This window comes from Candidatus Pantoea communis (assembly GCF_011752685.1).
In the GTDB taxonomy this organism is placed as follows: Bacteria; Pseudomonadota; Gammaproteobacteria; order Enterobacterales; family Enterobacteriaceae; genus Pantoea; species Pantoea communis.
In genome coordinates this window covers 115,344-173,014 of record NZ_VWXC01000002.1, presented here as the reverse complement: position 1 = coordinate 173,014, position 57,671 = coordinate 115,344, and the positions used below count along the sequence as shown (strand labels likewise).

Genomic DNA, 57,671 nt, shown 5'->3' with positions numbered 1-57,671 from the left:
ATAACAGCCACCGTGCTGGTATCTATTTAATGCAGGATCAGCAAAGTGGCTCAGTCGATAGCTGGAAAAGTCTGGCGGCCGCCTCTGATGATTCGTTAAAAAAAGCGCAGGCACTGTTCACCGCCTACCATGCTAAAGCAGACAGTCCGCTGGCTCAGGGCTTTGCGATGTTAGCGGAAGGTTTGCAAGAGCAGTTGAAAGGGTTAGCGGCCAATGACATCAATGCCTTCTTTATGGTGCCGATGCAGGCATTCCAACAGCAGTTTAACGATGCCTGGTTCAGCGAGATTGAACAAGCCAACCATCAGTTGAGCAGCGTCAATCAAAATACCCTCAGTACGCTAAAGCAGAGTCGCAACATGTCGCTGATCGTCAGTGCCATTTTGATGGCGCTGCTGGTGCTGGCCTCCAGTCTGTTGATGCGCGGCGTGCTGTTGCCGCTGCGTCGTGCCAACCGGCAGCTGGAGCAGATTGCCACCGGTGATTTAGTCCCGAGTTATGATACGCCACGCCGCCAGTGCTTAGAGACGCGCCAGCTGTTTCAGTCGATCGAATCAATGCGTTTCGGTCTGCAGCAGATTGTCAGCGACATTAATACCGTTGCTGTGAGCGTGGCGGCGGGTGCAGAAGATATGCAGCAGCATAATGAACAGGTGATGCAGCAACACCAGGCGCAAAATGCCAGCTTCCATCATCTGTCACAGCGTTTACATCGCGTGTCTGAAGAAGTCGAAATTGGTGCGCAGTTCTCGCAGCAGGCCACGCAGGAGGCACAGTCAGCCGATGCCCTGATGCGCAACTGCGCCACGGAAGTCGACAATATGGAACTCAAAATGCAGCAGATCGTTACAGCTTCGGGTGATATCGCCGGAATTGTCGGCATGCTGGATAGCCTGTCGATGCAAACCCGTTTGCTGTCGTTGAATGCCGCTATTGAATCCGCCCACGCCGGATCGTACGGTCGCAGTTTCTCCGTTGTCGCCAAAGAGATGGGGCTGCTCTCGCAAAAGAGTGGTGAATCAACGCGTCAGATTGATGGTTTAATTCAGCACACTCAGCAGCAAGTGAATGATGGTTTTGACAAAGTGAAAGCGCTGGAAGTGTTGTTTACTCAAATCAGCGGTGCGGTTTCGGGGGTCGTAACGCAACTCGATGAGTTGCAGCAAAATAGCACTGCGCAAAGTCACCGCGTCAGTAAAATTGCGCACGAAGTGGTGGAGATGAGTAATCAGCTACAGCAAAACGAAGCGCTCAACGCCCATCAGGTCAATTCGGCTACGCAACTGCGTGAACTCTCTGATCGCCTCGCCCAGCGGGCACAGCAATTCCGCGTCGATGCCGCTTGAGTACAAAGATAAAAAAACCCGTCAATGACGGGTTTTTTATATCGCTTATTTTTTCTTTTTGCCTTTCTTCAGCAGTGCACGTACCTGCTTCAGTTCAGACGCGGAGAGCTGTTCAGCCACCGCTTCTTCGGTATTCAGACTATCAACAGCCGGTTGCTCAACCGCATGTAAACTGGCCTGCAGGCGGTTAACGATCTCCTGACTCATGGAGATTTGGTTATCGGCGGCTAACTGTTTGATGTGCTCTTTCAGCGCCGGGTCAATTTTAATGGTTAAGTTAACGGTCTCGGTCATCTTCATACTCCCTTTTGATTTACAACAACGTAGCGGAAGAAGATGAAAGTTAACAGACTGTCATAAAAATTTAATATTAAGAGTGTATAGGGCTGAAATCCCTTAATACTGACTCATCAATGCTGGTGAGATTGCCCTGCAATTCCGCGCATAGCTTAGCCATAAAGTGCACCAGGAAATCCGCGTTATGCTCCGCCAGCAGGCGCCCCGCTTCGGTTTGCATGGTTTCGGGCAAGCGTAAAAGTTTCTTCTGGAAGTGATCCAGCGTCCATTTCACATCGTCTAATTCACGCTCTTTTCCTAATGGATCTTCGCTGTCAAACAGCGGACGGCCCAACGCCCCGGCAGTGTAGAAAACGCGTGCGAGGCCGATAGCACCTAAAGACTCGAGGCGATCGGCATCCTGAACAATTTTGGCTTCCAGCGTCAGCGGCGTGATGCGTGCGCTGAAACTGTGCGCCTGGACGGCATGGGCGACACCCTCGAGCAGCTCCAGGGGGAAATCGGGAAAGTCCTGCTGCAAAATTCGGCGTGTCTCTTCAGCGGCATAGGTGGAAGCCAGATGGCGCTCTGGATGGTTTTTTGGCAGGTTGACCACATCATGGAAGTAACAAGCGGTAAGGACCACCATAGGATCGGCTGCACTGTGCTGCATGATGCGCGTGGCGCTCATCCAGACACGACGCAGGTGCGCGATATCATGGGCTTTATCATCGTGCAGCCAGTTTTGCTGCAGCCAGTTCTCGTAGCGTTGTTGCCAGCGGGTGAGTGACATCGTGCTTCTCCTTATTGCTGTTATAAAAGCACCGCCAATTCAGGGTGCTGCTCCTGGGGACATCATAGCGGTCTGGTCGTGACACTTTTTTTACATCCTTCCTGGATGTGCAAAGCGTAAAAATGCGATCCCGATCTTGTTATAGCGCTGTTAATGTCGCTTTCCCAGCGGAGAGCACGTTTTAGGCATTTCCTTAGCGTCATTTCAGTTAAATAACTCTGTTAAACAGGCGTAATCTATTTCTACCATCAACAGTATTCACGCTTTTGAATTATTCCAGTTAATGATGCTAACTATCACAAGGTAAAAGCGATAAACACTCACGGGAAAATCTGAAAAGATTCCCATGCAGGCCGTTATAACGTACTGTATAGGGGATATTTCTGGTTCTCTCTCGCCTGAGAAGGCATTTCCAGCATGTATTTTGCTTAAGCGCCATTTTTAAAACCGGAATATGCAGGAATAGCCTGATACTGAGGCGACAAATTATTAAGCAAATTGATTCAAACCCATTATGCTAACTCTCACATCTGCTGATGCGGGTGATTCGTCGAAGTTTTCCGGGTGAGTAACACTACATGAGGTACGTAATGAAAGAACGGCCGATTCTTTTTTCCGAACAGCGGGTCCGCGCCCTGCTGGTTGGCCAGCAGACGCAAACCCGGCGCATTATGAAAACCCAGGCTTTTGGCCCAGGCCAGGATCATCACGAAGGCGTGCATGCATTTGACGTTAGCGCCAACCATCTGCATGGCTATAAATTGATGTCGATGGCAGATGTCAGCTCTCACTGCCCGTTTGGCCAGGCGGGTGACCGATTGTGGGTGCGTGAAACCTGGCGCGGCCCCATCGTGCCAGAAGAACAACTCGCCGAATATGAACGCGATCCACTGCCGTTCCGTAGCCCGGCTTTCTGTCAGTATCGTTCCGACAGTAATGAACTGGGTCAGTTGGATGAAGATGTGGAGCACGCCGAGCAGTTTGGTTGGCAAACGGCGATTCATATGCCGCGCTGGGCCAGCCGTATTGATTTGGCGATTACCTCGGTACGTGCTGAAAAGATTCAGGACATCAGTGAAGATGACATCATGGCTGAGGGTGTACAAACGGATACGCACTTCCTGAATAACTTCTTTACGATGAACATGAACGCAGAATCGCCGAAAGAAGCCTATCGTAAAGCGTGGCAGAAGCAGTATGGCGCCACCAGTTGGGAAGTGAACCCGTGGGTATGGGTGATCGAGTTTCAACGCGTTGATCGCGAGAGTTAACTGTCTTCAGCCCTCACCCGCCTGGGTGAGGGCAATTTTCCTGCTTTGCCATCTTAATCACAGAAAAAACCTTCAGTAACTGATTGAATACACGGCTTTGATTCCGCGCTGGCATTTTTCTTTTTGTCGCGCCAGGATAACCCTTTCCGCCCTGCAGAGTGAGTCGCGCGATGTTCAAATGGCCATGGAATGCGCAGATAGATACCACTGTCACGGCGCTTCCCTGGCAACAGGCGCTGGCGCAACCGATCTTTTCACTGCTCACGACTGAAGAGCAAAGCGCCCTGACCACGCTTGCCCAACGCTTTCTGCAACAAAAAAAAATCTCGCTGTTGAATGGGCTGCAACTCGATGAACGGCAGCTGGCACGTCTTGCCTTGCTGTTTTGCCTGCCCGTGTTGAAGCTCGGTCTGGAGTGGCTGGATGGCTTTCATGAAGTGTTAATTTATCCCGAACCGTTCAATGTCGATGACCGTTGGGAAGACAGCAGCGGCTTAGTCCATCAGGCTCCAGCGGTGCATGCCGGTCAAAGCTGGACGCAAGGCCCGGTGGTATTAAATGCGTTGGATATTCAGGACTCTTTCGATCTTTCCGGCTACAACCTCGTCATCCATGAAATTGCGCATAAACTCGATGCACGCGGCAGCGGCTATACCAGCGGTATTCCCGTCATTGCCTTACGAGATGTCGCCCAATGGGAGAAGGACTTGCTACAAGCGATGGAAGAGATAGAGGCGGAAGTGGAGTTGGTGGGTGAACAGGCGGCAACCATCGATCCCTACGCCGCCAGCGATCCCGCCGAATGCTTTGCGGTGCTGTCGGAGTACTTTTTCAGCGCCCCAGATTTACTGGCGAATCGCTTCCCTGCGATGTATCGCCACTTACAGCAGTTTTATCGCCAGGACCCGATGGCGCGTATTGCAGCAGGTTCTGCTTAAATCGCGATCGCTTTGTACTATTGCTAGCCAGTTGAATACAAATGTATTTTTAGCTGTTGACACATTAATGAGGTGCCATTAATATGCGCCTCGTTCACACGATTCCTCTGTAGTTCAGTCGGTAGAACGGCGGACTGTTAATCCGTATGTCACTGGTTCGAGTCCAGTCAGAGGAGCCATATTTAGAGAAACCCGCTCAGGGAAACCTGAGCGGGTTTTTTGCTTTTCATCACGTTGCGTTCCCTCGTCTCTAAAAAACTGGCATCGACATCCTGTGCCAGATTCTGATCGCAAAAGGGTCATTTTTGAACCTTTCATACCCTTTTATGTATTTTTGACGCCCACGTTCCCAATGAAAACACGCCAAAGGTTCAAAAATGAACCTTTGAGCCATCAGGTTGTGTACGAGCACTCGGCAACTGCCCTCATTCGCTACACTTCCGTCCAACCGCGCAGCAGGTTGTGATACATGTTCAGCAGAGACAGCAGCTCCTCGCTATCGCCATGACGCGCTTTGAGGCTTTGGATATTACGATCCAGTTCAAACAGCATGGCGCGTTGTTTATCATCACGCACCATCGATTGAATCCACAGAAACGACGCCACGCGCGCACCGCGCGTTACCGGAGTGACACAGTGCAGGCTACTCGAAGGGTAAAGCACCAGATGGCCGGCAGGTAATTTCACTTTGTGCTGACCATAAGTGTCTTCAATCACCAGTTCGCCGCCGTCATAACTGTCAGGTTCACTGAGAAACAGCGTGGCCGAGAGATCGGTCCGCATCCACCCGGCAGCACCATTATGTCTCACCGCGCCATCAACGTGAAAACCGTAGGTTTCACCCTGTTCGTAGCGGTTAAACAGCGGTGTAGAAATAGAGCGCGGCAGTGCAGCAGAAAAGAACAGCGGGTTGTTGTTCAAAGCCTGCATCACTGCTGTTTGCAACCGATCATAAAGCGGCGTACGCGTATCAATCTGCTGATTATTTTTTACCGTTGCGCCCTGGCTGCCCACCGTGGCGCGTCCGTCAATCCATTCGGCCTGTTGCAGCAGCGAACTGAAATTTGCCACCTCTTCAGGCGTCAGCACTGCAGGAATGTGATACATCATCGCGGTGTTCTCTCATAAATAGGGGCGCGAACGCCCCACGTTGACTCTTAGAAATGGACGTTTGCCGTTAACAGGAAGGTACGTGGCTCACCCGGATGGTAGCGGTATCCACTCTTATTGATGGAAGCCACATAGTGGGTATCGAAAATATTGTACGCGTTGAGCTGCAGATCGAAGTTGTTATTAACCTTGTAGCCCAGCTTCGCATCTGCCACCCAATAACCTTCAGTGTGGTCTGGCGTGCCTACCGCGCCATCGCTGCCGCGACGCAGACTGCCCACGTAACGCGCCCCCGCACCAACAGAAATCGCATCAGTGGCCTGATATTGCGTCCACAAGGTGAAGGCGTGTTTCGGTGTATAAGCGATAGCAGATGAGCCATCCTGAGCAACGGCTGCGCCTTCTTTCACCGAAGCGTGCTGCTGGGTGTAACCGGCAATCACTTCCCAGTCTGGGGTGATGTTGCCAGTAGCTGAAAGCTCATAGCCCTCAACGCGTTTTTTACCGGTTTGCGAATAAGTGCCGTCGTCGTTGGCGTCCACTTCATTCTCGATATCGGTACGGAACAGTGCAGCATTCAACAGCAGGCGTTTATCCAGCACCTGCCACTTGGTTCCCACTTCGCTTGATTTGGCTTTTTGCGGTTTGAAATCAGTGCGGTTAGCACTATTGCCGGCGCCACCTGCCGCCAGCGCAAAGCTGCTGCCGCCTGGAGGCTGCTGAGAAATAGCATAGTTGACGTAAACATTGCCCTGCTCGGTCAAACGATAGAGCGCACCCGCTTTCCAGTTCACCAGATTGCCAGACTTGGCGGTATCAACGGTGGTGAGCGGCGTGCCACGTGCGATGCCCGTTGGACACGCCAGCGCACCGCGCCCGGTGCCGCCACACGCCGTAGCACTGTCATAATCGGTGTGATAGCTATCAAGACGAATGCCGCCGTTCAGCTCGAAGTTTTTGGTTATAGCCAGCGTATCGAAGGCATAGATTCCGGTGGTATCGGTCTGCCCGTTGGCATTGGCGCCGTTGCGATCCAGCCCTCCCACGGAAATGCTGCTGATCGGATGATAGATATTCACCGCAGGCGCAGTAATGGCGTTGACGCCGTAGTTGGTCTGGTTTTCACGCGTGAACTCCACGCCAGCACTGACATCGTGCCCCACTGAACCGGTATAGAATTTCGAGGTAATATTGGTCTGGTTAGTAAGGATGCGGTTACTGACATCTTTCAGGTTTGCGTTGCGCGTCCAGGTCCAGGTGCCAACATCATTAGGATTTGGCGTGGTAATGGTGCTGCCCATTACCGCGGTCAGCAGATACTCCTGCTTCACTCGCGACCAGCGCGTGGTGTTGCGAATCGTGGTGCTGTCACTGAGATCGTGCTCGAAGCGAATAGTGCCGCTATCGGTGGTGGATTTGTCGAAATCGGAATCGGTGCCGTAATAATTACTGGTCGCTACTTTACCCGAATGATTAAGTGCAGAGGTGGCTGCAGTCGGTGACGAGTATCCCGGCAGGCCGATGGTCGGAATGCCGCCATCTGGCGTGTTGTTCTGATGCACATGCAGATAGTTCAGATACAAACGCGTTGACGTATCCAGACCGAATGCCAGTGAAGGCGCGACACCATAACGCTCATTTTGCACATTATCGCGTGCGGCATCGTGGGTTTTCTCGCCCATAAGATTGAGGCGAAACGCGCTGTTGTCGTTGATAGCCTGGTTATAGTCCAGCGTACCGCGGCGCATCCACGCACTACCGACACTGGCCGACGCATCCAGGCCCGTATCCAGACGCGGCTGCTTACTGATCATGTTAATTGAACCCGACGGCGCGCTACGACCGTAATCAGTGCCAGACGGCCCTTTAATCACTTCAATCTGCTGAGTATTAAAGGTATCGCGTGTCACGCTACCAATATCACGAATGCCGTCCACGTAAATGCTGTTTGAAGTATCCATGCCACGCATATACACGGCATCACCGGTCGAAGAACTGCCATTTTCCCCGGCGTAGAACGCCCCCACCCCCGGCACATTTTTCAGCGCATCGGTCAGGTTATTGACACCTTGATCTTTGATCACCTGATCCGGAATGACCGTCATGGTGCGGGTGGTATCCACCAGCGGACGGGTAAATTTGGGGTCGGCAGAAGTATTAGGCGCATACAGAGAAGGCGTTTGCGCTGTCACCACTAAAGTGTCGTCAGATTTTTTGTTGGCATTATCAGCGGCCAGAGCAGCAGCAGGAGAAATACCAATACATAGCCCGGTGAACAGGGTCAGCGAATTGAAACTGCCAAACGGCAAATTGCGATTGTTATCCATTTTAAAAAGTAAATTTCTTATCGTTATTGACGGGCTTATTGCATCAAGCAAACCAAAACACTCAAGGTGCCATGGTCTCCACTGCCTTGAGATGCAACACCTAAACGATAACGCCAATGGTTATCATTTACTTTTTTATTCTTGCATGAAGCGCAACGGCTTGGGAATACATTTCTTTACGGTAGCCTTACATAATTAATACAATCAGTGCCAGCAGGAGGGTTGTGTCAGGGTTTGCTCAGGAAGTGGTCAGGAAAGGACAAAATTCAGGCACAAAAAACCCGCTGGACAGGGCAGCGGGTTTTTAAGCAGAGCGCACAGTTCATTCCAGTAACTGTAGCGCATGGTGTGATGGAGTTGCTCATCGCTCATAGTAGCGATACACCGACGGATGGAATTCAATCCCATAAAGCTGGCTAACCGGAATCAGCAAATCAATATGATTGCTGAGGTCGAACTCACGCTCTTCAGCGGGTTGTGATGTGGCGTTGATCAGGCGATGGAACCACTGTGACAGCGTCGTTTTCATCGTCAGGTTCTCCAGTAATGGTTGACCCTGACAGTAAAACCTAATTTGCTTTATAACCAAAACGATTAGTTATGCGATGGAATCCCAATTAATGCATATATTGAAGGCCGCCGTCTGCTACGACGGCCCACTCCGTTATGCCCGGCTCTTCGCCAGCATACGACGGTAATTATTGAGCCATTTGCCGCTGGTCAAACGGAACCAGAAGAACACACCGCGCACTGTCCAGTCAAGGAACATGCCCAGCCACACCCCGACCACGCCCATACCGAGCATGATCCCCAGCACGTAGCCGGCAACCACGCGCGCACCCCACATGCTGAACATCGACACATACATGGTGTATCGCGCATCGCGCGCGCCTTTCAAACCAGCAGGCAGCACCCAGGATGCGGTCCAGATTGGCATAAAGGCAGCATTAAGCCAGATGAGATGTTTGGTGACTTCAATAACTTCAGGATCGCGGGTGTAGAATTTAGCCAGCGTGCCCGCCAGTGGTACGGTGATCAAGGCCAGTGTGCACAGCCCAATCATCGCCAGCCAGAACACATGTTTAATCTGCCTTTCCGCCTGCATCACCTGATTTTTACCCAGCCGCTTACCGGTAATGATGGTGGAAGCCGAACCGAGGGCGTTGCCCGGAAGGTTAATTAACGTGGCAATGGAGAAGGCGATAAAGTTACCGGCGATTTCATTGGTGCCCATGCCTGCCACAAAGATCTGCGTCAGCAATTTACCGCCGTTAAACAACACTGACTCAATACTGGCCGGCACCCCGATCCCCAGCACTTCCATCAGGATGTTGCGATCCCAGCGTCGGAAATAGCTGGCGATGCTGATTCTTAACGCCGGCGTAATGCCACGATACAGCACATAAATGGCCGCCGCCGCGCCGATATAGCGTGAGATGGTTAATCCTAACCCGGCCCCAACGAAGCCCATCCCTTCCCACCCCATCGCACCATAAATCAGTACGCTACTGATCACGATGTTAAGGATGTTCATGCCGCCATTAATCAGCATCGGAATTTTAGTGTTTCCCGCTCCGCGTAGCGAGCCGCTACCGATCAGCGCGATCGCCGCGGCTGGATAGCTCCACGCCGACGTTTGCAGGTAGCTCAGCGCCAGTTCCTTCACCTTGGGTTCCGCGCTGCCCGCGATAACATCGATAATCAGATGTCCCCAGATCTCAATCACGATCACCAGCACGAATGCCAGCACCGTCATCAAGCCCAGCGACTGCCGCGTAGCTGCGCGCGCGCGTTTGCCGTTGCGCTTGGCGAGACTAAAGGCCACCACCACTGTGGTGCCGAGATCAATCGCCGCAAAGAAGGAGATAATCACCATGTTGAAGCTGTCGGCCAGACCGACGCCCGCCATCGCCTCTTTCCCCAGCCAGCTCACGAGGAAAGTACTCAGGACGCCCATCAGCATCACACAGAGGTTTTCAATAAAGATGGGCACGGCTAATGGGGTAATTTCACGCCACAACAGCGTGCGATAAGAGCGACGTTTCGGATACCACGCCGTATTTCTGACCGCCCGCATCACTGCTACGCCAGGATTTTGCAAGGGAGTACCAAATCACTTTGGAGAGGAAGAAGAGTAATAATGATGATAGGCCACTGAGAAATATGCAAAGTGTTTCCCATCACCATTTAATCATTATTACAAACTTTTTGTCGCCACCACCGCAGGATCCGCTGCACCACCGAGATAAGCGCTGCGCACCTCATCGTTATTTAGGAGTTCTTCCCCACTGCCGCTCAGTTTTATCTCTCCGTTGACCATCACATAACCGCGATCGGCCAGTCGCAGCGCATGACGGGCATTTTGTTCTACCAGGAACAGCGTCATGCCCTGCTGGGTCAATTCACGCAGGATGCTGAAAATTTGCTTCACCACAATCGGCGCCAGCCCGAGACTCGGTTCGTCCAGCAGCAGCAGTTTTGGGCGACTCATCAACGCCCGCGCAATCGCCAGCATCTGCTGCTCCCCCCCGGAGAGTGTCATCGCACGCTGTTTGCGGCGTTCGAGCAGACGTGGGAACAGCTGGTACATCCGCTCCTTGTCCTCTTTCACAAAGCGGTCACCCACCGCAATTGTGCCCATCAGCAGGTTCTCCTCCACTGTCATATCGGGAAAAATGCGGCGGCCTTCGGGCGCTTGTGCAATGCCGCTGGCGGCGATGAAATGGGTGCTGCGATGGCTGATGGACTCGCCACGTAAGCGAATGTCACCACTGGCAATGCGCGGCTGGCCAAAAATCGACATTAGCAGCGTAGATTTTCCCGCGCCGTTAGCACCGATCAGCGCCACCGTTTCCCCCTGGTTCACCGTCAGGGAAACCTGCCTGAGCGCCTGAACCGGACCATAAAACACGTCCACCTGTTCAAAACTCAACATCGGTTCAGTCATGGTCGCTCTCCTCATCTGCGCCGAGATAAGCGGCGATAACGTTGGGATCGTGGCGAATTTGCTGAGGCGTCCCCTGTGCAATGACATCGCCATGATCCAGTACCACAATGTGATCGGAGATGCGCATGACCATCGGCATGTCGTGCTCAATCAACAACACGCTGATACGGTGATCAGCGCGTAAACGATGCAATATCTGACTCAGCGCATCGGTTTCGACCGGGTTTAATCCCGCGGCCGGCTCATCCAGACAAATCAGTTCCGGTCGCGTGCACATGGCACGCGCAATCTCCAGTCGGCGCTGCTGACCATACGAAAGTGTGCCAGCCAGTCGATTGGCGCTGGAGACCAAATCCACATTTTCCAGCCAGTAGAACGCGCGGTCTAACGCCCGATTTTCCGCTTCGCGATAACCACGGGTATTCAATACGCCGGCCAGCAGTTGACGATTGACCTGCATGTGCTGCGCCACCAGCAGGTTCTCTACCACCGACATCTCGCGGAACAAGCGGATATTCTGGAAGGTACGCGCCAGCCCAGCACGGTTAACCAGGTGCGCGCCGCCAAACATTTTGTACCACACGCGCGAACCCAGCCGTGCCGGATGAAGCCAGTCCTGCGGATGAATTTTTTGCCCCAGCACCTGGATCACATCGGTACTGCGCTGTTGGGCATTGAGTATGATGCGCCCGCCGGTGGCGCGATAAAACCCGGTCAGGCAGTTGAACACCGTGGTTTTTCCCGCCCCGTTCGGGCCGATTAATGAGGTAACCGAACCGCGCGCCACAGAAAGGCTGACATCGTTCAGGGCTTTGATGCCGCCGAAGCGCATCATTAAATGATCAACTTGTAGAATAGCATCACTCATGGCGTACTCCTTTCCGCAGCGGAACACCCACACGTGCAGTACGAACCAATCCGCGTGGTCGCCAAATCATCATTAACACCATCAGCATGCCAAACAGCAGCACACGATATTCGGCAAAACTACGCAGCAGTTCAGGCGCGACTGTCAGTACAAAAGCGGCAAGCACCACGCCCAGTGTCGAGCCCATGCCACCTAATACCACAATCGCCAGGATTAACGCTGATTCGAAGAAAGTAAAGGAAGTTGGATTCACGAACCCCTGATAGCTGGCGAAAAACACCCCGGCAATCCCGGCCGTCGAGGCACCTAACATAAAGGCGGAGAGTTTGACCAGTACATGATTAAGCCCCATGGCGCGGCAGGCAATTTCATCTTCCCGCAATGCCTCCCAGGCGCGGCCAATGGGCATGCGCGTTAACCGATGCTTGATTAACAGCACCAGCAGCACCACGAGTACCAGCACCACATAGATGAAGATGAATTTCATATTGGGGTTGTAATCGAGATGCAGAAACTCGTGATAAGGCACGCCCCCGTCCCGCGCCCGGCGAGCAAATTCGAGGCCGAAAAATGTCGGGGAAGGCACCGATACGCCATTGGGTCCACCGGTAAACGACAACCAGTTGGTTAAGACCAGACGGATGATTTCACCAAAGCCGAGGGTCACAATCGCCAGATAGTCACCATGCATGCGCAGAACCGGAAACCCCAGCAGCGCTCCGGCAAAGGCCGCCATTAATGCCGCGATCGGCAACATACTCCAGAATCCCAGGCCGAGGTACTCGTAGCCCAGTGCCAGGCCATAAGCGCCGATGGCATAAAATGCGACATAACCCAAATCAAGTAATCCCGCCAACCCCACCACAATATTGAGCCCCAGCCCCAGCAGCACATAAATCAGCCCCAGAATGGCCACGGTTAACAGGTATTTACTCGATAGAAATGGAAAGGCAAATGCAGCAATCAATAACAGCGGCAATATCCAGCGCATCCGCGAGCGATAACCCGGTTCGCGGACATATACGCCATCGTCATTGCCTTCAAACTTGCGTGTAAAGCGTTGTCCATAGGAGGTACGGGTGAACAGGCTGAGCATTAAGCGCCCTGCCATCACTAATCCCACTAACAGCGCCACACGTTGCGGCGACAGTGTGAAGCTGTAACCCTCCAGCACCACGCCCACGATCGGGCCAAACACCACCAGCGCAATCACTCCCGCCAGCAGTGTGTCGAGCAATGCTTCACGCACGCCCGCTTTTTGCGTCATTGCATTCATAGTGGCTTCCTCACACTTTTGCGACCAGCGGACGACCCAGCAGTCCCTGCGGACGGAAGATTAAAATCACCACCAGCAGCGAAAACGAGAACACATCTTTGTAGTCAGAGTTAACCAGCCCCGCAAACTGCGCTTCCGCTACCCCAAGCAACAGTCCACCGAGCATGGCACCGGGTAGAGAACCGATACCGCCCAGTACTGCCGCCGTAAAGGCTTTGATACCAATGATGAATCCCGCATAAAAATCAAACGTGCCGTAGTTCATGGTCACCAGCACGCCCGCCAGTCCGGCCATGGCTGCGCCGATGACAAACACCAGCGAAATCACGCGGTCAGTATTGATGCCGAGAATCGATGCCATGCGCCGATCCTGCTGAACGGCACGGCAGATGCGGCCAAGTTTGGTGTACTGAATGATCCAGGTGAGCAGCGCCATGCCACAGAACGCGGCAATCAGAATAAAGACTTTGGTCCAGGTGATTTGCACAATGCCGCCATCCACTTCCATGCGCAGCACACCCGTGAGCAGCGTCGGGATGCCCTGCTGGTTGGGCCCCTGGCTAAGCTGCACGTAGTTTTGCAGAATCAACGACATGCCGATGGCGGAAATCAACGGTGCAAGGCGTGTCGAGTTACGCAGGGGTCGATAAGCAATACGCTCGATGGCCCAGCCATAAGCCGCAGTGACAATAATGGTGAACAGCAAGGTGCCGAAAATCAGTAATGGAAAGGAGTGAATACCGAAGAAGCTCAGGAGTGCTAAGCCTATTGCGCACAAATAGGCAGAGACCATATACACCTCGCCATGCGCGAAGTTGATCATGCCGATAATGCCGTAAACCATGGTGTAACCGATGGCGATCAACCCATACACCGCGCCCAGCGTCAGGCCGTTAATCAGCTGCTGTAAGAAAAAGGCGTCCATAAATCCATCCCGCGCGTAGAGGGAGCGCATACCTCGCGCCCAATGGCGAAAGGCCCCGCGATGCGGGGCCGCGTATCGAATTACAGTTGGTGATACTTGCCTTTGTCATCCCACTGATAAACCACATAATCCGAGACTTTCAGATCGCCTTTGCCATCCCAGGCTTTTTTACCCATCACGGTATCGACGCTGTTGGCTTTTAACCAGTCACTGGCTTTGGCGTTGTCTTTACCCGCCGCTTTGTAAGCCGCCGCAATAGCCTGCACAGAGGCGTAAGCGTACAGGGTGTAACCTTCCGGTTCGAAGCCACTGGCGCGGAACTTCTCAATCACCGCTTTGCCATCCGGAATGGTGCGCGGGTCATTACCGAAGGTCATGTAAACCCCTTTGGTGTATTGAGGGCCACCTGCCGCTGTCACCATCTCTTCCGTCACGATGCAGTCTCCGGAGAAGAAGGCGGAATTCACACCCTGCTCACGCATTTGACGCACCAGCGGACCGGCTTCTGGATGACAACCACCGAAATAGACCACGTCGGGTTTCACCGCGCCAATCTTGGTGACCAGCGCATTGAAGTCTTTCTCACCGCGTGAAAGCCCTTCATACAGCACCTCTTTCACGCCACGTTTTTCCAGCGCAGCTTTGGTGGCATCGGCCAGCCCCTGACCGTAAGTGTCTTTGTCATGGATTACCGCCACCTTTTTCGCTTTCAGTTTGTCGATAATGAAGTCCGCCGCAATCGCGCCTTGCTGATCGTCACGGCCACACATGCGGAACATGGTTTTCATGCCGCGCTCGGTGATTTGCGGGTTGGTGGATCCGGGGGTGATCGCCAACACGCCAGCTTCGTCATACACCTCTGACGCGGGCATGGTAGAGGAGGAACAGAAGTGGCCCACCACCGCCATCACTTTGTCCTGATCGACGAGTCGGTTTGCTACTGATACTGCTTGTTTGGGTTCGCAGGCATCATCGCCCTGCACCAGCACAATTTTTTCGCCGTTAATACCGCCAGCGGCATTGATATCATCAGCAGCCTGACTTGCACCCTTCCAGTATTGCGCCCCGTAGGTCGCATTTGGACCAGAGAACGGGCCTGCCACACCAATCTTGATATCCGCCTGAGCGTAAAATGCCATGCTCAGACAACCTGCAAGTACCACCTTCACTGGGTGTTTCATGAATTTCAAAGACATGCTTTCAATCCTCAACGGGTCAGGAACGGAGCCATACCACGGCCTGGGAGAAATCAATTTCTGAAACTTTTGCAGCACTCTATGCAGCCGATAGGGCCACGATTTAGGATCAAGCAAGAAACTCGCCAAAGAAGACGGTCAGTGGCAGCTTTTTGCAGTGGCATCGCGCCAGGGCAGACGAGGCGCGAGGTGACATCCCTGCTAATCATAAACATAGCCAGAGTTGAGCCGCACACCAGCACCGTGATGGTGCAGAATGCGGTCGATCACAGATTATTCATCGTGCTGGGGTGTTTATCCGCTATGCTCTGGTCAAATCGGTCCACGTTTCCTGAAGGAGAATCTATGAATACGCAACGGAACGGATTGAGTAGCCAGCAGGCACTGGATGAACTGGAGCGCCTGTATGAAAGCGCAGTGGAAGCACTGCGCAACGCGATTCGCGATTTCACGACAACCGGCACGCTGCCGGATGAAGATGCGCGACAGAAAGGTCTGTTTGTTTATCCGGAACTGCGCATCACCTGGCTGGGTGAAGGCCCACAGCAAAACCGCACTCGTGCATGGGGACGTTTTACCCACACCGGCAGTTACAGCACCACCATTACCCGCCCGGCACTGTTGCGTCACTACCTGAGTGAGCAATTACAGATGCTGGAGAAAGAGTACGACGTCCTGGTTGAAGTGGTGCCTTCACAGCAGGAGATTCCGTACCCGTACGTCATTGATGGCCTGACACTGGATCGCTCGATGAGCGCCAGCATTGCGCGCCATTTCCCTACCACCGAACTGTCGCAGATTGGCGATGAAACCGCAGATGGCCTGTTCCATGCGAATGCCATTTTCCCGCTGTCACACTTCGATGCACTGCGCACTGATTTCTCACTGGCGCGTTTACGCCACTACACCGGCACAGCCGTCGAGCATTTCCAGCCGTTTGTGCTCTTTACTAACTACACGCGCTATGTCGATGAGTTTGTACGTTGGGCGATTGAGCAGGTTCAGGATCCTTCCACACCCTATGACAGCCTTGCCTGTGCTGGCGATGTGGTGATCACCGCTGACACCCAGGATCCCACGGCAATGATGTCTGATCTGGCCTGGAAGAAGCACCAGATGCCGGCCTGGCACCTGACATCACCGAATCGCCGTGGCATCACCCTTGTGAACATTGGTGTGGGTCCGTCCAATGCCAAAACCATCTGCGATCATCTGGCAGTCATTCGCCCACACGCCTGGCTGATGATTGGTCACTGCGGCGGCCTGCGTGAAAGCCAGACCATCGGTGATTACGTGCTGGCGCATGCATATTTGCGTGACGATCATGTACTGGATAGTGTGCTGCCGCCGGACATTCCTATCCCAAGCATTGCTGAAGTGCAGCGCGCGCTCTATGACGCCACCAAAGCCGTGAGCGGCATGCCGGGAGAAGAGGTGAAACAGCGTCTGCGCACCGGTACGGTAGTGACCACAGATGACCGTAACTGGGAGTTGCGTTACTCCGCTTCTGCACTGCGCTTTAACCTGAGCCGCGCGGTGGCGGTAGACATGGAGAGTGCCACGATTGCCGCGCAAGGCTATCGCTTCCGTGTACCTTACGGCACCTTACTGTGCGTCTCGGATAAGCCACTGCACGGCGAGATTAAATTGCCGGGCCAGGCGAATCGTTTCTATGAGGGGGCTATTTCTGAGCATCTGCAGATTGGCATTTGTGCGGTAGAACTGCTGCGTGCTGAGGGCGATAAGTTGCATTCAAGGAAGTTGCGCACCTTTAATGAACCCCCTTTCAGGTAAAGGTTTAACTCCGGTCCCAATGGGACCGGAGTTACATTGGATTTCAGATCAAACTTTAACCAATAGGTCTTTCACAAACCAGGCCAGCACAGCCAGAATAGCGGGCACCATAATGGACCAGGTGAGTCGGTCATTCAGCTTTTCAAATTTCACATTGAGTTTTTCAAACTTCTCATCGATCCTGACAAACTTCTTCTCAAATTTTTCATCCAGGCGTTCAAACTTCACATCGATGCGTTGTTCCATTTTGTCTAGCTTGTCGTCGATGCGCAGTTCCATTTTGTCTAGCTTGTCGTCGATGCGCAGTTCCATTTTGTCCAACTTGTCGTCGATGCGCACTTCCAACCTTTCCAGTTTATCGTCAAAGTGAAGCGCCATTTTTCCCAACTTATCGTCGAAATTCAGCGCCATAGTCCCCAGTTTATCGTCGAAGTGCAGCGCCATTTTTCCCAACTTATCGTCGAAATTCAGCGCCATAGTCCCCAGTTTATCGTCGAAGTGCAGCGCCATCTTTTCGAACTTACCATCGGTACGCTTTTCCGACTTTCCCATTTCTCCCAGCAATTCGGTACGCAGCGTGCCGATATCGGCCTTAGTCGCAAAATTCTCGGATCGCGCGGTCAGGACGGCAACATCCTGTTGAATTTGATGCGTAGTTTTTTCCAGTAACCCGACTCGTTGAGTTAACTCTTCCATTTTTGAATCTCCGATATTCCTGACGACATAGATAAGTGGTGGAAGAAACGGGGCAGTACGCATGGCGTATTCCATTACAAACCTCCAGAGAGTCCCGGCTATCTCTTCACCTTGCAGCGTAGTGAAACAGATTCGAGCCGATTAAACATTCCACGAACCCGCCATTCGCGGCAAAAAAGTTCAGGCAGGCATCAATACGTCGCACAGGCTAAAACTGGCAGAGAAATAACAAAAGCAGTCACAGTGAGGGATTGCGAGAGATGGCACATAAAATATTGGTGGGGATGAAACAGAAAACACGGAAGCCCGAGCGGGCTTCCGGAAACCCAAAACTTAAGCGCTCAGCCAGCCCAGTTTGATGACGAACAGAATCGAGAGAATCACCAGTGCAGCATTGATCTCTTTCGTACGACCACTCAGCAGTTTTACCACGGTCCAGGTAATGAAACCGAAGGCGATACCGTTGGCGATGGAGTAAGTCAAAGGCATGGTCAGCGCGGTGACGGTCACTGGCGCAGCCGTGGTGATGTCTTTCCAGTCAATTTCGGCCAAACCAGATGCCATCAACACCGCCACAAACAGTAATGCCGGTGCGGTGGCGTAAACCGGGACGCTACCCGCCAGCGGCGAGAAGAACAGGCTCAGCAGAAAAAGCACAGCGACGACAATCGCTGTCAAACCAGTACGACCACCAGCACTGACACCCGCAGCCGATTCAACATAGCTGGTGGTCGTTGAGGTACCCAGCAGTGAACCAAACAGCGCAGCCGCACTGTCAGCGATTAACGCACGGCCCATTTTCGGCACATTACCCTGCTCATCCGCCAGACCCGCACGCTTGGTCACGCCCAGCAGCGTACCGGTGTTATCGAACACATCCACAAACAGGAAGGCGAAGATAACGCTCACCAGACCCACGTTAAATGCACCGGCGATATCCAGTTGCATAAAGGTGGGTGCAATAGAAGGGGGTGCTGAGAACACGCCACCAAATGGCGTCAGACCAATGCCCATCGAGATAAAGGTCACGACCAGGATGCCGATCAACACTGCGCCGGTCACGCGACGCGCTTCCAATGCCACAATGATGAAGAAGCCTAACAGTGCCAGCAGCGGACCCGGTTTGGTCAGATCGCCCAGGCCAACCAGTGTAGCCGGGTTATCCACCACGATGCCCGCGCCTTCCAGCGCAATCAGTGCCAGGAACAAGCCGATACCGGCAGCGATACCCGCGCGCAGAGGCAGCGGAATACTGGCAATAATCCACTCACGAATTTTGAAAATTGACAGCGCAAAGAAGATCACCGCTGACAGGAACACCGCGCCGAGTGCGATCTGCCAGGTGTAGCCCATGTGCAGCACAACGGTATAAGTGAAGAAAGCATTGAGCCCCATGCCCGGTGCCAGCGCGATGGGATAGTTGGCGATCAGCCCCATCAGCACACAGCCAATTGCCGCCGCTAAGCAGGTCGCCACAAAGACCGCACCTTTATCCATGCCGGTCGCACCGAGAATGCTCGGGTTAACAAACAGAATGTAGGCCATGGCCAGGAAGGTAGTGATACCCGCAATGATTTCGGTGCGCACGGTGGTGTTGTGCGCTTTAAGTTTGAAGAGTTTTTCTAACATCATCATCTCTCATGAGCGGAGACGGCACGGGTGCACGTTCTCTCTTGCCAATGTGGTTAACAAACTAATTATTGTATTGATGAAAGCGACACACGCTGGACCCAAGGCAGACACACCTTCCGCTTTCCCCTGTCCACATAGCAATAGCTATGCCATCACCGTACGCAATCGTTTACGTTTCAAAATGCGGTTACGGTTAGGATAATTCTGAACCCGAACAGGGCGCGATTATGGTGCATTGCACCATGGCTGCGCAATCGTTTTCCCTTCTACTGCCTTCCGGAGGAAAAAGATTGCGGCAACGCACGCTTTCGCACACTGCTCAGCGATGGCGCTCACGTTTCTGCAGCACAGGACAGCAGCTCAAAAACATCGGGTTACACTGCTTTTAACCCTTTCGCAACATAAGAGACAGCGCAATGAAGCCCGCGATTTTGGTCGTTGATGATGATCGTGCCGTGTGTGAATTGCTGCACGATGTTTTGAGTGAACATGTGTTTACCGTCTACAGCTGCCATCAGGGCAAAGATGCCCTTGCGCTGCTCAGCCTGCATCCCGAGATCTCCCTGGTGATGCTGGACATGATGCTACCGGACACCAACGGCTTACTGGTGCTGCAACAGATGCAGCGGCAGCGGCCGGACCTGTTGGTCATCATGCTGACCGGGATGGGGTCGGAAGCAGATATGGTGGTGGGATTAGAGATGGGTGCGGATGATTACATCGCCAAACCCTTTAATCCTCGGGTGGTTGTCGCGCGCGCGCGTGCAGCACTGCGCCGCTGTGGACGTTTGACACAAGCTGATGCACAGCAGGATGAAGGATGGCAATTCAATGGCTGGCGGCTGGATGATGCGCGTTGTCAGTTGTTTAATCCTCAGCGCGAAAGTGTCGCCCTCACTCAAGGCGAATATACCCTGTTGCGCGCCCTGGTGGGTCACGCACGCAAAGTGCTGACGCGCGATCAACTGCTGGAACTGACTCACAATGAGAGTCTTGAGGTGTTCGACCGCACCATAGACGTGCTCATCATGCGACTGCGGCGGAAAATCGAAGCCAATCCACACCAACCCAGCCTTATCCGCACCATCCGTGGCCTCGGTTACGTATTTTCCGCTGATGTATTGCGTCCGGCTTCAGCCGCGCGTGAAACACAGATTGCCTGATTCATCCAGCGCTGCATCTCGGCCAATGGCCGCGTGCCGTCCAGCGCATTCGCTGCATGCAAATTGAAACAAGCGCAGGTATGTGCCAGCTTCAATGTCTCCAGCAGGGGCCAACCTTCATGACTGGCATATAACACCCCAGCACAAAACGCATCTCCCGCCCCAACGCTGCCCTCAATCTCCTCTGGTTTCAGGCACCACGCCGGCTGCCACCCTGCTTCACCCCTGCTCTCTTGTCCCCAGGCACCTTCAGGGGCATGGATCACCACGCGTTGGCGCACGCCCTGTTCCAGTAACCAGGCGGCGGCCTCGGCAAACGCGCTGGGTGCTGCCAGCCCCGAAGCGCTGCGCAGCGTCACGCCAGTGAGTGACTGCGCCTCCAGTTCATTAATCACCAGATAATCGAGCCAGCGTAACGCCGGCACCACCAACGGGCGATACTCCCCGGTTAGCGACACCAAATCCAGCGAAGTGAGGTAACCCCGTTGCTGCATTTGTGCCAGCAGATGCGCGCTGCGCGTACCAAAAATCTCATCAGGCTGGTCGAGACTATCCAGCAACAACAAATAGCCGAGATGAAATATACGATGTGAAGTGACAACTTCAGCAAAATGGGGCAAATCCAGTTCGGCATTGGCGCCGCGGGCATGGAAAAACGTGCGTTGACCATCGGGCGTGGTCATCACTTGTGTCATCGCCGTGCTGACATTGCGCGTGCGTTGTACAAACTGACGATCAATCTGATGATCGTCCAGCAACTGCACGATGTAATCACCGTCATTGTCCCCGCCCACCATGCCGACACCGGCCAGCGGCAAATTGACCTGCATGCGCGCCAGGGTGAACAGCACATTCAGTGCAGCGCCTCCGCTGCACTTCTCACTGTGGGTGATCTCCGCTAACCAGCCTTGTTCTGGCCAATGCGTGATACGTTGTACATGATCCACCAGCATACTGCCCGCACCGAGAATACCGTTGCGTTGCACCATGTCAGGCCCTCCCGGCGCTGCCAAACACCTGCATCTGCTGCGCCACCACATTGGCAATATCGTGTTCTACCGCCATCAGCAGTTCAGCAAACGAGTCGTAGCGCGCATCACGCTGAGTAATTTGCTTTTCTATCGCGCCTAGTGCGGCTTGTGACATGCCGGTATAGAAATTGATTTTATGAATGCCCAAACTGATGGCGTGGCGGAAATCGGCATCACTGATCCCTGAACCGCCATGCAGCACCAAAGGAATGCCTGCCGCCGAGCGAATTGCCGCCAGACGCTCAAAGTCGAGCTTCGGCTCACCTTTGTATTTGCCGTGCGCGTTGCCAATCGCTACGGCGAGACAATCGATCCCGGTTGACTGGACAAACTCCGCCGCCAGAGCAGGATCGGTGAATTTGTTGCTGTCGGCCTCACCAAACAGCGCCCCACCTTCATCACCGCCCACCGCGCCCAGTTCCGCTTCAACCGAAACGCCAATGGCGTGGCACATCTTCACCACTTCGCGGGTCTGGCGCACATTCTCTTCATAACTGAGAGTTGAGCCATCAAACATCACCGAAGTAAATCCGAGGCGAATCGCCTGCATCACCGCCTCAAAGTGCAAACCATGGTCGAGATTGAGCACTACCGGAATATCGTGCAGTGCGGCTTCTGTGCGAATCGCCGCAATCAGATGCTCGAGGCTGACATACTTAAAATGCACTTCCGCGATGTTGATGATAAAAGGCGACCGTTGTTGCTCAGCCGCCTGGAACAGCGCACGCAGAAAATGGGTATCCAGTACGTTGAATGCGCCGAGCGCGTATTGATGTTGCTGCGCGTGGGCCAGGCCTTGCGCCAGTGAAATCAGTGCCATCGTGAACTCCTTTATGCCAGCCAGCGGTGATATTCGTTGCACAACAGCCAGCGCGGATCTTCATCCTCATCAATCGGATTAAAGCGCGCCAGCGGTGTGAGAAAGACGTTGTCATGCTCGTCATCGTTGGGCATCGAGACTTCGCCAACCAGCACATCGCCATAGCCCTCTTCGCCCCAGAAACTGTGCCAGATCCCAGGCAGCAAGGTGACGCTCTCGCCAGGAGAGAGACGCAGTTGCGATCCCGCCGCGTGAGTCTGGCGGATGCCATCCAACGTGACGTTAACCGGTGAATCATCAAGCCGGTCGCCCGCGCGGTTATGCAAAGTCACGATCAGATTTCCGCCGCCGCGGTTGATGATGTCTTCCATCTTTTGTGGATGGTAGTGCATCGGCGTCACCTGCCCTTCCCGCACGTGCATGATTTTTTCAGCGTAAGGTTTTCCCCACGGCTGACCGCCGCGCGACCCGTTGCGCAGAGTAAACAGGGTTAAGCCAGTCTGAGAGAAATCATCAGCCCCGAAACTGGTGACATCCCAGCCCAGATGCAGCGCCAGCAGCTCTTCGGCGCGGCGTTTATCCAGCGCACGCCATTGGCTAAGGCCATAGTCGGCCCAGGGCGGCAGGTGCACATCCTGTCGCATAAAGAATTCGCGGGTGAGTTGCAGAATGGCGTTCACTTCGGATCGATGCATAACTCCGCTCCCAATGTGGGCGGCCCAGAGACCGCCTCAAGAAATCAACGTTATTTCACCGTCCAGCCTTTGTAGCTGCTGACAGTATTGCGATCGATCATCGTGACCGGAATCAGCACCGGTTTGTCAGGTGCGGGTTTGCCCTGCAGGATGTCGTAGCCAATCTCCACCGCTTTGGCTGCCATCACCTGCGGGTCTTGCGCTGGGGTGGCGACAAACAGCGAGCCTTTACGTTTCAGGGCTTCTTCGCCGTCTGGCGAACCATCGACGCCGACAATAAAGAACTCACTGCGCTGGGCTTGCTTGGCAGCCAAATCGGCACCAATCGCCGTTGGGTCGTTAATCGCAAACACCGCATCGATCTTCGGATTGGCAGACAGCAGTCCGGTCATCACTTCCAGGCCACCATCGCGACTGCCCTTGGCGTTCTGGTTATAGGAGAGCAGTTTGATATCGGGATGAGTTTTCAGCTCGTTCATACAGCCTTCAACCCGGTTTTGCACTGCTGACACCGGTGGTCCGTTGATGATCACCACGTTGCCTTTATCTTTCAGGCGATCAGAGATGTATTTACAGGCCATCGCTCCTGCCTGGGTGTTATCGGAGGTAATGGTGGCATTGGCACCGTCAGCCGCCACGTCGACCGCCACCACCACGATGCCTGCATCACGCGCACGTTTCACCGCGGGAGCGATGCCTTTGGAATCCGCGGCGTTAAGGATGATCATGTCCACTTTGGCGGCGATGAAGTTATCTATCTGCGCCACCTGCTGACCAAGATCGTAACCGCTGGAGACCAGCGTCACATTGACCTTGTCGCCGGCCAGTTCACGCGCCTTCAGCTCAGCACCTTTAGTGATCTGCACGAAGAACGGGTTGGCGAGATCGCCGACGGTGACACCAATGGATTTGAGTTCTTTTGCCTGCACCAGTGGCGCACTCAACAACGTCGCCGCCAGCAGTCCGGTCAGAATCGGATTAAAACGCATAGTCGATGTTCTCCTGCTTTTTTGATTATGTTGGCGATCCAGCAGATCGCCGTTGTGTGACAGCCTGTTGCAAATACACCCTTAACCCACGTGATGACGTGTGCGGTACTTATCGATGAGTACGGCAATGATGATCACAGCGCCCTTAATGACCAACTGCCAGAAGTAAGAAACGCCCATCAGCGTCATGCCGTTGTTCAGCGTGGCGATTATCAGCGCACCAATGAGCGTGCCGGTAATGGTGCCGATACCGCCGACAAAACTGGTGCCGCCCAGAATCACCGCGGCGATTGCATCTAACTCGTACCCCACACCCAGGTTGCCGTTGGCGCTGTAGAGGCGTGAGGCGCTCATCAATCCGCCTAATCCCGACAACATGCCGCTCATGGCATAGACAAACACCAGCACCATGCCGACCTTGATCCCGGTGAGGCGCGCCGCCTGCACGTTGCCGCCCACGGCGTAGATGTGCACACCCAGGGTGGTACGGCGCAGAATGAACCAGCACAGCGCGATGACGGCAAAGGCAATAATGATCAGCCAGGGAATCGGCCCGAGATAACCGTTGCCTATCCACTCGAAATTGATGTCAGAGTTGATGACGGTAGTGCCATTCGCCAGCAAATAAGCCGCTCCGCGCAAGGCGGTATAGGTGCCGAGCGTCACGATAAAGGGCGGTAAGCCAGCCCATGCCACCAACAGTCCGTTGAACAGGCCCATAATCAGCCCTGCGCCGAGCGCCGCCGGGATGGTCAGGCCCGCAAAGGCGGGATCCAGCGACACCACCATCGCCACGACCGCCGTGGTGCCCAGCATCGAGCCCACTGACAGATCGATCCCGCCGGTGAGGATCACAAAGGTCATCCCCGCCGCCAGCACGATATTGATCGAAGCCTGACGGGTAATATTCAGCAGGTTAGCTTCGGTAAAAAAGTTCGGCGCAACAAAACCAAATACCGCCACAATCAGGATCAAAATCGGCAAAATCCCTACCGTTTGCAGCAGGTCGCTCATCAAGGCGCGTTTAAGCGTTGGACTTTTTACGCGAGCAGTTTCACTGGTCATTGTGGTCTCCTCAGGCCTGTACCGGCTGCGCGCCGGTGGCCAGTGTCATAATGTTTTCCTGGCTAATCTCAGCGCCGCTCAACTCTCCGGCAATACTGCCCTCACGCATCACATACACGCGGTCACTCATCCCGACCACCTCCGGCAGTTCGCTGGAGATCATCAAAATCGCCACGCCCTGTTGCGCCATCTGGTTCATCATGCGGTAGATTTCACTCTTGGCGCCGACGTCCACGCCGCGTGTGGGCTCATCTAGCAGCAGAATGCGTGGTGCAATCGCTACCCAGCGTGAGATCAGCAGTTTCTGTTGATTACCGCCCGATAGCCCCCCGGCTCGTACCTGGGCGTGCGGCACACGAATGTTGAGTGATTCGATGGCATCACCGGCAATCTTTTGCCCTTTACGCCGATTAAGCAGGCCGTAGCTGGCATCGCGTTCCAGCGTCGCCATCACGATGTTTTCCTGTGCGGCCATTTCCAGGAACAGCCCCTGTTCTTTACGGTTCTCGGTGAGGAAGCCAATACCACGTGCGATGGCATCTCGCGGCGAATGAATTTTGACTTTCTCGCCATCGATCCAGATTTCGCCTCCCCTGGGTTGATGCACGCCAAAAATCAGCTGCGCCAACTCACTGCGTCCGGCACCAACCAATCCCGCCAATCCGACAATCTCCCCGGCACGCACCGAGAGACTACTGGGATGGAGTTTGCGGTTATCGGTCAGGTGATTGACGGCGAGACGGACCTCGCCGAAGGGAATGTTGCGGTCTTTATTGAACAGATCGCTCAGCGGACGGCCAACCATCATGCGCACCAGTTCACTGGCATTAAGCTGATCGCGCGTCAGGCTGCCAACATACTGCCCATCACGCAGCACGCTGACGCGATCCGAAAGCGCATACACTTCGGCCATGCGATGGCTAATGTAAATGATCGCCATGCCTTCGCTGCGCAGGCGTTTAATCAGCGCAAACAGCTGTTCGGTTTCGCGATTGGAGAGTGCTGCCGTGGGTTCATCCATCACCAGAATGCGGCTGTTGCGGTGCAGCGCGCGGGCAATCTCCACCTGCTGCTGCTCAGCGATACTGAGTTTGCTCACCAGATCGTTGGCACTGAATTGGGCACCCAGACGATTAATCACCTGCTGTGCCTCTTCCGCCATCTGCCGCCGTTTCACCAGCCCACCGCGCGTGATCTCGCTGCCGAGAAAGATGTTCTCTGCCACGGTCAGATTGGGCGCCAGATTGATTTCCTGATAAATCAGCGTGATGCCTGCTGCCAGCGCCTCTTTTGGGCCTTTGATGGCGTAGGGTTTACCGTCGATAAGAATTTCCCCGCTGCTGGCGGTATAAGCACCGGCCAGAATCTTCATCAGCGTACTTTTCCCGGCACCGTTTTCACCCATCAGCGCATGGACTTCACCCGGCCACACGGTCAGATCCACGCCCTTTAACGCGTAGAAACTGCCGAAGCGTCGGGTGATTTCGCGCATTTCTAATATCGGTGTCGCCGCCATCGCCTGGCTCCTGCTTTCTGAAGTTGTCGCCGAGTGTTGCAACGCCAGATAAATGGAAAATGTCAGCGGCCATTCATATTTGTCATATTGCGCCCCGGTCACGCTTCTATACTCGCCGGGAGCTGAGAGGTAAGGAGTGACCGCAATGAGTCAGAGTCTGCACTGGCATGCTGGCGCGCGGGGTCGCCTGCTGCTGTTTAACCTGTTAGTGGTGAGTGTCACGCTGGCGGTGAGCCTGGTGGCTATTTTTGGATTTCGCCACGCCGGTCACATTCAGGAGCAGGCACAGGCGCAAACCCTGGCGGATATGAACGGCAGCCTGGCGCTGGCGCGGGATACTGCCAACGTGGCCACCGCCGCCGTACGACTGGCGCAGGTGGTGGGTGCGCTGGAGTATCAAAGCGAGTCGGCTCGTCTGCAGCAGACGCAGCAAGCCTTGCAGCAGTCCTTATCCCTGCTGGCGAACGCGCCATTGGCCGCACAGCAACCCGCGCTGCTGGCGCGCATTCGTGAACGCAGCCAGATGCTGGAACAGAGCATCAATCAGCTGCTGCGTGTTGGCCATCAACGCCACTTACAACGCAACGTGATGTTAAGTGGCCTGTGGCAGGCGCAACTGCTGCTGAATCGCATTGATGTGCTTGCCAGCGACGGCGCTTTTTTGCCGCTGCGCCAGCAAACGGATGCCCTGTTAAAGGTGGCAATCCAGTCCACGGCACCGCAAGCCGCTGAAAAGCAATTACAGCAGGTGCTGCCCATTTGGTCCGCCCTACCGTTACAGGATGCGCTGGCGATGCAGCGTGACCGATTGGTCGACACCACGCGCAGCTTACAACCCATCGCTGATCAGCTTGAGCAGAGCGATATCGCCATTGCCTACGCGACCTATCGCATCAAAGCGCTGGTGGCGATGCTGAATGGCGACATCACTCATTATGTGCAACTGGTGGCGCAGCAGAGCGATGCGCGCAGTACCGCCACGCATCAGGAACTGGACTCCATCATCGGTTTTATTGGTCTGTTTATGCTGCTGGCACTGCTGATCACCGGTTACGCGGGTTACTACATCTATCGCAATCTCGGTTCCAGCCTGACCGCCATCGCCCACGCCATGACGCGTCTGGCACAGGGCGAGAAGAGCGTCAATGTGCCGGGTTTAGCCAGGCGCGATGAGTTAGGCGATCTGGCTCGTGCTTTTAACGTGTTTGCGCGCAATACCGCTTCATTGGCCCACACTTCACGTCTGTTAAAAGAGAAAAGCAATCAGCTGGAATCCACTTTCCTCGCGATGCGCGATGGCTTTGCGCTGTTCGATAACAGTGGGCAACTGGTGGTGTGGAACGCGCAGTACGCCGAGTTACTCGGCATTACGGCACGCGACCTGCATCGCGGCCTGCATTATCAACGTCTGCTAGAGCGAATGGATGTGCAGCTCACCAGCCTGCAGGATGCGCAGGAAGTTCGCCTGCCCGACGGCCGCACGCTGGAACTGCGCTTTAGCCCGGTACCACGCCGTGGCATGGTCAATACCGTGCTGGAGCGCACCACACGTAAGGCGCTGGAAGAAGCGCTGCTGCACAGCCAAAAAATGAAAGCGGTGGGCCAACTCACCGGCGGCATCGCTCATGACTTCAACAACCTGCTGGCCGTGATTATTGGCAGTCTGGCGCTTACCGTGGGCCAGCTCCCCTCTGGTTCGCTAGCCAGTCGGATTGAGCGTGCGCGGCTGGCGGCCGACCGCGCGGCGCAGCTTACCCAGCGGCTGCTGGCCTTCTCACGTAAACAGTCGCTTTATCCGCGTGCGGTATCAGTCATTGAGCTGGTCGATAATCTGCACTCACTGTTACAGCATGCACTGTTGCCCGGTCAGCAATTAGTGGTTGATGCGCAACGCCCCGGCTGGCCCGCGTGGATCGATGCCGGGCAACTGGAAAATGCGCTGATGAATCTGGTGGTCAATGCACGTGATGCCATGGAGAAACAGAGCGGAGAAATTCGCCTGCGCATCTGGAATCAGCGAATGCAGGAAGCGGATGGTAAACGCGATCGCGTAACCATTGAAGTTATCGATCATGGCTGCGGCATGTCAGCCGAGGTGCGAGAACAGGTGTTTGAGCCATTTTTCACCACCAAAGAGACCGGCAGCGGCAGCGGACTGGGGTTGTCGATGGTATATGGATTTGTGCGTCAATCCGGCGGGCAGATCGAGGTGGAAACCGCCCCCGGCCAGGGCACTACTGTGCGGCTGTTGCTGCCGCGCGCACCGGAAGCGGTCCAGCCCGCGCCGACTCTTCCCGAGTTTACGCCGGGTGCCAGCAGTGACCGGCTGGTGTTGGTGCTGGATGATGAACCCGCCGTCAGGCAGACATTGTGTGAGCATCTGCATCAACTCGGCTACCTCACTTTAGAGTGTGGCGATGGCGAATCCGCACTCACGCTGCTGCGGCAGACGCCAGATATTGAGTTGTTGATCAGTGATTTGATGTTACCCGGCGCGTTAAACGGGGCGGATGTGATTCGCCAGGCACAGCAGCAGTGGCCAGAACTGGCCACCCTGCTGATCAGCGGTCAGGATTTGCGCCAGAGCCAGGTCACTTTGCCACTGTGTGAACGGCTGGCAAAACCCTGGCAACAGGCACAGTTAGCGCAGGCGCTGGAGCGCGCCTGGCAACGCAGTGAACGGCTTAATCGCGCACGGCAGGCTGCCACAGCGGCAACGGTTTCCCCGTGATGTAGCGCTTACGCAGTTTGCTGGAGATGACATCCATGATCATCACCACGCCAACCAACAAGATGGTCAGGAACATCACCACATCCCAGTTCCACAGGCGCATGTTCTCGGCATAAACCAGGCCGACGCCCCCTGCGCCAACGAAGCCGAGTACCGCCGCCGAACGGGTATTGGATTCAATCTGGTACAGGCTTAACGCCAGGAAGGTCGGGAAGGATTGGGTAAAGATGCCAAAGCGATGTTTCTGCAGACTATTGGCCCCCACCGCACCTAAACCCCGGCTCGGCGAACGCTCAACCGCTTCATGCCCTTCCGCATACAGTTTGCCCAGTAAGCCCACGTCCTGTACCACAATCGCCAACACACCCGCCAACGGCCCCATGCCAACCGCACGCACAAAGATCAGGCCCCAGATGGCCATATCGACACCGCGCAGGATGTCGAGCAAACGGCGCACCACTAAGGAAATCGGACGGGCAATCGGATCGTGCATCACGTTGCGGGCGGCAAGGAAAGACACCGGCAGCGCAATAATGGAAGCGGTCAGCGTCCCGGCGAAGACAATCGCCAACGTGATGCCAATCTGGGAGAAGTAATAAGCAAACGGCCAGTTGATAAAATCCTGCCAGACAAACATGCGCAGGAAGTAACGGCCCAGCTGCTGGCAACCGATCAGGAACCGGCTCCACTCAATGCCGAAAAATTCAAAGAAGAACAGGTAATAGAGCACCACGGCGAGGGCGACTAAAGCCACGCGGCGCAGATAACGGTTCTGTGCGGCGAACAGTGCAGGGTGTTCCTGCTTCAGCTTTGCCACATCCGGTGCTAATGCGATCATTTGATTTCCCCTTCCACCACGCGACGACGCAACCAGCCGGATACGGTATCCAGCAGCGACACCACCACAATGATCAGCAGCAGTGTGATGCTCACCTGATCGTAGCGATCCAGTTTGATATTGGTCATCAGCTCCTGGCCGATACCGCCCGCCCCCACCAATCCGAGGATGGTGGAAGATCGGAAGTTCACTTCCAGACGCATAAAGCTGTAAGAGAGAAACGTTGGTTTCACCTGCGGCCAGAAGGCGAAGCGCATGCGCTGTAATTTGGTCGCTCCACATGCCGCGAGGCCGCGCACCGGTTTGTCTGAAGCGCTTTCAATCGATTCATAAAACAGTTTGGTCAGGCTGCCCACGGTATGCAGCGCCAGTGCGAGGAAGCCGGGAATCGCCCCAATGCCAAACGCCATCACGAACATCACCGCCCACGCCAGTTCTGGCATGGTGCGCAGGAAAGCGACGAAAGCACGGATCGCGATGCGGACGCTGCGCGGCGTCTGGGTGTTATCAGCAGCGAAAAACGCCAGTACCCCAGCCACCATCACCGCCACAATGGTCGACGACAGCGCCAGCTGCAGGGTTTCCCAGATCAGCGGCAACTGGAAATGCAGACGGTAGCCCCAGTAGGCCAGCGAGCCCTCGGTTTTCCCATCGGAGAACAGCACGGGCAGACGCAACACCGGCACGGTTTCGCCGATGTAATCGAAAAAGTGTGGCAGTGATTGCCAGACGGTGACCAGATTGAATTCCGCCATCTTGCCCGCAGCGAGGTAGAGCGCCACCAACAGCAGCGACCAGAGCACGGTGTCGCGCTTTTGCTGGCGACGAATGCGTTGGTAGTAGTGTTCGAAATCGGTCAAGGGGAATGTCCTGTGGTAGAGGATGGTGCAGATGTGAAAAGGGTCGCCATCACGGGCGACCCTGACGGTCAGACGCGAAATTAACCGCGTGAGCCTTTCATCAGATCACGTTTCATATCAATGATGTTCTGGTAATCGGCAACGGTTGCCGGGCCGATGTGCTGAGCACCGCCCACCGCTTTAACAAAGCAGCTGTGGTCTTCTTTATCCAGCTTCTTGATCGCCGCCACCAGCTTCTGTTTGAAGTCAGCGGGCAAGTTGTTGCTCACCAGGATTGGACCGTTCGGGATCAGCGGGGACTGCCAGATGATGCGGATTTTCTTCATCAGGTCAGGCTGGTCCATGCGCATCATGCGGCCAAAGGCACCAGAGGTATAACCCTTGTCGTAATCGCCGATCATAGAGGTCCAGGTCACTGCGCCTTCGAACTGACCATTCAGCACACCCAGGATGTCCTGCTCATGGCCGCCAGAGAAGGTGACGCTGGAGAAGGTGTTGTTGTACTTGTCGTCAACTGTGCCACCGAACTCTTTCTTGAACGCCTGGTTTGGCATCAGGAAGCCAGAAGTTGAATCCGGATCGGCCATGCCGAAAGATTTACCTTTCAGGTCTTCCAGTTTTTTGTACGGGCTGTCCGCTTTCACGATCACGACTGAGTGGTAACCCTGTGAACCGTCTTTGTCATCTACCACGATGCCGACAACATCAACCGCTTTCGGGTTCTGCAGATAGACGGAAGCGTAAGATGCTGGAGACATGCTCAGCACCATATCAATTTTGTTACCCAGCAGGCCCTGAATCACGCCTGAGTAGTCAGACGAGTTGCGCATTTTGGTATCGACATTCAGCTCTTTGTCGAAGAAATCTTTCACGCACTGGTTATCACCGATCTGCTGAGTGGCGTTCTGTCCACCCAAAATCCCGAGGTTCAATTCTTTTGGTGCATCCGCTGCGTTAACGCCAAAAGTCATTGCAACAGTCAATAAAGCTAAAGAGGTCAGTTTCATTCGTGTTTTTTCTCTTGCCGTGGAAGTTAGTGGAGCTGGTTAATTTCGTCGCCGTATAGCTCATGCAGCAAGCCATCAGTCAACTGAGAAGGATGTCCGTCAAACAGCACTTTGCCGCGCTGAATGCCGATAACACGGGTGCAGTACTGCTTCACCAGTTCAATCGAGTGCAGGTTCACCATCACACTGATGCCCTGCTCGCTCACCTGGCGCAGCACATCCATAATGCGTTTGGTGTTTTTCGGATCGAGCGAAGCCACCGGCTCGTCCGCCAGCAGGATGCGCGGGTTCTGCATCAGCGCACGGCAAATCGCCACGCGCTGCATCTGTCCGCCTGACAGGTTCTCCGCACGCTGCAGCGCCTGCGGCAGCATGTTCATCCACTGCAGCAGCTCAATGGCCTGCGCACGGTCCGCTTCGGAGAACACTTTGAAGAAGGATTTCAGGGTTGAGGTCTGGCTCAGGCGTCCCAGCAGGACGTTGGTCAGTACATCAAGACGAGGCACCAGACAGAAGTCCTGGAAGATCATGCCGCATTCGCTGCGCCATTCGCGCATCTGGCGGCTGTTGAGCGTCACTACATCACGATCCGCTTCACCCTGACGATTGCTGAGAATCGCGCCCTGCGAAGCACTGATGGTGCCGTTCAGCATGTGTAACAGTGTCGATTTGCCTGCGCCTGAGCGACCAATCACGGCCACCAGCTCGCCCGCATGCAGATCGAAGCTGACATTATCCAGTACGCGGTTTTCGCCGTACGCCTTGCACAGTCCCTGCACCGACAGCACCTTGTTGCCTTGCCCGGCGTGCGGAACATAAGGATTGTCGATAACGGTTTTCAGTAATGCCTGTGCCATGTTGCACTCCATCTCGCTGAGGTCTTGATTGCCCGTTATTACGGGCAAATCCGATGAAGTCTTGATGACAGTAAAATGATTAAACAGTGACAGCGTGTGAGGAACCGACCGTGATGGTCTGACCGTCGGTAGCCGCCAGCACATTGTCCGGTAAGCGATTATTGAGTAACCAACTGTCCATCTCATGACTCAGGTGGATAAGCCAGGCCTGGCGCGGCGCCAGCTGTTCAATAATCTGCAATGCGCGCGTCACATCATTATGATTGCGTACGCTTTCTCGCGGCGGGTCATTGCAGTCAATCACCAGCTGATCCAGCGGTTGACCATCAAGAAAATCTGCAGTGTCCGGGGGTAGTCCGCAGGTATCACACAGCCAGGCAAGCCGCGTACCGTGCCAGTCGAACAGGTAGCCATAAGTGAGTTTTGAGTGCTGTAACGGCAGCGGCGTGACCTGCAACGCCCCGAAACTGTGAGGCACAAAAGGCGTTAACGCAGAACGGAAATCCAGCAGGCCCGGATGCTTAAACAGGTCATCACAGCCCTTCTCATCCGGTGGCGCCCACACCGGAATCGGTTCACCCAATCCCCAACGCAGGCTAAAGAGTCCCGCTACATGATCCATATGAAAATGGGTCAGTAAAATGCGGCTCAACTCGCCAGGGCGGAACCGCTGATGCAGATCGTGGCGTCCGGCATCCAGCAAAATACGTTCGCTGCCGGTGTCAATCAGCGCACTGGTGGCGGCACGTGCGCGTCTCGGTTCAAGGCGGGCGCGTTCACAGGCGTGACAATCACAGCCAAACAGCGGTGCAGATTGCACGCCACCGGTTCCGAGAAAAGTGAGGTTCATGGCGGATGCTCCAGCAGTTGACGCAGTGTGTCGAGCGTGTCGCTCAGTGCGCCATCGTTATTGAGCGGATGGCAGTGCGCAGGCAGCGGTTCTGCCGCACGCACCAGCCGTTTACCGATTTCGGCTTCACTTTCACGTCCGCGCTGCCGTAAACGCATTTCCAGCACCGCCGGAGAGACTTGCAGCACCAGCGGCAACAGTTGTGCCCCGTAATGCTGCTCAACAATCGGCAAATGCAGACGTGAACCATTGACCAATACATTCAACCCGCGCGCCAGCCAGTGATCGATCTCTTCTCCCAGACCGTAATACAGGCCGTGTGCCTGCCAGCTGATGGCAAACAATCCCAGTGCCTGACGCCGCCGAAACTCCGCCTCGCTCAGCGCCACATGGTTTTCGCCCCCGGCATCGGCCGGACGCGTAATGTAGCGATGGGCGATAACCAGGTTATCCGGCGGCGCTTCGCGTAGCGCATTCAACAGACTGTCTTTACCCGAGCCCGAAGGCCCGGTTAGCCAGATCAGGCGCGCCATCAGAACACCAGCCTGCCCTGCGACCAGACGTGGCGAATGTGAGGATGCCCATGTTCGGTATGCGCCAGCACCAGATCGGCACGCATGCCTTCGCCAATCACTCCGCGATCGTGCAAGCCAATAGCGCGAGCCGGATTACGTGTCACCAGCGCGGCGGTTTGGGGCAACGTCAGGCTGTTGCGTTCATCCGCCACTAAGCGGAACACCGCGTCCAGCAGGCTCGCCGGGTAGTAGTCGGATGACAAAATATCCAGCAGGCCATGGCTGGCCAACTCCCAGGCTGCCACGTTGCCGGAATGCGAGCCGCCGCGTACGATATTCGGCGCGCCCATCAACACCTGCATACCGCATTCCCGCGAGGCGCGTGCGGCCTCCAGCGTGGTGGGGAATTCAGCAATGGTGCTGCCTACATCGTGTGATTCGGCAACGTGTGCCGCTGTGGCATCATCATGGCTGGCAATCGGAATGCCGCGCGAACGGCACAGGCCGGAAATGGCGTTGCGGTTCGGGGTGGAGAACTCGGCGGCCAGCGCCAGTTGCTCACGCTCGAACTGATCCATCTGCTCATCATTGAGCGAATATTTGCCCTGATAGTAAGTGCGATACATCTCCAGCGAAGCGTACTGACGCTGGCCTGGCGAATGATCCATCAGCGACACCAGCGACAGCTCCGGCGTACTCATCAGCTTTTCGAACAGCGGCAGCGTGGTGTTATGGGGCAACTCACAGCGCAGGTGCAGATGGTGATCGACACGGTTAATGCCTTTGCGGTTACTGTCCTGAATCGCGTTGATCATCTTGCTCAGGTTCTCAATGCGATGACCGCCGTCGCGCACATCGCCGACACCAATGGCATCCAGCACCGTGGTAATGCCGCTGGCGACCATTAGCGCATCGTGGCTACTCATCGCTGAGTGTGCCGGCCAGTCCACTTTCGGACGCGGCGTGAAGAACTTATCGAGGTTATCGGTGTGCAACTCGACCAGACCTGGCAGCAGGAAGGCGTTTTCGCCATCGAGTGCGCCCGCTAATTGGCTGGTACTGTCACTGAAACTGGCAATGCGACCCTCACGGATTTCCAGCGAACCGGTGACAACTTCATGTTCCAGCACCAAACGGACGTTATTGACGATCATGCTTCTGCTCCTGTTTTAACCGGCTGCATGACGTGCAGGCGATCGGCCACGCGTGCGCGCACCGCTTCGTCATGGAAAATACCCACAATGGCGGCACCACGGGTGCGCGCCTGTTCAATCAATTCCACCACCGCTGCGCTGTTGGCACTGTCGAGGGAAGCGGTAGGTTCATCCAGCAGCAGCACTGGATAGTCGGCGATAAAACCACGCGCGATGTTGACGCGCTGCTGTTCACCACCGGAGAAAGTGGATGGCGCGAGTGACCATAAACGCTCCGGCACATTGAGGCGCGTCAGCAGCTCTTTGGCACGTTTCTCACAGAAAGCACGCTCCACACCGCGCTCTAACAGCGGTTGCATTACGATCTCCAGCGTCGGGACGCGAGGGATCACCCGCAGGAACTGGCTGACCCAGCCAACGGTTTCGCGGCGAATCGCCAGTATCTGGCGCGCGGGAGCCTGTGCCATATCGATCCACTCACCCTGATGTTGCAGCCAGATATGACCGCTGTTGGCCTGATAGTTGCCGTATAGCGCGCGCAGTAAGGTGGATTTTCCGCTGCCGGAGCGACCGTGCAGCACCACGCACTCACCGGCGCACACTTCAAGATTGGCATCCTGCAGCACCGGCAGCTCGGCGCTGCTCTGGTTGTGCAGCACAAAGGTTTTGCTGAGTTTCTCTACGCGCAATAAAGGTTGCATGTTGATGTCCTGATGAAGTTAAGCCAGCACCGATGAAACCAGCAGTTGGGTGTAGGGATGGTGCGGATCGTCCAGCACCCGATCGGTCAGACCGCTCTCCACCACTTTGCCCTGCTTCATCACCAACAGACGGTGCGCCAGCAAGCGCGCCACGCCGAGATCGTGCGTGACAATCACCACCGCCAGATTGAGTTCACGAACCAGGGTACGCAGCAGATCCAGCAGTCGCGCCTGCACGGATACATCCAGTCCGCCGGTCGGCTCATCCATAAACACCAGCGTGGGCTGGGTCACCAGGTTGCGGGCAATCTGCAAACGCTGCTGCATACCGCCGGAGAAGGTGGTCGGCAAATCGTCAATGCGGTTGGCGGGGATTTCGACGTCCTGCAACCAGCGCATCGCCTCTTTACGGATATCGCCGTAATGGCGCTGGCCGACGGCCATCAAGCGCTCACCAATGTTGCCGCCTGCCGTGACCTGCGGACGCAATCCATCCAATGGATGCTGATGCACCACGCCCCACTCCGTGCGCAATAAGCGGCGGCGATCGCTTTCACTTAGCTGATAGAGATCCTGAGCGCGATAGAGAATGTTGCCCTGCTGTGGCGCTAAACGCGCCGACAGGCTGCGCAGCAGCGTGGTTTTGCCGGAACCAGACTCACCCACAATGCCCAAGACTTCCCCTGGATAGAGTTCAAAGCTGACGTCTTCAAAACCTTTGCCTGGCGCATAGAGGTGCGTCAGATTGTTGACCGCAAGCAGCGGCTGTTCACTGTGCATGTTGTTGTTCCTGCTGCTGGTGGCAAAAATCGGTATCGGAGCAGACAAACATGCGCGTACCGGCATCATCCATCACCACCTCATCAAGGTAGCTGTGGCGTGAACCGCACAGGGCACAGGGTTCATCCCAGCTTTGTACGGTGAATGGGTGGTCGTCGAAGTCGAGGCTTTCCACTTTGGTGTACGGCGGCAGCGCGTAGATGCGTTTTTCACGGCCAGCACCAAACAGCTGCAGTGCGGGCATCATGTGCATCTTCGGGTTGTCGAATTTCGGAATCGGCGAAGGGTCCATCACGTAGCGATCGTTGACCTTGACCGGATAGGCATAGGTGGTGGCGATATGGCCGTAGCGGGCGATATCTTCATACAGTTTGACCTGCATGATGCCGTACTCTTCCAGTGCGTGCATGGTGCGAGTTTCCGTTTCGCGTGGTTCGATAAAGCGCAGCGGCTCAGGAATCGGCACCTGGAAAATCAGCACCTGATCTTCCTGCAGCGGCGTCTCCGGAATACGGTGGCGCGTCTGGATCAGCGTGGCGTCTTTGGTGGCTTCAGTAGTGGCGGCCCCGCTGACGCGCTGGAAGAAACGACGGATGGATACGGCGTTGGTGGTGTCATCCGCGCCCTGGTCAATCACCTTCAGCACGTCGCTGTCGCCAATGATGCTGGCGGTGATCTGGATCCCGCCGGTGCCCCAGCCGTAAGGCATCGGCATTTCACGTCCGGCAAACGGCACCTGATAACCTGGAATCGCTACCGCTTTGAGGATCGCGCGACGGATAGTGCGCTTGGTCTGCTCATCCAGATAGCCGTTGTTATAGCCGGTTAACTCACTCATCGTTTTGCTCCTGAACCTGTTCACGCAGCCGTTTCAGCAACTCCAGCTCCGCCTGGAAATCGACGTAATGCGGCAGTTTTAGATGCGAAACAAAGCCCGCCGCTTCCACGTTGTCGGCATGCGACAGCACAAACTCTTCGTCCTGCGCCGGACCGGCAATACGTTCATCGTAATCGGGTGCTTGCAGGGCACGATCCACCAGCGCCATCGCCATCGCTTTACGCTCTGAGCGCCCAAACACCAGGCCGTAACCACGGGTGAAGTGCGGCGCACCCTCAGTTTGCGTGGTGAAGCCGTTAACCATTTCACACTCGGTCAGCAGGATTTCACCGATATCAATCTCAAAGCCCAGTTCTTCCGGGCAGATCGATACGCTGAGATAGCCGGTGCGGATTTCGCCAGCAAACGGATGGTTACGCCCGTAGCCACGCTGGGTGGAGTAACCGAGTGCCAGCAGAAAACCTTCATCGCCGCGCACCAGCTGTTGCAAACGGGCCGCGCGCGTCGCTGGATAACCGGGCGGCTCGCGGGTGATATCGCACGGCTCGCTGCCATCATCCTCTTCACGCGCCGCCAGACCTTCTTTGGTCATCATGCTGAACACGTGCGGACAGCGCTCAGGCAGTGCCTGATCGTCACGCGGTGCCGCCGGGGTTTCACCATTCGCCAGCAGAGTGAAATCGAGCAGACGGTGGCTGTAATCGTAAGTGGGGCCGAGTACCTGACCGCCCGGCAAATCCTTGTAGACCGCCGAAATACGACGTTCGATGCGCATCTCGTCGGTTTCCAGCGCCAGGCTATCAGCCAGACGTGGCAAGGTGGTGCTATAGGCGCGCAGCAGGAAGATGGCTTCCACCAAATCGCCGCTGGCTTGTTTAATCGCTAAGGCCGCGAGCTGGGGATCGTAAATGCCGCCTTCGGTCATCACGCGATCCACTGCTAATCCCAACTGTTGCGCGACCTGATCGCAACCCAGTTCCGCCACGTCACGGTCGCCACGGCGCAGATCGGCCTGAAGCTCATGGGCGCTGGCTATCGCCTTCTCGCCCCCTTTCACCGCAACGTACATCAGCACACCTCCACGTCAGTGGTGCGTGGCAAGGCCATCATCGCTTCACCGCAGGTGAAAATCAGATCCACGCCCAGTGGGAACGGATGCGGACGCTCGCGCAGATAAGTCAGAATCGCTTCCGGCAACTGTGGCGCGATGGCGCGTGATTCACGCAGGCCAGGGCCGGACAGGCGCAGGGTTAAACCCCCATTCAGGGAAGGCACTTCAATGATCAGCGTGGTGCTTTTTTCCGGTGACATATTGTCGCCCGGCGCGAACTGCGCAGGATCCGGATTTGACGCTGCATGGGTTAAGGCAAACGGTGCATGGCGCTCTTCCACAATCGGCACACCGGTGTGGAAACGCAGGTTGTTACGCACGATTTCGCTGTCTACACGGCTATCCAGCCACAGCACACTCTCCTGATCCACCAGCGTCAGCAGTACCGCCGTCGCGGCAGGAGACAAATCGCCCCAGCCCTGTTCCAGCGGCAGTGAGACCATGACGCCTGGCTCGCTCATGGCTTTCAGGATGCGACGAAAAGCACGCTGTGAATCGGCAACCGGATGGTTAAAACTGGCCAGTAATGTCATTAGTTATCTCCGCGTACCAGCGTAAAGAAGTCCACTTTAGAGCTGGCGATTTCACGTGCACGCAGCTGACGCTGCTCTTCACGCAAGGCCGCCAGCGGGGCAATTAATTTTTCCTGCAACAGCGCATGGGTTTCTGGCTGTTGCAGCAGCGCATCAATCACGGCGCAGCGTTCGGCATGGGCTTTATCGCGGCCCAGCACATAGCTGAAGCCAAGGGTGCCATCGTGCAGTTTCACTACGGCACGCGTGACCGTGGCATCGCCCATCACGAAGCGTTTGCCGCTACCGCCCATGCGCGCCTGCAAACGGGTTAAACCGGTTTCGGCGGGACGAATCGCTTCAAATTGTGCATTGAGGTGCAGCGACTGCCAGTGGGCATTTAGCTGGCTGGCTTCGCTGTGCGCGAGTACCGATAGCCAATGCTGGCGAGCGGTTTGCTGTTTCATTCATGCTCCAGAGTCAGTTCAATCATGTCGCCACGCGTCAGGCTGACGGAGTATTCCGCTACCTGACCGTCACGGTGCTTATTCAGGGTGCGCACGCACAGCAGCGGTGACTGCAGGGCAATCTCCAGCTGTTTACACTCTTTAGCCTGGGCGCGGCGGGTGCTGATTCGGGTTTGCGAACGGGTTAAATCGAGGCCGAGATGTTGCTGCATAAAGTCGTGCAGCGAGCCATTCTGGAACTGCTGTATCGTTGGCCACCAGCTCAGTTCCGGCAGGAAGTGATTGATGACACACACTGGCACACCATTGACGCGGCGCAGCGTGCGCAGATGAATCACGTTGTCGCCTTCATTAATGGCCAGCGCACTGGCCACATCACTGCTGGCGGGACGCAATACCGCCAGTAACCGCTCACTGGTGGGGTGGCTGCCCTGCTCCAGCAGGTTTTGGCTAAAGCGCGCCTGCGCATGCAAGGGGTAATCATACGGACGCATCAACACCAGGATGCCGACGCCGTGACGGCGTTGCAGCAGCCCTTTATTCACCAGTTCATCCACCGCGCGGCGCAACGTATGGCGGTTGACTTCATAGTGGTCGGCTAACTGCTGTTCGGAAGGCAGATAGTCACCGCAGCGATAACGCTCTTGCAGTGCCTGCTCCAGTTGGGCGGCGACCGCCTGGTAAACAGTGGTCGGATGTCTGGATATCTCCATCACGTTCAATACCTCATTCGCTATGGTTGAGGAACGCAGCGACAAGTGCTGCGAGATGGCGACTACAGTGCGCGAGCCAGATGACAGCGCCGTGACGACTCAATGACGTGAGGATGAATTTGCTTTAGGGCAGCAGGATCGAAGCGAAACGGCTGCGGTTTTAATAAAAAATTTTTAACTGTTGCCTTTGTGACAGTGTTCAAAAAATTATCGCTTATTTTCACCGCTTTATCGCTTTCCTTACTGGGTGCAGCTTGCGTAAAGTCTGCTAACGTTATTGATGAGCCCTCCTTGTCACGCGAACCTTAAAATGATTAATACAATCAAACTGTCAGATGGATTCAGACGCAATTTCGTTCGGGAAGTGATTTTGCCTTTGGTGGCGATTTTAGTTTTAACCTTTGCCGGAGCAGGTGTTGGCTTGTTCTGGGGCACCTCGCTGAGCAATGAACAGGCTCGCGATCAACAGCAACGTATGATTGGGGCCTCCTTTAGCCAAAGTTTGAATGAACATTTGCGTCAGCTGCGCAGTTTGACTCGCTGGTCGCCTCTCGCTGACCAATTGGCGTTGGGCGTGCCGGATCAGAACTGGTTAGATCAAAATATCGGCGGCTGGCTTTATGACATGTTTGACCACCAGTTGATTCTGCTGATGGATCGTAACAATCAGCCACTGGCGGTCTGGCGTGAGGGTAAACGCGTATCCAGTGACAGCGTAGGGCAATACCTTAAAGACATGCTGGCCAGTCCGCTCGTGGTGAGCAGCGATGAGGTGGCGGGTCCCAGCGATCGTGCCGATTTCGTGCGCATTGGGCAACGTGCCGCGGCCCTGGCCGTTGGCGATATCAGCAGCACCCGTGAAGCAGGCCGCTATCGATTAGTGAGTATCAAATTCCTCGATGATGGCTATTTACGTAATCTGGCGGATCGCAGCCAGCTGCAGCAGCTGCATTTTAGCGATGGCGCACCGCAGCCCGGAACAGATGCACTCTATCAACTGAATTCACAGCAAGGCGATGCCGTGGGTTACCTGAGCTGGCTACCGGATAAACCCGGTGCGCAGATGTTGCGCATGCTCGGCCCTTCAACACTGTTATCCGTGCTGCTGATTACCCTGCTCTGTCTGTTTATGGTCAGGCGCATCTGGACCTCCTCTCTCAATCTGTCGCAATCTTTGCTTAAGCTCGGTGCCAGTGAAGCGCAAGCGCAGCATCTGGCTTTTCACGATGTGCTGACCGGGCTGCCGAATCGGGCGCTGGTGGAAGATCGGCTGACCCAGGCGCTGGCGGCATCCGCCCGGCACGATCAGCGTGTGGCGCTGCTGTTGCTTGATCTCGATCGCTTTAAAAACATCAATGATACCTATGGTCATCATGCGGGTGATGAGTTGATCATTGAGGTGGCGCGCCGCCTCACGCACATCTTGCGTGCCAGCGATACCGTAGGACGCATCGGTGGGGATGAATTTATTGTGATGATGCCGGACGTCGATAACATCGGTCAGGTGCAGGCATTGGCAAAACGCATTATCAGTGAGCTGAGTGAAGCCTATGAGCTGCAAGGCAGCGAAGTCTGGGTTGGGGTCAGCATCGGGCTGGCGCTGGCCCCTAAAGATGGCATTGACCGTATGGAGCTGATGCGTAAAGCGGACATCGCGCTCTATGAGGCGAAAAACAGTGGTCGCGGCCAGTATCGCCAGTTCGAAAAAGTGATGGATGAATCGCTGCGCACCCGCCAGCAGATGGCGACGGATTTACGTCAGGCGCTGGTCAATTTCGATGGCCTGCGCGTGTGGTATCAACCCCTGATGGAGATCAGCGGACAGCGTGTGGTGGGATTAGAAGCCCTGCTGCGCTGGCAGCATCCGGTACGTGGTGATGTCTCGCCGGGTGACTTTATCGCCATCGCCGAAGAGACCGGGATGATCATTCCGCTGGGCGAATGGGTATTACGTGAAGCCTGTAAAACCTCACTGAAATTGCCGCAGGTGATTGTGGCGGTCAACGTTTCTCCCGTGCAGTTCCGCGCCAGTGGCTTTGTGGAGCGCATCGTTGAAATTGTGCGTGAAGAAGGCGCCAATCCGCATCATATGGAACTGGAGATCACCGAAGGCGTATTGATTGAGGATGAGCACGAAGCGCGCAATAACATCATCGCGCTGCGTGAAGCCGGTTTCCGCATTGCGCTGGATGATTTTGGCACCGGTTATTCCAGCCTCAACTATCTCAGCACGTTCCCGGTCGACAAAATTAAGATTGATCGCTCCTTCACCCAATCACTGGGCGTGGCGCAAAATTCTGCGGCAATCGTTGAATCCGTGGTGCGTCTGGGTCACGCCATGGGCTTAACCGTCACCGCTGAAGGGGTCGAAACCGAAGGCCAGAAAATGGCGCTGGCCGATGCAGGATGTAATCAGCTGCAGGGATATCTGTTCAGCCAGGCCGTACCGTTTGAAGAGATTGAAAAGATGATATAAATGCCCAGCGGGAGGAGAGTGTTCCGCCCTGCGGGCATTGACGTCAAAACCGCGCCGCTCGCGTTTAATCCGGTTAGCGGTGGCGGCGCGATCTACCCTGCACCAGGGTTATGACGGAAAATCTGTATCAATCGACGTCTGTTTCCAGTCTTCGATCTGCGCCAGGCGCTCTTTCAACTTATTGGTCACCGCCTCATAACCCCATGCGCCCATCACCAGATGGCGCGGAGGATTGGCGTGTTCGGTGATGGCAATCATCGCCGTGGCCGCGCGAGCCGGATCGCCCGCCTGGGTGCCGCTGTATTCGGAAGTGGCTTTCATGCGCGCCGCCGCCGTATCGGCATATTCCGGTAAGGTGCTTGGCGTCTGGTGCAGTGAACGCCCCGCCCAATCCGTGCGGAATGGCCCCGGCTCGACACAAGTGACATGGATGCCTAAAGGCGCCGCTTCCACCGCCAGGGAATCAGACCAGCCTTCCACCGCGTGTTTGCTGGCCGAATAGTAGCCTGAACTGGCAAAGCCAATAAATCCGGCCACTGAGGTGATATTGATCACGTGCCCGCGACGCTGTTTGCGCATCGCCGGTAATACCGCACGCGTTAAGGCAAACAGGCCAAAGACGTTGGCATCGAATTGATCACGGATCTCGCGATCATCACCCTCTTCGACTGAACTCTGATAGCCGTAACCCGCATTGTTAACCAGCACATCAATGGTACCGAATTTCTCCAGCGCCGCGTGAACCGCGCGATCGATACTGTTCTGATCGGTCACATCCAGTGCCACCGCAAGGGCGTTGTCATGCCCCGCCACCAAATCCTGCACTTTCGCCGGGTCACGCGCGGTCACCACGGTGTGAAAGCCGCGCGCAATGGTCTGCTGCGCCAGCTCCCGGCCAAAGCCGGTTGAACAACCAGAAATAAACCAAACGGGCGTGTTTGCTGAAGCCATAGTGACATCCTCTTAAATGCGCCTGATGAACCGTCATCGGGCAACAAAAGACTATGGCAAAGCCTGAAGCTGAATATTAGCGCTTAGTGCGACCGGTTCATCATCGCCGGATAGCGCTGGTGCAGATTTTGAAAGATAGCCTGCATCTGCGCCTCAAGTGCTGCCAGCTGTGTATCTGCTATGGCTGGCTTAAATGCAACGGGTTGTGCCGCCACGGCGTCAAACACCTGTTGCTTCAGGAAGTGGCGCCAGCTGACCGGCGCTTCTGCCAGAAACGCGGTGAGCAACGCATAGCGCGCCGGTGTCCACTGCTGTTCAAACGCAGTGCGGGCTGGGCCGTGATCAAAATGCTGCCGGGCTTCGCGCTGCATCTCAGCGCGTAAACGCGCAGTGGTGACCTCATCCACCTCATCATCGATGATCGCCACGCCATAGCTATCACGTGCTACTTGCACTGAAACAAATCCGCAGCGCACATCCTGCAGCACTGCCGCCGCGTCACGTTCCACCGGCAGGCCATACCCTCCCGCGCCCGGCCCGCGCACCTCAACGATATCGCCCGGCTGGCAACGAATGACATCGGTGTTGCCGTGTTCAATGACCTTGCCGTTGCGCAGCGTGCGGAAGTGTGACAATGCCCCTGACTCACCGCCTAGCACGCCAGCCGAGGCGAACACTGACCGGTTGCGATTGCGCGCCGTTACCGTGGTGTTGGGCGCGGTAATTTCAAACGCCATCTCCGTGGCCAGACCGCCGCGATAGCGCCCGGCACCGGCACTGTCCGCCGCCAACCCATAGCGATGGAAATGGATGGGGACTTCTGCCTCGTTGATCTCAATAGGCGTGTTTTTCAGAAACGCCGATAACCCACCTGAACCATCCGGGCCATCATGACGTGGCGTTCCGCCCGCGCCACCGCCGACAGGCCCTAGCGAGGCCACGACGCTGCGGTTCTGACTATCGCTGGTACGGATATTCATGATTGAGTTGCCGCCGGGAGAGTTAGCCGGTAAGCGATCGGGCAATGCCTGGGAGAACACGCCAATGGTGGCGATCTGCGACAACGCGCAGGTCAGCGAACGCATGCCTACCGCTGCAGGCGCTTCACAGTTCATTACGGTGCCCGGCGGCAGGATGGCGCGCGTCGGGCGTAAGGTGCCCGCATTAAGCAGCAGATGGCGATCCAGCGTTGAGAGCACATATGTCACACCCACCAGCGCCAGCGGATGCCGTTCACGGCCGCCGGTGGGCATATTCAGCGAGGAGGCCAGCTGCGGATCGCTGCCGGTGTAATCCAGTTCCAGCGTATCGCCGCTAATGCGCAGCCTGATCGCCACGCGGCACGGATAGCCGCCTTCACCATCTTCGTCGGCAAAGTCAGCATAGAAGTATTCACCATCCGGAATGGTGGCGATAATGCTGCGCGCCTGCGCTTCGGCGTAGTCCAGAATGCCTTCAATGCCCTGCAGGAAATCCTCAATACCGAAACGCGCGATGATGTCATGGATCTTACGCTCGCCCACGTTTACCGAAGCAATCTGCGCTTTGAAATCCCCCCAGTTTTGCTCTGGTACACGCACGTTGAGGCGCATAATGCTGGCGACTTCTTCATTCAACTCACCGTTGCGCACAATCTTGAGTGGCGGAATGCGAATGCCCTCCTGCACGATATCGGTCAGCGAGCGCGACAGCGAAGCCGGCACCGCACCGCCCACGTCGGTGTTGTGAATATGACCCACCACAAAACAGACAATTTCACCGTTATGGAACACCGGCTTCCAGATGTGGATATCCGGCGAGTGCGTTGCCACATTGCCCGCATACGAATCATTGGTGATGCAGATATCGCCCTCTTCGTAATGATCGATTAACGCCAGCACCGGGCCGTAATCGATGCCGCTGTACCAGGGCGCGCCAAAGCTGCGTGGCGAAGCGAACGCCATGCCGTCACGGCTGACAATCTGACAGGAAAAATCTTCGGTCTCTTTAACGAAAGTGGAGTGCGCGGTGCGCATCAGCGTAAACGCCATCGCATCGGCCGCAGCGGCACAATAGTTCGCGAGAATTTGCAGGTTACGTCCGTTAATGGCCATATTAGTTTGCCTCCACAGGCGTAATCAGCAAGTTGCCAAAGGTATCGACATCCACCTGCATCTGCGGTGGAACACAGGTGGTACAGTCATCCTGTGCGATGATCACCGGTCCGTTGAGATGATGCCCGGCCCGCAGACTGGCACGCACCACCACATCCACCTGATGCGATGCGCCATCAATCCAGGCACTGACACGTTTCGCAACGGCAACGGGCTCGGTCGCGTCGGGTAAGATGTTGAGCGTTGGCTTCGGTGTGGGCGAGGCGATCACTAAACGCAGGTTGATAATCTGCACGGGTGCATTGGCATCACAGTGACCAAATAGCAGCTGATGCTGGCGGTCAAAGGCCTCGTGCAAGGCCGCCACGTTGGCCTGCGCCAGCCACTCTGGCTGTAGCGCGACTTCGATCTCAAACGACTGACCGCGATAGCGCATATCAGCGCTGTAGTGCAAGGTGAATGGCATATCAGTGCCGTGTTGCTCGCACAGCCAGCCACGTGCGCGTTGGCTCAGGCCTTCCGCTTCCGTTGCCAGCGCATCCGCCAGCGTCGTGTCCAGATCGCTATAGAGCGTACGGATAAAATCATTGCGGATATCCGCCACTAACCCTCCCAGCGCAGACAGCACGCCCGGCGTAGGCGGCACGATCACCCCTTTCATATTGAGTTCGCGGGCGAGGAAACACCCCATCATCGGGCCCGCGCCGCCAAAGGCGAGGAACCAAAATTCACGCGGATCCAACCCAAAGCGCGACAGCAGTCCGCTGGTATCACCGTACATACTGGAGATCGCCAGCTCGATGGCGGTTTCCGCCGTCTCTTCCACCGTGATACCCAGTTGATCTGCCAGCGGCTGCCAGGCAGCACGTGCAGCAGCAACATCGACTTTCACCGCGTTGTAACCGAGATCGCCATGCCCGATCATGCCACAGGCGGCAAAAGCATCGGTCGCCGTCGGTTGCGTCCCTCCACGCTGGAAACACACCGGCCCGGGCAGCGATCCGGCGCTCTCCGGGCCCATCTGCAGCACGCCCTGGTTATCGATCCACGCCAGCGAGCCGCCACCCTGCCCCACCGAGGTGACTGCCACTGACGGAATATAAATCGGGAAATCACCGATGATTTCACCGTTGCCCTGCGCCACTTGCCCATCGACGATCACCGCCACGTCCGCGCTGGTGCCGCCAATATCAAGACTCAGGATCTTGTCGAAACCACAAGCGCTGGCAAGGAAGCTGGCACCGATCACGCCTGAAGCCGTACCGGACAACACCATCTGCACACATTCACTTTTCGCCTGCTCCACGCCCATCACGCCACCATTGGACTTGGTGATACGCGGCGGCGGCTTAACGCCCATGGTGTGCAACGCCTGTTCAAACGATTCCAGGTACTGAATCACCATCGGCTGCACATAGGCATTAATGGTGGCGGTGATAGTCCGTTCATATTCGCGAATGATCGGCCAGATGTCGGCGGAGCAAGAGGTGAGCAGTTCAGGCGCCACCTCGTCGATAATGGCTTTGACTGCTGCTTCGTTGTGGCGATTGCGATAACTGTGTAACAGCGACACCACAATGCCCTGACAACCCGCCGCACGCGCCTGATCAATGGCATCCAGCACACTTTGCCGATCCACTGGCTGCAACACGGTGCCGTGGCGGTCCGTTCGCTCTTTGATGGCAAACACCCGATCGCGGGTAATCAATGGTGCCGGACGTCGCGAAAAGAGATCGTGAATATGAGGAATTTTGAGACGCGCCAGCTCCAGCACATCACAAAATCCTTCGGTGGCAAACAGCGCCAGCCGCACGCCACGTCGCTGGATGACCGCGTTGATGCCCACGGTGGTGCCGTGGGTAAAATAGTCAATATGCTGGGGTTCAATCCCGTCACGCTGCTGCAACTGCGACAGCCCGGTGAGGATTTCGCTGCCGGGCTGATCCGGTCGCGACAGGACTTTTAAGGTATGAATCTGATGAGTCTGTTCATTCAGCACGGCAAAATCCGTAAAGGATCCGCCAATATCAACGCCAACGCGGTAACCCATGGTGAGCAAGCTCCGTTATCAGGAGAGAGGAAATTCCATCAGTTTTTGCGGATCCTGCACCACACGCCAGCCAAGGCGCTGATACAGCTGATGGGCATCATTAGTAGAGAGCATCCAGCGGTGCACCGTGGCCAGCTCCGGGTGCGCACGCACACAGGTCGCCAGCCAGCTGCCCAGGCCGTAGCCTCGCCAGTTTTCGTCGATCATCACATCGCACAACCAGCCGAATCGGGTGTAATCCGTCACCAGTCGCGCGAAGCCAATCTGCTGTTGCTGATGGTAAACACCAAACGGCAACGAGCCGGCAAATGCGCGCTCGGTTTTGGCGCGTGGCTGCGCGTTGGCCCAGTAAGACTTCTCAGTCAATTGCTGGTGGATGTAATCCATATCAAGGCGCTGGCGGTCGGTAGAGATGGTGAACTCGTCGCGCTGCCATTGATGATCGGCAAGGGTTAAAGCGGTCATGGCAACTCCTTGTAAAGCGATAAATTGAGTGTACGGATATGCAGGCACAGGACGCGCGTGAAGCCACGACCGGAACAGTAAAGATAAAGGGAATTTACGGCAGAGAAGAAATTTTATGCTGTGGCAGAGGCGTACGGAGGTTCTGGGGCAAATAGCGGTGTTGAAACAATACCTTCTCCCTGTCTGGGAGAAGGTCAGGATGGGGTCAATTACACACTAAAATCCACAGAATTATGTTTGGCAATCAACGAGCGCAACGGCACGGTGCTTTTCATAATCGGTGACTTAATCACGATATAACTGAAGTACTTATCGATGCCGATTTGCGCGTCCAGCATCTTCTCAATCACTTCCTGGTAGTGCTCGATACTGCGGGTAATAAAGCGTAGCAAATAGTCGTAGCCGCCGGTAATCAGATGGCACTCCATCAGCTCATCCACGTCGCGAACCGAATTTTCGAATTTCATAAAATCTTCGCGTCGATGGCCTGAGAGCGTCACCTCGGTGAACACCGTAACGGAATCGGTAATTTTGGTCAGATTGATGTGGGCTTCATAGCCGGTAATAAATCCAGCCTGCTCCAGGCGCTTCACCCGTTGCAAACAAGGGCTGGGCGAAAGTCCTACGGCGTCGGCGAGATTGACGTTGCTGATACGGCCATCTTTTTGTAGTTGCACCAGGATGTTGATGTCGATGCGGTCGAGTTTCATTAAGCCGTTCATAGCACCCCTCATTGTTGACCAATCGCGCAGGCTGATACGATGGTATATCACGCTTTGACGTGACGGCGCTAGCGACTTCCGCACGCCACGTCATTCATTGGTCGAGTCAATAATTCCAGAGATATCAATGAGGAAGCCGGATTTATCCCAGGCGACCACTGGCGCGGGCCAGCGCAATATCAAAGATATGTAACGCTTCTTCCAACTGAGAATCTGTGGTCACCAGTGGCGCGAGGAAGCGCACCACGTTGCGATGCAGGCCGCATTTGATCAGCAACAGACCTTCCTGGCAGGCGCAGTCGAGGATTTTCTGCGTCATCGCTGCGTCAGGGCGCTTGGTTTCGAAGTCGATGATCTCCACCGCCTGCATAAAGCCCACGCCACGTACTTCACCAATGCAGGCATATTTCTCCGCCAGCTGTTGCAGACGTGCATTCAGCTGTTCACCCAGCTGATTGCTGCGCGCCAACAGATTGTCGTTTTCCAGCAGATCCAACACCGCCAGCGCCGCCGCGCAGCCCAGCGCGTTACCGCCATAAGTGCCGCCGAGACCACCTGGCAGTGGCGCATCCATGATGGCTGCTTTACCTACCACGCCGGAAATCGGCAGACCGCCACCGAGGCTCTTCGCCACCGTCACCAGATCCGGTGTAATGCCCAGTTGCTCGAAGGCAAACAGCGTACCGGTGCGACCAAATCCGGTCTGCACTTCATCGAGAATCAGCACGATACCGTGTTTTTCGGTGATGCGACGCAGCGCTTGCATAAAGTTCGAACCCGCTGGCAGGAAGCCACCGTCGCCCTGAACTGGCTCGATGATGATTGCTGCCACACGCTCCGGCAGGATCTGCACGGCGAACAACTGTTCCAGCGCTTGCAGGCAGTCATCATCGCTGACGCCATGGAAGGCATTAGGATAAGGCAGGCGATACACCTCTGAGGCGAACGGGCCGAAGTTCTGTTTATATGGCTGGCTCATCCCCGTCAGGGTACAGCCTAGCAACGTACGCCCATGGAAGGCACCGTCGAAGGCGATAATGCCGCTGCGGTTGGTGTGCGCACGGGCAATTTTCACCGCATTTTCTACCGCTTCCGCCCCGCTGGTGAAGAACACGCTTTTGAAATCTTCACCTTTGCCCACCAGCGCATTCAGCCGCTGCGCCAGCTCGATATAGCCCGGGTAGGCAACGACCTGGAAGCATGCGTGTGACACCAGTCCAAGCTGTTTCGTCACCGCATTCACCACTGCCGGATGGTTATGACCCACGTTGAGCACGCCAATCCCGCCGACAAAATCGAGATAGCGATTGCCCTCAACATCCCACACTTCACTGCCCTTTGCCCGTTCAATCACCAACGGATGCGCGGTGACCACACCACGCGGCACGTTCTGCTCACGTGCATCCAGTAACAGGCCGTTATCGCTATACGTTTGCTGCTCCGCCATGACATTCTGCATTTTCAAAATCCTCATCCACGTAACGTTCGGTTGGCTCAAGTATCGCAACCCGTTGGTTTCTCACGCTGCCGTAATCAGCAAAGCAGCGGCATTTCGTTTCAAAATCATCTGCCAATCAGCAGGGAAATTCTGCACGCAGCGCATGGCGGGCGATGGCCGTCAAAGTCTGAATACCGTGCGGGATCAGTGCATCGTTGAAGTCGTAAGAGGAATGGTGCAACGGCTGGCTGGGTGCCGATCCGATCCACAGATAAGCCCCCGTTCTGGCCTGCAACATAAAGGCAAAATCTTCCGAGGTGAGAGCAGGCTGTCTGGCTTGATCAGCAGGGATGCCCGCCTCACGCAGGGCATCCAGCGCCAGTTGCGCAGCACCCGCATGATTGACCGTGGCCGGGTAATAACGCAGATAGCTCACCTCTGCCTGCAGACCGTGCGCCGCCGTGACATGTTGCGCCATTTCACGCAGGCGGCTTTCAATGATGTCCTGCGCCGCTGGGCTGAACGTACGTACCGTGCCGGTGATACTGGCCTCCGCCGGAATCATGTTGTGTGAGAAACCGCCCTGCATGCGCGTCACCGTCAGCAAACCCGGCTCGCACGGGTCAAGTGCGCGCGCCACCAGCGTATTGAGTTGCACCACCAATTCACTGGTGGCCAGCAAGGTGTCACGCGTCAGGTGTGGCTGTGCCGCATGACCGCCACCGCCCTTTACCGTGATATCAAAACGGTCCGCCGCCGCCATAATGGCACCCGGCCGCGTCTGCACTTCGCCCAGAGGCAGTTCAGGCCAGTTATGCAGGGCAAATACCGCATCGCAAGGAAATTGCTGGAACAGGCCGTCATCGATCATCGCTTTCGCGCCGGCTAAACCTTCTTCCGCTGGCTGGAAGATAAACACCAGCGTGCCGTTAAAATCACCCTGCTGAGCCAACTGGATAGCCGCGCCCAGCAGCATCACCGTGTGACCATCGTGACCGCAAGCGTGACAGACATTGTCATGCACACTTTTCCACGGCTGGGTGCCGTTATCCTGCATCGGCAGCGCATCCATGTCCGCGCGCAGACCTATCATGCGCGGGCTATTTCCACGTTTCAGCACACCGACCACGCCGGTTTTACCCAGGCCGCGATGCACCTTAATGCCGTGCTCTTGCAGCACCTGCGCCACGATGTCGCTGGTGCGCGTTTCCTGATAGCCCAGTTCGGGATGGGCGTGCAGATCCCGTCGCAGAGCGACTAATTGATCCAGTTGCATATCAGTATCCCCGGTTACGATCGATAAGGCCGACCATGGGTTCGCCACGTTGATAGCGGCGCAGGTTATCGAGCAGCGCCGCCACTGCGCTGTCGGTTTGCGTCTGGCTGGCAATGTGCGGTGTGAGCCAGATCGCCGGATGCTGCCAGAAAGGATGCTCTGGCGGTAAAGGTTCGGGATCGGTCACATCGAGCACGGCAGCGCTCAATTGTCCGCTGGCCAGCGCCGTGAGCAGATCGTCATGATTTAACTGCGGGCCACGCCCCACCTGTACCAGTGCGGCTCCGGCAGGTAACTGCGCAAACAGCTCAGAGTTGAGTAAACCGCGCGTGCTGTCAGTCAACGGCAGCAAACACACCAGAATGTCGCTGAGTGCCAGAAACTCAGCCAATTGCTCAGCGCCATGCCAGCAGCGCACGCCCTCGAGTTCACGCGGTGTCCGGCTCCAGCCAGCACACTCAAACCCTAATGACACCAGCTGCTGCAAAGATGCCTGGCCGAGTTCGCCTAAGCCCATGACGCCCACCCGCCGCTGATTGGCGGTGCGAATCGGGTGCGTTTGCCACGTTGCTGCGCGCTGTTGCTGGAAATAGCGCGGCATATCACGATGTAACCCCAGCACGGCAAAAGTGACGTACTCCACCATGCCTTGCGTCAGGCCGGGTTCGATCATGCGCACCACCGGCAAATCGGGCGGCAGTTGGCTGAGATCGAACTGATCGGCCCCCGCGCCCACCGACAGTAGTGCTTTGAGATTAGGGAAGGTCGCCATGACATCTTCTGGCGGTTGCCAGGCCACCAGCAGTTCAACCTGTTCTGCGTCACCCACATCCGGCCAGATATGCAGCTGCACATCCGGTGCATGTTCAGCCAGCCAGCGCTGCCAGTGGGCTCCACGCGTGGCTTCCGATTTATAGACGATATGCATCACGCCATCGCCTGGGTCATCAACCCAAACGCCTGCATCTCACCGGCTTGCGGTGACCAAGGCGTTCCCCGATACATGGTGGTGGGCGCGTCAACCTTGACCAGCCCCAGCTTTTCCAGCCAGCTCGCCAGCGGTAAAGCCGCATCGGTATCAATGCGCACGAACTCGCCGCGTAAACCCTGCATCAGCGCGGCAATTAACGCCTGTGCCACCTCGATATCGCGCGCAATCACCGGGCCAATTGCCCAGCCGTGACCAAATCGGCGCAGACTGGCAAACCCTTGCACCCGCTGCTGCGCGTCATGCAGCAATACCGTTTGATGGTCAGCGATCAGCGTTTGCATCAACTGTGGACGCCACATACCGTGAGCCTGATGGTCTAATTCGGTGAGTAGATCGACGTCATTCGCCTCGGCATTGCGCAGCGTTAAACCGGTGGGGAGACTCACCGCTGGCACCGCTGCCAGCTCACGTGTCTGGTGCTGTTGGATGGTGCCCGTCACCTTAAAGCCGAGCTTCTGATACAGCCCCTGCCCCATTTCCGTGGCATGTAAACGAATCACGGCGTCCGGGAATTTTTCCATCACGGCCAGCATCAGCTGCTTACCAATGCCGCGCCCCTGGCAGGTGGGATTCACCACCACCAGACCAATGGTTGCGGCGTGTTCACCCCAACGCCAGCCAAAGGCGCTGCCAACAAATTTGCCCTGTTCTTCAGCGACCACGCCTTCACCCAATGCCAACGCCTGCTGCCAGTCTTCACGACGATGCGGCCACTTGAGCTGTTGGGTGATGGCATAGCCGTGTTCAATATCGTCCTGCGTCATGGCGCGTAATGTGATCATCTGCTGCTCCTTTCTTGTAAAACATACCCGCGACGTAGCGGCGCAATCTGCTGCGCGAGCGGTTTCGCCATTAACATTAAGATGTGCGATTTATCGCATCGCTACGAATGCCGTGATATTTATTCTGCTTTAAGCACTTCTTCGTGCTCATCCAACCAACCCTGTCGCAGCTCCGGCACCGCCCGTTTAAGACGTTCGAAGTACAGCTCACTGGTCGGCTTATCATATTCAGCGCGGGAAATCTGCGTGACGATGCGGCCTGACTTCATCACCACGATATCATCGCAAACGGCGCGCACGGCATGCATATCATGGCTGATAAACAGCACCGACAGTCCCAACTCACGACGCAGTTCGCTGATCAAATCCAGTACGGCGGCGGCGACCACCGTATCTAATGCCGATGTCACTTCATCGCACAGAATTAGATCCGGCTCCGCCGCAAGGGCACGAGCCAGATTCACACGCTGCTTCTGCCCACCGGACAGCGCCCATGGGCGGCGCCACAACACTGAGCGCGGTAATTTGACCAGGTCCAGTAACTGATGCAGACGCCGCTCAAGATCGGCCCCTTTCAGACCGTGGAACAGCACGAGCGGGCGAGTAAGAATACGTTCCACGTTGTGAGCCGGGTTCAGCGCGGTATCCGCCATCTGGAACACATACTGGATCCGCCGCAGTTCGTTATCCGGGCGTTTGTGCATGTCGCCATTGATGTAGTGACCATTAAACAGAATATGACCGTGACTCGGGGCATTAAGGCCGGCAATCGCATGCGCCAGCGTGGTTTTACCCGAACCCGACTCGCCGATAATGCCAATCGCTTGCCCTTTCCACAGCTTGAGATTGATATCTTCCAGAATCAGCGTTTTCGGTTTGCCCTCACTGTCACGCGGGCCATAACCAGCGCTGAGATCGCGCACTTCCATCAGCGGCTGTGCATCAGCCTCTGCACAGGTCCAGCTGCTCTCGCGCTCTTTCTGACGAGCGGCATCCATTAGCAGTTGGGTATATTCAGCCTGCGGCGCACCAATCAGCCGCTCTGTGGAACCATATTCCGCCATTTTTCCGCGCAGCAGCACCAGAATTCGATCCGCCATCTGCGCCACCACCGCCAGATCGTGACTGACATAGATGGCTGTAACGCCGCGCTGAGCCACTACGCGACGAAATGCTTTTAGCACTTCCACCTGGGTAGTGACATCCAGTGCCGTGGTCGGCTCGTCAAGGATCACCACATCCGGGTCGCCAATCAGTGCCATGGCCGTCATCAGACGTTGCAGCTGTCCGCCAGAGACCTGATGCGGGAAACGGTCGCCAATGGTGTCAGGATTCGGCAATGCCAGCTCGCGAAACAGCGTGATCGCCTTCTCTTTGGCGGCTTTGCGTTTCATGGTGCCATGGATCACCACTGGCTCGATAACCTGGTCGAGAATACGCATCCCCGGGTTGAAGGAGGCTGCCGCACTTTGGGCGATGTAGGCCACTTTGTTGCCGCGAAATTCGCGCAGCTGGCCGGGCGACAGACTACGCACGTCGGTGCCCGCCAGATGAATGTTGCCCTCGGCGATGCGACAGCCGTGGCGCGCATAGCCCATCAGCGCCATGGCGATAGTGGTTTTACCCGAACCGGATTCACCGATCAGCGCCAACACTTCGCCTTTTTGTACGGTAAAACGGATATCTGAAACCAGATCGATCTCTTCGCCCTTATCCGTCTCGGCGGTGACACGCAGGTTTTCAACGGAGATCACGGGCATGGCTGTATGGGGTGTCACGTTCATGCTCCCTCCTTCGCCAGCGTCAGCGGACGCATCTGTTGCAGGCTGTCAATAAACAGGTTGGCGCCGATGGTTAAACTGGCAATCGCCACTGCCGGCATCAATACCGCAGGCGAACCGTTAAACAGGCCTTGTAGATTTTCACGTACCAGCGTGCCCCAATCAGCATAAGGTGGTTGCACGCCTAAGCCCAGGAAGCTCAAGCCGCTGAGTAACAGCACGATATAGACAAAACGCAGGCCAAAATCGGTGAGCATCGGATGCACCATATTCGGCAGAATGTCATGGATAGCCACGTACCAGCGGCTTTCGCCACGCAGTCGTGAAGCACGGACATAATCCATATTGCGCAAACTGCTGGCCATAGCGAATGCGATACGGAACGCACCGGGCCAGTAGGTGAAGATGGCTGTCAGAATCAGCATCGGCAGCGAGGAACCAAACACGGCCACAATCATCAGCGACAGCACTTTGCCTGGCAGCACCAACATGGCATCGTTGATGCGGCCCAGCAACTCTTCGAGCCAGCGTCCTGCAACGGCGGCCAGCAGCGCCAGCAAGGTGCCGATTAAACTAGCACCCAGCGCAGCGGTTAACGCCAGACCAATGGAGAACTTCGCACCGTATAAGATGCGGCTGAGGATATCGCGACCGAGATAATCGGTGCCCAGCAGGTTGTCAGCGGTCATCCCTCCTAGCATCGGGCCACCACCGATATCCTCTACGCTATGCGGCGCCAGTTGATTGCCGAACAGCGCCATCAGTACCCAAAACAGAGAGATTGCCAGGCCAATGCGACCGGAGATCGACAGCGACTGAAAAATTCGTACAGGAAGCAGCAAGCTATTCATCAGCTCCTCCATTTTGGGTTAAAGGCGATAGTCAGGATGTCAGCAATCAGCAGCAGCACCAGATAACAGGCGGCGAACATCATCACGCACAGCTGCACCACTGGCAGATCGCGATTACTCACGGCATCCACCAGCGCACTGGCGAGACCGGGGTAGCTGAAGATCGACTCAATAATGATCACGCCACCAAACAAGTAAGACAGGCTGAGCGAAATGGCGTTGGCAATCGGTCCCACCGCATTCGGCAGCGCATGACGCAACACGGCACGCAGCGGCGAGACCCCTTTCAGCAACGCCATCTCAAGATACGGGCTGTCGAGCTGATTAATGATCGCCGAACGCGTCATCCGTGCCATCTGCGCCACTAATACGCAGCACAACGTCAGCACCGGCAGTGCATAGGCTTTCAAATAACTGACGAGATCCATATCGGGGCTGCCAAACGACATTGCCGAGACCCAATGCAGTTTGACCGCGAAGATCAACACCGCCACGGTGGCCACCAGAAACTCCGGTACGGCCACTGTCGCCATGGTGGCGATCACCAGGAAACGATCCAGCGCTGAACCACGATTCATAGCGGCCAGAATGCCGATCACCAGCGCCAGAGGGACGCAGATCACCGTAGTAATGCCTGCCAGTTCCAGCGTGGCAGGAATACGCTGCCCCACCAGTTGCGTCACTGGCAGATGACTGGCAAACGAGGTACCAAAATCACCCTGCAACATTCCACCGAGCCAGCTGAAGTAGCGCATCAATAACGGCTGGTCGAGACCCAGCTGCTGGCGTAACGCCGCCACCGTTTCCGGCGTGGCGTTTTGCCCCAGGATCATCTGCGCGGCATCGCCGGGCAGCAGGCTGGTGATAAAAAACACCACCGCCGAGACGATAAGCAAGGTCAGGATGCCCGCACCTGCGCGCCGGGCAATCAGAAACAACATGTATCGGTTCATCGGCGTTCTCCTCTGACGGATGACGGATTAGGCTTTCAGCCAGGCGAACTCATGGAAGCGGTAACCCATCATCATGCCGCTTGGCCAGGCTTCAACACCGCCCACTTTTTTACTGTACCCGTCGAGGGTACTGATAAAGGTGGGGATGATGGTGCCGCAGTGGTCATAGATCAGCTTCTGCATATCGCCATACATCTGCTTGCGTTTGCCCTGATCGCGCTCACCGCGTGCGGC

At 55.9% G+C, this 57,671-nt stretch carries 53 protein-coding genes and 1 tRNA gene (2 of these 54 cut by a window edge); 8 read left to right on the top strand and 46 right to left on the bottom strand.

All coding sequences use genetic code 11. From position 1 onward, the window contains the following. A protein-coding gene (locus tag F3J37_RS04860) for a methyl-accepting chemotaxis protein (protein WP_166932187.1) crosses the window boundary here: on the top strand, positions 1-1,346 show its 3' portion. The gene continues 256 nt to the left of window position 1, outside the view; 1,346 of the gene's 1,602 nt are visible here — the last part of the coding sequence; the start codon falls outside the window, past its left edge; it ends in the stop codon at positions 1,344-1,346. Positions 1,347-1,391: 45 nt separating this feature from the next. On the opposite strand, the gene F3J37_RS04855 is transcribed toward F3J37_RS04860, so the two are convergent. Together F3J37_RS04855 and F3J37_RS04850 are read right to left on the bottom strand one after the other, a co-directional pair. Continuing rightward, positions 1,392-1,640 carry a hypothetical protein gene (locus F3J37_RS04855; RefSeq protein ID WP_034824521.1) on the bottom strand — a complete coding sequence of 83 codons (249 nt, stop codon included), beginning with the start codon at positions 1,638-1,640 and terminating at the stop codon, positions 1,392-1,394. A 76-nt stretch (positions 1,641-1,716) separates the two neighbouring features. Further along, on the bottom strand, positions 1,717-2,415 hold the full coding sequence (locus F3J37_RS04850; RefSeq protein ID WP_034824523.1) for a phosphohydrolase: 699 nt from the start codon (positions 2,413-2,415) through the stop codon (positions 1,717-1,719). A gap of 590 nt (positions 2,416-3,005) precedes the next feature. On the opposite strand from F3J37_RS04850, the gene F3J37_RS04845 reads away from it, so the two are divergent. From F3J37_RS04845 to F3J37_RS04835, 3 genes are all read left to right on the top strand, one after another. Then, positions 3,006-3,686 (top strand): ASCH domain-containing protein, encoded by a 681-nt coding sequence (locus F3J37_RS04845; protein ID WP_045815144.1) that lies wholly within the window; start codon positions 3,006-3,008, stop codon positions 3,684-3,686. A gap of 170 nt (positions 3,687-3,856) precedes the next feature. Further along, positions 3,857-4,624 carry a DgsA anti-repressor MtfA gene (gene mtfA / locus F3J37_RS04840; RefSeq protein ID WP_166932185.1) on the top strand — a complete coding sequence of 256 codons (768 nt, stop codon included), beginning with the start codon at positions 3,857-3,859 and terminating at the stop codon, positions 4,622-4,624. Between the two features lie 103 nt (positions 4,625-4,727). Beyond that, positions 4,728-4,803, top strand: a tRNA-Asn gene (locus F3J37_RS04835). Positions 4,804-5,056: 253 nt separating this feature from the next. Here F3J37_RS04835 and ybiX read toward each other — a convergent pair. The 9 genes from ybiX to F3J37_RS04790 form a co-directional block, all read right to left on the bottom strand. Further along, complete coding sequence (gene ybiX, locus F3J37_RS04830; protein ID WP_097116735.1) at positions 5,057-5,734, bottom strand: PKHD-type hydroxylase YbiX; 678 nt, start codon at positions 5,732-5,734, stop codon at positions 5,057-5,059. 47 nt (positions 5,735-5,781) lie between these two features. After that, a complete protein-coding gene (locus tag F3J37_RS04825; protein WP_166932182.1) occupies positions 5,782-8,061 on the bottom strand; it encodes a catecholate siderophore receptor Fiu in 2,280 nt (759 codons plus the stop codon). 361 nt (positions 8,062-8,422) lie between these two features. Then, positions 8,423-8,590, bottom strand: coding sequence for a hypothetical protein (locus tag F3J37_RS04820; protein ID WP_166932180.1), 168 nt, complete (start codon positions 8,588-8,590; stop codon positions 8,423-8,425). 135 nt (positions 8,591-8,725) lie between these two features. Beyond that, entirely contained in the window at positions 8,726-10,138 is a 1,413-nt protein-coding gene (locus tag F3J37_RS04815; RefSeq protein ID WP_034824533.1) for an EmmdR/YeeO family multidrug/toxin efflux MATE transporter, read from the bottom strand. Positions 10,139-10,258: 120 nt separating this feature from the next. After that, complete coding sequence (locus tag F3J37_RS04810) at positions 10,259-11,008, bottom strand: ABC transporter ATP-binding protein (RefSeq protein ID WP_166932178.1); 750 nt, start codon at positions 11,006-11,008, stop codon at positions 10,259-10,261. Further along, positions 11,001-11,876 (bottom strand): ABC transporter ATP-binding protein, encoded by an 876-nt coding sequence (locus F3J37_RS04805; protein ID WP_097116732.1) that lies wholly within the window; start codon positions 11,874-11,876, stop codon positions 11,001-11,003. Before F3J37_RS04805 ends, F3J37_RS04810 begins: the two co-directional genes overlap by 8 nt. Beyond that, positions 11,869-13,152 carry a high-affinity branched-chain amino acid ABC transporter permease LivM gene (gene livM, locus F3J37_RS04800; RefSeq protein WP_058959924.1) on the bottom strand — a complete coding sequence of 428 codons (1,284 nt, stop codon included), beginning with the start codon at positions 13,150-13,152 and terminating at the stop codon, positions 11,869-11,871. The genes F3J37_RS04805 and livM overlap by 8 nt, the downstream gene beginning before the upstream one ends. 10 nt (positions 13,153-13,162) lie before the next feature. Beyond that, positions 13,163-14,077 (bottom strand): ABC transporter permease subunit, encoded by a 915-nt coding sequence (locus F3J37_RS04795; RefSeq protein ID WP_160868108.1) that lies wholly within the window; start codon positions 14,075-14,077, stop codon positions 13,163-13,165. A gap of 80 nt (positions 14,078-14,157) precedes the next feature. After that, positions 14,158-15,216 (bottom strand): branched-chain amino acid ABC transporter substrate-binding protein, encoded by a 1,059-nt coding sequence (locus F3J37_RS04790; RefSeq protein WP_166932366.1) that lies wholly within the window; start codon positions 15,214-15,216, stop codon positions 14,158-14,160. A 402-nt stretch (positions 15,217-15,618) separates the two neighbouring features. Here F3J37_RS04790 and F3J37_RS04785 point away from each other — a divergent pair, with 402 nt between their 5' ends. Further along, positions 15,619-17,067, top strand: a complete 1,449-nt coding sequence (locus F3J37_RS04785) for an AMP nucleosidase (RefSeq protein ID WP_097116728.1) — start codon at positions 15,619-15,621, stop codon at positions 17,065-17,067. 48 nt (positions 17,068-17,115) lie between these two features. Here the strand turns inward: F3J37_RS04785 and F3J37_RS04780 are convergent, their stop codons facing one another. Next, on the bottom strand, positions 17,116-17,838 hold the full coding sequence (locus tag F3J37_RS04780) for a hypothetical protein (protein WP_166932176.1): 723 nt from the start codon (positions 17,836-17,838) through the stop codon (positions 17,116-17,118). A gap of 258 nt (positions 17,839-18,096) precedes the next feature. Next, the gene (locus tag F3J37_RS04775; RefSeq protein ID WP_211728366.1) at positions 18,097-19,395 is read right to left on the bottom strand and encodes an NCS2 family permease; all 1,299 of its coding nucleotides are present in this window, start codon (positions 19,393-19,395) and stop codon (positions 18,097-18,099) included. A 416-nt stretch (positions 19,396-19,811) separates the two neighbouring features. On the opposite strand from F3J37_RS04775, the gene F3J37_RS04770 reads away from it, so the two are divergent. Beyond that, positions 19,812-20,558, top strand: coding sequence for a response regulator (locus F3J37_RS04770; protein ID WP_058959928.1), 747 nt, complete (start codon positions 19,812-19,814; stop codon positions 20,556-20,558). Here F3J37_RS04770 and F3J37_RS04765 read toward each other — a convergent pair. The 6 genes from F3J37_RS04765 to F3J37_RS04740 form a co-directional block, all read right to left on the bottom strand. After that, the gene (locus tag F3J37_RS04765) at positions 20,495-21,547 is read right to left on the bottom strand and encodes a carbohydrate kinase family protein (RefSeq protein WP_166932174.1); all 1,053 of its coding nucleotides are present in this window, start codon (positions 21,545-21,547) and stop codon (positions 20,495-20,497) included. The two genes, F3J37_RS04770 and F3J37_RS04765, sit on opposite strands and share 64 nt — an antisense overlap. Position 21,548: 1 nt before the next feature. Beyond that, positions 21,549-22,409, bottom strand: a complete 861-nt coding sequence (locus tag F3J37_RS04760) for a ketose 1,6-bisphosphate aldolase (protein WP_166932172.1) — start codon at positions 22,407-22,409, stop codon at positions 21,549-21,551. A gap of 11 nt (positions 22,410-22,420) precedes the next feature. After that, a complete protein-coding gene (locus tag F3J37_RS04755; protein ID WP_166932170.1) occupies positions 22,421-23,104 on the bottom strand; it encodes a D-lyxose/D-mannose isomerase in 684 nt (227 codons plus the stop codon). Positions 23,105-23,154: 50 nt separating this feature from the next. Continuing rightward, positions 23,155-24,093, bottom strand: a complete 939-nt coding sequence (locus F3J37_RS04750) for an ABC transporter substrate-binding protein (RefSeq protein WP_058962098.1) — start codon at positions 24,091-24,093, stop codon at positions 23,155-23,157. Positions 24,094-24,174: 81 nt separating this feature from the next. Next, entirely contained in the window at positions 24,175-25,158 is a 984-nt protein-coding gene (locus tag F3J37_RS04745; RefSeq protein WP_097116723.1) for an ABC transporter permease subunit, read from the bottom strand. Positions 25,159-25,168: 10 nt separating this feature from the next. Next, a complete protein-coding gene (locus F3J37_RS04740; RefSeq protein WP_166932168.1) occupies positions 25,169-26,674 on the bottom strand; it encodes a sugar ABC transporter ATP-binding protein in 1,506 nt (501 codons plus the stop codon). A gap of 145 nt (positions 26,675-26,819) precedes the next feature. Between F3J37_RS04740 and F3J37_RS04735 the strand changes: the two genes are divergently transcribed. Continuing rightward, complete coding sequence (locus F3J37_RS04735) at positions 26,820-29,405, top strand: ATP-binding protein (protein ID WP_166932166.1); 2,586 nt, start codon at positions 26,820-26,822, stop codon at positions 29,403-29,405. Here the strand turns inward: F3J37_RS04735 and phnE (F3J37_RS04730) are convergent. The 14 genes from phnE (F3J37_RS04730) to phnF all read right to left on the bottom strand — a co-directional run bounded on the left by phnE (F3J37_RS04730) (position 29,359) and on the right by phnF (position 40,608). Next, a complete protein-coding gene (gene phnE, locus F3J37_RS04730; RefSeq protein ID WP_160868100.1) occupies positions 29,359-30,243 on the bottom strand; it encodes a phosphonate ABC transporter, permease protein PhnE in 885 nt (294 codons plus the stop codon). The genes F3J37_RS04735 and phnE (F3J37_RS04730) overlap by 47 nt on opposite strands. Continuing rightward, positions 30,240-31,103: a phosphonate ABC transporter, permease protein PhnE gene (gene phnE, locus F3J37_RS04725; RefSeq protein WP_166932164.1), complete on the bottom strand. Its 864-nt coding sequence runs from the start codon at positions 31,101-31,103 to the stop codon at positions 30,240-30,242. Before phnE (F3J37_RS04725) ends, phnE (F3J37_RS04730) begins: the two co-directional genes overlap by 4 nt. Positions 31,104-31,183: 80 nt before the next feature. Continuing rightward, entirely contained in the window at positions 31,184-32,110 is a 927-nt protein-coding gene (gene phnD / locus F3J37_RS04720; RefSeq protein WP_034824564.1) for a phosphonate ABC transporter substrate-binding protein, read from the bottom strand. A 26-nt stretch (positions 32,111-32,136) separates the two neighbouring features. Beyond that, the gene (gene phnC, locus F3J37_RS04715; protein ID WP_034824566.1) at positions 32,137-32,967 is read right to left on the bottom strand and encodes a phosphonate ABC transporter ATP-binding protein; all 831 of its coding nucleotides are present in this window, start codon (positions 32,965-32,967) and stop codon (positions 32,137-32,139) included. Positions 32,968-33,046: 79 nt separating this feature from the next. Beyond that, the gene (phnP, locus tag F3J37_RS04710; protein WP_058962103.1) at positions 33,047-33,817 is read right to left on the bottom strand and encodes a phosphonate metabolism protein PhnP; all 771 of its coding nucleotides are present in this window, start codon (positions 33,815-33,817) and stop codon (positions 33,047-33,049) included. Beyond that, entirely contained in the window at positions 33,814-34,350 is a 537-nt protein-coding gene (phnN, locus tag F3J37_RS04705; RefSeq protein WP_166932162.1) for a ribose 1,5-bisphosphokinase, read from the bottom strand. The genes phnP and phnN overlap by 4 nt, the downstream gene beginning before the upstream one ends. Beyond that, entirely contained in the window at positions 34,350-35,486 is a 1,137-nt protein-coding gene (gene phnM / locus F3J37_RS04700) for an alpha-D-ribose 1-methylphosphonate 5-triphosphate diphosphatase (protein WP_166932160.1), read from the bottom strand. The genes phnN and phnM overlap by 1 nt, the downstream gene beginning before the upstream one ends. Beyond that, positions 35,483-36,187: a phosphonate C-P lyase system protein PhnL gene (phnL, locus tag F3J37_RS04695; RefSeq protein WP_034824574.1), complete on the bottom strand. Its 705-nt coding sequence runs from the start codon at positions 36,185-36,187 to the stop codon at positions 35,483-35,485. The genes phnM and phnL overlap by 4 nt, the downstream gene beginning before the upstream one ends. An 18-nt stretch (positions 36,188-36,205) precedes the next feature. Beyond that, positions 36,206-36,967: a phosphonate C-P lyase system protein PhnK gene (gene phnK / locus F3J37_RS04690; protein WP_038646247.1), complete on the bottom strand. Its 762-nt coding sequence runs from the start codon at positions 36,965-36,967 to the stop codon at positions 36,206-36,208. Next, positions 36,957-37,805: an alpha-D-ribose 1-methylphosphonate 5-phosphate C-P-lyase PhnJ gene (locus tag F3J37_RS04685; protein WP_058962106.1), complete on the bottom strand. Its 849-nt coding sequence runs from the start codon at positions 37,803-37,805 to the stop codon at positions 36,957-36,959. Before F3J37_RS04685 ends, phnK begins: the two co-directional genes overlap by 11 nt. Further along, positions 37,798-38,874, bottom strand: coding sequence for a carbon-phosphorus lyase complex subunit (locus F3J37_RS04680; protein ID WP_166932158.1), 1,077 nt, complete (start codon positions 38,872-38,874; stop codon positions 37,798-37,800). The genes F3J37_RS04685 and F3J37_RS04680 overlap by 8 nt, the downstream gene beginning before the upstream one ends. Then, positions 38,874-39,449 (bottom strand): phosphonate C-P lyase system protein PhnH, encoded by a 576-nt coding sequence (gene phnH / locus F3J37_RS04675; protein ID WP_166932156.1) that lies wholly within the window; start codon positions 39,447-39,449, stop codon positions 38,874-38,876. Before phnH ends, F3J37_RS04680 begins: the two co-directional genes overlap by 1 nt. Further along, positions 39,449-39,895: a phosphonate C-P lyase system protein PhnG gene (gene phnG / locus F3J37_RS04670; protein WP_034824584.1), complete on the bottom strand. Its 447-nt coding sequence runs from the start codon at positions 39,893-39,895 to the stop codon at positions 39,449-39,451. Before phnG ends, phnH begins: the two co-directional genes overlap by 1 nt. Continuing rightward, positions 39,892-40,608: a phosphonate metabolism transcriptional regulator PhnF gene (gene phnF, locus F3J37_RS04665; protein WP_166932154.1), complete on the bottom strand. Its 717-nt coding sequence runs from the start codon at positions 40,606-40,608 to the stop codon at positions 39,892-39,894. Before phnF ends, phnG begins: the two co-directional genes overlap by 4 nt. 310 nt (positions 40,609-40,918) lie before the next feature. On the opposite strand from phnF, the gene F3J37_RS04660 reads away from it, so the two are divergent. After that, entirely contained in the window at positions 40,919-43,084 is a 2,166-nt protein-coding gene (locus F3J37_RS04660; RefSeq protein ID WP_166932153.1) for a putative bifunctional diguanylate cyclase/phosphodiesterase, read from the top strand. 108 nt (positions 43,085-43,192) lie between these two features. Here F3J37_RS04660 and F3J37_RS04655 read toward each other — a convergent pair whose 3' ends face one another. The 13 genes from F3J37_RS04655 to F3J37_RS04595 form a co-directional block, all read right to left on the bottom strand. Further along, complete coding sequence (locus F3J37_RS04655; protein ID WP_166932151.1) at positions 43,193-44,035, bottom strand: oxidoreductase; 843 nt, start codon at positions 44,033-44,035, stop codon at positions 43,193-43,195. 83 nt (positions 44,036-44,118) lie between these two features. Continuing rightward, positions 44,119-46,128 carry a hydantoinase B/oxoprolinase family protein gene (locus F3J37_RS04650; protein WP_166932149.1) on the bottom strand — a complete coding sequence of 670 codons (2,010 nt, stop codon included), beginning with the start codon at positions 46,126-46,128 and terminating at the stop codon, positions 44,119-44,121. Between the two features lies 1 nt (position 46,129). Beyond that, a complete protein-coding gene (locus F3J37_RS04645; RefSeq protein ID WP_166932147.1) occupies positions 46,130-48,178 on the bottom strand; it encodes a hydantoinase/oxoprolinase family protein in 2,049 nt (682 codons plus the stop codon). Between the two features lie 18 nt (positions 48,179-48,196). Next, positions 48,197-48,643 (bottom strand): GNAT family N-acetyltransferase, encoded by a 447-nt coding sequence (locus F3J37_RS04640; protein WP_166932146.1) that lies wholly within the window; start codon positions 48,641-48,643, stop codon positions 48,197-48,199. 209 nt (positions 48,644-48,852) lie between these two features. After that, on the bottom strand, positions 48,853-49,365 hold the full coding sequence (locus F3J37_RS04635) for an Lrp/AsnC family transcriptional regulator (RefSeq protein WP_034824599.1): 513 nt from the start codon (positions 49,363-49,365) through the stop codon (positions 48,853-48,855). Positions 49,366-49,507: 142 nt separating this feature from the next. After that, complete coding sequence (gabT, locus tag F3J37_RS04630) at positions 49,508-50,824, bottom strand: 4-aminobutyrate--2-oxoglutarate transaminase (RefSeq protein ID WP_166932144.1); 1,317 nt, start codon at positions 50,822-50,824, stop codon at positions 49,508-49,510. 115 nt (positions 50,825-50,939) lie between these two features. After that, on the bottom strand, positions 50,940-52,073 hold the full coding sequence (locus F3J37_RS04625; protein ID WP_205298871.1) for a M20 aminoacylase family protein: 1,134 nt from the start codon (positions 52,071-52,073) through the stop codon (positions 50,940-50,942). A gap of 7 nt (positions 52,074-52,080) precedes the next feature. Beyond that, a complete protein-coding gene (locus tag F3J37_RS04620; RefSeq protein WP_166932141.1) occupies positions 52,081-53,007 on the bottom strand; it encodes a 2-hydroxyacid dehydrogenase in 927 nt (308 codons plus the stop codon). Beyond that, a complete protein-coding gene (locus F3J37_RS04615) occupies positions 53,007-53,852 on the bottom strand; it encodes a GNAT family N-acetyltransferase (RefSeq protein WP_166932139.1) in 846 nt (281 codons plus the stop codon). The genes F3J37_RS04620 and F3J37_RS04615 overlap by 1 nt, the downstream gene beginning before the upstream one ends. Positions 53,853-53,971: 119 nt before the next feature. Beyond that, entirely contained in the window at positions 53,972-55,636 is a 1,665-nt protein-coding gene (locus F3J37_RS04610) for an ABC transporter ATP-binding protein (protein ID WP_166932138.1), read from the bottom strand. Next, on the bottom strand, positions 55,633-56,484 hold the full coding sequence (locus F3J37_RS04605; protein WP_058962118.1) for an ABC transporter permease: 852 nt from the start codon (positions 56,482-56,484) through the stop codon (positions 55,633-55,635). Before F3J37_RS04605 ends, F3J37_RS04610 begins: the two co-directional genes overlap by 4 nt. Then, positions 56,484-57,437 (bottom strand): ABC transporter permease, encoded by a 954-nt coding sequence (locus F3J37_RS04600; RefSeq protein ID WP_034824611.1) that lies wholly within the window; start codon positions 57,435-57,437, stop codon positions 56,484-56,486. The genes F3J37_RS04605 and F3J37_RS04600 overlap by 1 nt, the downstream gene beginning before the upstream one ends. Positions 57,438-57,464: 27 nt before the next feature. Next, positions 57,465-57,671, bottom strand: the end of a protein-coding gene (locus tag F3J37_RS04595; RefSeq protein ID WP_034824613.1) for an ABC transporter substrate-binding protein. It continues 1,398 nt past the right edge of the window; only the last 207 of its 1,605 coding nucleotides appear in the window; its start codon lies beyond the right edge, outside the window — the gene reads right to left on this strand; it ends in the stop codon at positions 57,465-57,467.

Bases quoted from the DNA above. Each gene is read 5' to 3' on its own strand.
- F3J37_RS04745 (WP_097116723.1), bottom strand. From the start codon at position 25,158: ATGACCAGTGAAACTGCTCGCGTAAAAAGTCCAACGCTTAAACGCGCC.
- F3J37_RS04775 (WP_211728366.1), bottom strand. From the start codon at position 19,395: ATGATGTTAGAAAAACTCTTCAAACTTAAAGCGCACAACACCACCGTG.
- F3J37_RS04770 (WP_058959928.1), top strand. From the start codon at position 19,812: ATGAAGCCCGCGATTTTGGTCGTTGATGATGATCGTGCCGTGTGTGAA.
- F3J37_RS04735 (WP_166932166.1), top strand. From the start codon at position 26,820: ATGAGTCAGAGTCTGCACTGGCATGCTGGCGCGCGGGGTCGCCTGCTG.
- F3J37_RS04850 (WP_034824523.1), bottom strand. From the start codon at position 2,415: ATGTCACTCACCCGCTGGCAACAACGCTACGAGAACTGGCTGCAGCAA.
- F3J37_RS04655 (WP_166932151.1), bottom strand. From the start codon at position 44,035: ATGGCTTCAGCAAACACGCCCGTTTGGTTTATTTCTGGTTGTTCAACC.
- F3J37_RS04755 (WP_166932170.1), bottom strand. From the start codon at position 23,104: ATGCATCGATCCGAAGTGAACGCCATTCTGCAACTCACCCGCGAATTC.
- phnN (WP_166932162.1), bottom strand. From the start codon at position 34,350: ATGGCGCGCCTGATCTGGCTAACCGGGCCTTCGGGCTCGGGTAAAGAC.
- F3J37_RS04805 (WP_097116732.1), bottom strand. From the start codon at position 11,876: ATGAGTGATGCTATTCTACAAGTTGATCATTTAATGATGCGCTTCGGC.
- mtfA (WP_166932185.1), top strand. From the start codon at position 3,857: ATGTTCAAATGGCCATGGAATGCGCAGATAGATACCACTGTCACGGCG.
- F3J37_RS04780 (WP_166932176.1), bottom strand. From the start codon at position 17,838: ATGGAATACGCCATGCGTACTGCCCCGTTTCTTCCACCACTTATCTAT.
- phnC (WP_034824566.1), bottom strand. From the start codon at position 32,967: ATGGCACAGGCATTACTGAAAACCGTTATCGACAATCCTTATGTTCCG.
- phnK (WP_038646247.1), bottom strand. From the start codon at position 36,967: ATGCACAGTGAACAGCCGCTGCTTGCGGTCAACAATCTGACGCACCTC.
- F3J37_RS04790 (WP_166932366.1), bottom strand. From the start codon at position 15,216: ATGGCATTTTACGCTCAGGCGGATATCAAGATTGGTGTGGCAGGCCCG.
- F3J37_RS04610 (WP_166932138.1), bottom strand. From the start codon at position 55,636: ATGAACGTGACACCCCATACAGCCATGCCCGTGATCTCCGTTGAAAAC.
- F3J37_RS04815 (WP_034824533.1), bottom strand. From the start codon at position 10,138: ATGCGGGCGGTCAGAAATACGGCGTGGTATCCGAAACGTCGCTCTTAT.
- phnM (WP_166932160.1), bottom strand. From the start codon at position 35,486: ATGATCGTCAATAACGTCCGTTTGGTGCTGGAACATGAAGTTGTCACC.
- phnL (WP_034824574.1), bottom strand. From the start codon at position 36,187: ATGCAACCTTTATTGCGCGTAGAGAAACTCAGCAAAACCTTTGTGCTG.
- F3J37_RS04765 (WP_166932174.1), bottom strand. From the start codon at position 21,547: ATGGTGCAACGCAACGGTATTCTCGGTGCGGGCAGTATGCTGGTGGAT.
- F3J37_RS04650 (WP_166932149.1), bottom strand. From the start codon at position 46,128: ATGGCCATTAACGGACGTAACCTGCAAATTCTCGCGAACTATTGTGCC.
- F3J37_RS04660 (WP_166932153.1), top strand. From the start codon at position 40,919: ATGATTAATACAATCAAACTGTCAGATGGATTCAGACGCAATTTCGTT.
- F3J37_RS04760 (WP_166932172.1), bottom strand. From the start codon at position 22,409: ATGGCACTGATTTCACTGGCGCAAGGCCTGGCCCACGCGCAGCAACAT.
- F3J37_RS04750 (WP_058962098.1), bottom strand. From the start codon at position 24,093: ATGCGTTTTAATCCGATTCTGACCGGACTGCTGGCGGCGACGTTGTTG.
- livM (WP_058959924.1), bottom strand. From the start codon at position 13,152: ATGAATGCAATGACGCAAAAAGCGGGCGTGCGTGAAGCATTGCTCGAC.
- phnG (WP_034824584.1), bottom strand. From the start codon at position 39,895: ATGAAACAGCAAACCGCTCGCCAGCATTGGCTATCGGTACTCGCGCAC.
- F3J37_RS04845 (WP_045815144.1), top strand. From the start codon at position 3,006: ATGAAAGAACGGCCGATTCTTTTTTCCGAACAGCGGGTCCGCGCCCTG.
- F3J37_RS04600 (WP_034824611.1), bottom strand. From the start codon at position 57,437: ATGAACCGATACATGTTGTTTCTGATTGCCCGGCGCGCAGGTGCGGGC.
- phnF (WP_166932154.1), bottom strand. From the start codon at position 40,608: ATGGAGATATCCAGACATCCGACCACTGTTTACCAGGCGGTCGCCGCC.
- F3J37_RS04605 (WP_058962118.1), bottom strand. From the start codon at position 56,484: ATGAATAGCTTGCTGCTTCCTGTACGAATTTTTCAGTCGCTGTCGATC.
- F3J37_RS04645 (WP_166932147.1), bottom strand. From the start codon at position 48,178: ATGGGTTACCGCGTTGGCGTTGATATTGGCGGATCCTTTACGGATTTT.
- F3J37_RS04620 (WP_166932141.1), bottom strand. From the start codon at position 53,007: ATGCATATCGTCTATAAATCGGAAGCCACGCGTGGAGCCCACTGGCAG.
- F3J37_RS04820 (WP_166932180.1), bottom strand. From the start codon at position 8,590: ATGAAAACGACGCTGTCACAGTGGTTCCATCGCCTGATCAACGCCACA.
- F3J37_RS04615 (WP_166932139.1), bottom strand. From the start codon at position 53,852: ATGATCACATTACGCGCCATGACGCAGGACGATATTGAACACGGCTAT.
- phnP (WP_058962103.1), bottom strand. From the start codon at position 33,817: ATGAACCTCACTTTTCTCGGAACCGGTGGCGTGCAATCTGCACCGCTG.
- F3J37_RS04680 (WP_166932158.1), bottom strand. From the start codon at position 38,874: ATGTACGTTGCGGTGAAAGGGGGCGAGAAGGCGATAGCCAGCGCCCAT.
- F3J37_RS04635 (WP_034824599.1), bottom strand. From the start codon at position 49,365: ATGAACGGCTTAATGAAACTCGACCGCATCGACATCAACATCCTGGTG.
- F3J37_RS04795 (WP_160868108.1), bottom strand. From the start codon at position 14,077: ATGGACGCCTTTTTCTTACAGCAGCTGATTAACGGCCTGACGCTGGGC.
- F3J37_RS04785 (WP_097116728.1), top strand. From the start codon at position 15,619: ATGAATACGCAACGGAACGGATTGAGTAGCCAGCAGGCACTGGATGAA.
- F3J37_RS04810 (WP_166932178.1), bottom strand. From the start codon at position 11,008: ATGACTGAACCGATGTTGAGTTTTGAACAGGTGGACGTGTTTTATGGT.
- ybiX (WP_097116735.1), bottom strand. From the start codon at position 5,734: ATGATGTATCACATTCCTGCAGTGCTGACGCCTGAAGAGGTGGCAAAT.
- F3J37_RS04825 (WP_166932182.1), bottom strand. From the start codon at position 8,061: ATGGATAACAATCGCAATTTGCCGTTTGGCAGTTTCAATTCGCTGACC.
- phnE (WP_160868100.1), bottom strand. From the start codon at position 30,243: ATGATCGCATTAGCACCGGATGTGGCAAAGCTGAAGCAGGAACACCCT.
- F3J37_RS04685 (WP_058962106.1), bottom strand. From the start codon at position 37,805: ATGAGTGAGTTAACCGGCTATAACAACGGCTATCTGGATGAGCAGACC.
- gabT (WP_166932144.1), bottom strand. From the start codon at position 50,824: ATGCAGAATGTCATGGCGGAGCAGCAAACGTATAGCGATAACGGCCTG.
- F3J37_RS04855 (WP_034824521.1), bottom strand. From the start codon at position 1,640: ATGACCGAGACCGTTAACTTAACCATTAAAATTGACCCGGCGCTGAAA.
- phnH (WP_166932156.1), bottom strand. From the start codon at position 39,449: ATGACATTACTGGCCAGTTTTAACCATCCGGTTGCCGATTCACAGCGT.
- F3J37_RS04740 (WP_166932168.1), bottom strand. From the start codon at position 26,674: ATGGCGGCGACACCGATATTAGAAATGCGCGAAATCACCCGACGCTTC.
- F3J37_RS04640 (WP_166932146.1), bottom strand. From the start codon at position 48,643: ATGACCGCTTTAACCCTTGCCGATCATCAATGGCAGCGCGACGAGTTC.
- phnD (WP_034824564.1), bottom strand. From the start codon at position 32,110: ATGAAACTGACCTCTTTAGCTTTATTGACTGTTGCAATGACTTTTGGC.